The sequence below is a fragment of the Catenuloplanes atrovinosus genome (assembly GCF_031458235.1).
Classification (GTDB): Bacteria; Actinomycetota; Actinomycetes; order Mycobacteriales; family Micromonosporaceae; genus Catenuloplanes; species Catenuloplanes atrovinosus.
On the sequence record NZ_JAVDYB010000001.1, the window covers coordinates 5,448,973 to 5,506,643 of the forward strand.

Annotated in this window: 45 protein-coding genes, 1 tRNA gene and 1 pseudogene (2 of these 47 only partly in view); 20 read left to right on the forward strand and 27 right to left on the reverse strand. The window is 72.0% G+C overall.

Annotated elements, in window-relative coordinates; all coding sequences use genetic code 11:
• Positions 1–40, forward strand: the final stretch of a protein-coding gene (locus J2S41_RS24115; protein WP_310370746.1) for an antibiotic biosynthesis monooxygenase family protein. 254 nt of this gene lie to the left of the window's left edge; only the last 40 of its 294 coding nucleotides appear in the window; the start codon falls outside the window, past its left edge; it ends in the stop codon at positions 38–40.
• A 69-nt stretch (positions 41–109) separates the two neighbouring features.
• On the opposite strand, the gene J2S41_RS24120 is transcribed toward J2S41_RS24115, so the two are convergent.
• From J2S41_RS24120 to uvrB, 3 genes are all read right to left on the reverse strand, one after another.
• Complete coding sequence (locus tag J2S41_RS24120; RefSeq protein ID WP_374728155.1) at positions 110–262, reverse strand: DUF397 domain-containing protein; 153 nt, start codon at positions 260–262, stop codon at positions 110–112.
• Between the two features lie 35 nt (positions 263–297).
• Entirely contained in the window at positions 298–1,212 is a 915-nt protein-coding gene (locus J2S41_RS24125) for a helix-turn-helix domain-containing protein (protein WP_310370750.1), read from the reverse strand.
• A 499-nt stretch (positions 1,213–1,711) separates the two neighbouring features.
• Positions 1,712–3,847 carry an excinuclease ABC subunit UvrB gene (uvrB, locus tag J2S41_RS24130; RefSeq protein ID WP_310370752.1) on the reverse strand — a complete coding sequence of 712 codons (2,136 nt, stop codon included), beginning with the start codon at positions 3,845–3,847 and terminating at the stop codon, positions 1,712–1,714.
• Between the two features lie 306 nt (positions 3,848–4,153).
• Between uvrB and J2S41_RS24135 the strand changes: the two genes are divergently transcribed.
• Positions 4,154–5,626: a hypothetical protein gene (locus J2S41_RS24135; protein WP_310370754.1), complete on the forward strand. Its 1,473-nt coding sequence runs from the start codon at positions 4,154–4,156 to the stop codon at positions 5,624–5,626.
• Between the two features lie 299 nt (positions 5,627–5,925).
• Here the strand turns inward: J2S41_RS24135 and coaE are convergent.
• Together coaE and rpsA are read right to left on the reverse strand one after the other, a co-directional pair.
• Positions 5,926–6,513, reverse strand: a pseudogene (coaE, locus tag J2S41_RS24140) (dephospho-CoA kinase); the annotation flags it as partial.
• Between the two features lie 79 nt (positions 6,514–6,592).
• Entirely contained in the window at positions 6,593–8,110 is a 1,518-nt protein-coding gene (gene rpsA, locus J2S41_RS24145) for a 30S ribosomal protein S1 (protein WP_310370756.1), read from the reverse strand.
• Between the two features lie 333 nt (positions 8,111–8,443).
• Here rpsA and J2S41_RS24150 point away from each other — a divergent pair, with 333 nt between their 5' ends.
• Positions 8,444–9,262, forward strand: a complete 819-nt coding sequence (locus tag J2S41_RS24150) for a class I SAM-dependent methyltransferase (RefSeq protein WP_310376491.1) — start codon at positions 8,444–8,446, stop codon at positions 9,260–9,262.
• 259 nt (positions 9,263–9,521) lie between these two features.
• Positions 9,522–9,734, forward strand: coding sequence for a hypervirulence associated TUDOR domain-containing protein (locus J2S41_RS24155; RefSeq protein ID WP_310370758.1), 213 nt, complete (start codon positions 9,522–9,524; stop codon positions 9,732–9,734).
• A 6-nt stretch (positions 9,735–9,740) separates the two neighbouring features.
• On the opposite strand, the gene polA is transcribed toward J2S41_RS24155, so the two are convergent.
• A complete protein-coding gene (gene polA, locus J2S41_RS24160; protein WP_310370760.1) occupies positions 9,741–12,449 on the reverse strand; it encodes a DNA polymerase I in 2,709 nt (902 codons plus the stop codon).
• A gap of 238 nt (positions 12,450–12,687) precedes the next feature.
• Between polA and J2S41_RS24165 the strand changes: the two genes are divergently transcribed.
• Positions 12,688–13,947, forward strand: coding sequence for an ABC transporter substrate-binding protein (locus J2S41_RS24165; RefSeq protein ID WP_310370762.1), 1,260 nt, complete (start codon positions 12,688–12,690; stop codon positions 13,945–13,947).
• A gap of 392 nt (positions 13,948–14,339) precedes the next feature.
• The gene (locus tag J2S41_RS24170) at positions 14,340–15,539 is read left to right on the forward strand and encodes an IS110 family RNA-guided transposase (protein WP_310364796.1); all 1,200 of its coding nucleotides are present in this window, start codon (positions 14,340–14,342) and stop codon (positions 15,537–15,539) included.
• 489 nt (positions 15,540–16,028) lie between these two features.
• Here the strand turns inward: J2S41_RS24170 and J2S41_RS24175 are convergent, their stop codons facing one another.
• The 5 genes from J2S41_RS24175 to J2S41_RS24195 all read right to left on the reverse strand — a co-directional run bounded on the left by J2S41_RS24175 (position 16,029) and on the right by J2S41_RS24195 (position 20,777).
• A complete protein-coding gene (locus J2S41_RS24175; protein WP_310370764.1) occupies positions 16,029–16,841 on the reverse strand; it encodes an ABC transporter ATP-binding protein in 813 nt (270 codons plus the stop codon).
• On the reverse strand, positions 16,838–17,767 hold the full coding sequence (locus J2S41_RS24180) for an ABC transporter ATP-binding protein (protein WP_310370766.1): 930 nt from the start codon (positions 17,765–17,767) through the stop codon (positions 16,838–16,840). Before J2S41_RS24180 ends, J2S41_RS24175 begins: the two co-directional genes overlap by 4 nt.
• On the reverse strand, positions 17,757–18,749 hold the full coding sequence (locus J2S41_RS24185; protein WP_310370768.1) for a branched-chain amino acid ABC transporter permease: 993 nt from the start codon (positions 18,747–18,749) through the stop codon (positions 17,757–17,759). The genes J2S41_RS24180 and J2S41_RS24185 overlap by 11 nt, the downstream gene beginning before the upstream one ends.
• Positions 18,750–18,761: 12 nt before the next feature.
• On the reverse strand, positions 18,762–20,024 hold the full coding sequence (locus J2S41_RS24190; RefSeq protein WP_310376493.1) for a branched-chain amino acid ABC transporter permease: 1,263 nt from the start codon (positions 20,022–20,024) through the stop codon (positions 18,762–18,764).
• A 162-nt stretch (positions 20,025–20,186) separates the two neighbouring features.
• On the reverse strand, positions 20,187–20,777 hold the full coding sequence (locus J2S41_RS24195) for an ANTAR domain-containing response regulator (protein ID WP_374728269.1): 591 nt from the start codon (positions 20,775–20,777) through the stop codon (positions 20,187–20,189).
• Between the two features lie 131 nt (positions 20,778–20,908).
• Here J2S41_RS24195 and J2S41_RS24200 point away from each other — a divergent pair.
• Together J2S41_RS24200 and J2S41_RS24205 are read left to right on the forward strand one after the other, a co-directional pair.
• Positions 20,909–20,991 (forward strand) — tRNA-Leu (locus J2S41_RS24200).
• A 536-nt stretch (positions 20,992–21,527) separates the two neighbouring features.
• Positions 21,528–23,594, forward strand: a complete 2,067-nt coding sequence (locus J2S41_RS24205) for a glycosyl hydrolase family 95 catalytic domain-containing protein (RefSeq protein ID WP_310370771.1) — start codon at positions 21,528–21,530, stop codon at positions 23,592–23,594.
• A 238-nt stretch (positions 23,595–23,832) separates the two neighbouring features.
• Here J2S41_RS24205 and J2S41_RS24210 read toward each other — a convergent pair whose 3' ends face one another.
• Genes J2S41_RS24210 through J2S41_RS24220 form a run of 3 tightly spaced genes read right to left on the reverse strand, consistent with a single transcriptional unit; the run spans position 23,833 to position 27,418 of the window.
• Positions 23,833–24,774, reverse strand: coding sequence for a carbohydrate ABC transporter permease (locus J2S41_RS24210; RefSeq protein WP_310370772.1), 942 nt, complete (start codon positions 24,772–24,774; stop codon positions 23,833–23,835).
• Positions 24,771–25,766, reverse strand: coding sequence for an ABC transporter permease (locus J2S41_RS24215; protein ID WP_310370774.1), 996 nt, complete (start codon positions 25,764–25,766; stop codon positions 24,771–24,773). Before J2S41_RS24215 ends, J2S41_RS24210 begins: the two co-directional genes overlap by 4 nt.
• Positions 25,763–27,418, reverse strand: coding sequence for an extracellular solute-binding protein (locus J2S41_RS24220; RefSeq protein ID WP_310370776.1), 1,656 nt, complete (start codon positions 27,416–27,418; stop codon positions 25,763–25,765). Before J2S41_RS24220 ends, J2S41_RS24215 begins: the two co-directional genes overlap by 4 nt.
• A 172-nt stretch (positions 27,419–27,590) precedes the next feature.
• Here J2S41_RS24220 and J2S41_RS24225 point away from each other — a divergent pair, with 172 nt between their 5' ends.
• The 3 genes from J2S41_RS24225 to J2S41_RS24235 all read left to right on the forward strand — a co-directional run bounded on the left by J2S41_RS24225 (position 27,591) and on the right by J2S41_RS24235 (position 33,020).
• The gene (locus J2S41_RS24225; protein ID WP_310370778.1) at positions 27,591–28,745 is read left to right on the forward strand and encodes an ROK family transcriptional regulator; all 1,155 of its coding nucleotides are present in this window, start codon (positions 27,591–27,593) and stop codon (positions 28,743–28,745) included.
• Positions 28,746–29,047: 302 nt separating this feature from the next.
• Positions 29,048–31,876: a glycoside hydrolase family 3 C-terminal domain-containing protein gene (locus J2S41_RS24230; RefSeq protein ID WP_310370780.1), complete on the forward strand. Its 2,829-nt coding sequence runs from the start codon at positions 29,048–29,050 to the stop codon at positions 31,874–31,876.
• A complete protein-coding gene (locus tag J2S41_RS24235) occupies positions 31,869–33,020 on the forward strand; it encodes a LacI family DNA-binding transcriptional regulator (protein ID WP_310370782.1) in 1,152 nt (383 codons plus the stop codon). Before J2S41_RS24230 ends, J2S41_RS24235 begins: the two co-directional genes overlap by 8 nt.
• Positions 33,021–33,236: 216 nt before the next feature.
• On the opposite strand, the gene J2S41_RS24240 is transcribed toward J2S41_RS24235, so the two are convergent.
• Positions 33,237–34,013, reverse strand: a complete 777-nt coding sequence (locus J2S41_RS24240) for a 5-formyltetrahydrofolate cyclo-ligase (protein ID WP_310370783.1) — start codon at positions 34,011–34,013, stop codon at positions 33,237–33,239.
• A 134-nt stretch (positions 34,014–34,147) separates the two neighbouring features.
• Here J2S41_RS24240 and pyk point away from each other — a divergent pair, with 134 nt between their 5' ends.
• The 4 genes from pyk to J2S41_RS24260 all read left to right on the forward strand — a co-directional run bounded on the left by pyk (position 34,148) and on the right by J2S41_RS24260 (position 37,981).
• The gene (gene pyk, locus J2S41_RS24245; protein WP_310370786.1) at positions 34,148–35,566 is read left to right on the forward strand and encodes a pyruvate kinase; all 1,419 of its coding nucleotides are present in this window, start codon (positions 34,148–34,150) and stop codon (positions 35,564–35,566) included.
• Between the two features lie 47 nt (positions 35,567–35,613).
• Positions 35,614–36,447, forward strand: a complete 834-nt coding sequence (locus J2S41_RS24250; protein WP_310376496.1) for an acyl-CoA thioesterase — start codon at positions 35,614–35,616, stop codon at positions 36,445–36,447.
• A gap of 52 nt (positions 36,448–36,499) precedes the next feature.
• Complete coding sequence (locus J2S41_RS24255; RefSeq protein ID WP_310370787.1) at positions 36,500–36,994, forward strand: RrF2 family transcriptional regulator; 495 nt, start codon at positions 36,500–36,502, stop codon at positions 36,992–36,994.
• An 87-nt stretch (positions 36,995–37,081) separates the two neighbouring features.
• Positions 37,082–37,981, forward strand: a complete 900-nt coding sequence (locus tag J2S41_RS24260) for a sulfite exporter TauE/SafE family protein (protein ID WP_310370789.1) — start codon at positions 37,082–37,084, stop codon at positions 37,979–37,981.
• A 3-nt stretch (positions 37,982–37,984) separates the two neighbouring features.
• On the opposite strand, the gene J2S41_RS24265 is transcribed toward J2S41_RS24260, so the two are convergent.
• Positions 37,985–38,848, reverse strand: a complete 864-nt coding sequence (locus J2S41_RS24265) for a LysR family transcriptional regulator (RefSeq protein ID WP_310370791.1) — start codon at positions 38,846–38,848, stop codon at positions 37,985–37,987.
• A 70-nt stretch (positions 38,849–38,918) separates the two neighbouring features.
• On the opposite strand from J2S41_RS24265, the gene J2S41_RS24270 reads away from it, so the two are divergent.
• Positions 38,919–39,893: an EamA family transporter gene (locus tag J2S41_RS24270; RefSeq protein WP_310370792.1), complete on the forward strand. Its 975-nt coding sequence runs from the start codon at positions 38,919–38,921 to the stop codon at positions 39,891–39,893.
• Positions 39,894–40,080: 187 nt separating this feature from the next.
• On the opposite strand, the gene J2S41_RS24275 is transcribed toward J2S41_RS24270, so the two are convergent.
• The 3 genes from J2S41_RS24275 to gltB all read right to left on the reverse strand — a co-directional run bounded on the left by J2S41_RS24275 (position 40,081) and on the right by gltB (position 47,569).
• A complete protein-coding gene (locus tag J2S41_RS24275; RefSeq protein ID WP_310370794.1) occupies positions 40,081–41,331 on the reverse strand; it encodes an AAA family ATPase in 1,251 nt (416 codons plus the stop codon).
• A gap of 246 nt (positions 41,332–41,577) precedes the next feature.
• Positions 41,578–43,050: a glutamate synthase subunit beta gene (locus J2S41_RS24280; RefSeq protein ID WP_310370796.1), complete on the reverse strand. Its 1,473-nt coding sequence runs from the start codon at positions 43,048–43,050 to the stop codon at positions 41,578–41,580.
• Positions 43,043–47,569, reverse strand: coding sequence for a glutamate synthase large subunit (gltB, locus tag J2S41_RS24285; protein ID WP_310370799.1), 4,527 nt, complete (start codon positions 47,567–47,569; stop codon positions 43,043–43,045). Before gltB ends, J2S41_RS24280 begins: the two co-directional genes overlap by 8 nt.
• 230 nt (positions 47,570–47,799) lie before the next feature.
• Here gltB and J2S41_RS24290 point away from each other — a divergent pair, with 230 nt between their 5' ends.
• Positions 47,800–48,663 carry a GNAT family N-acetyltransferase gene (locus tag J2S41_RS24290; protein ID WP_310370801.1) on the forward strand — a complete coding sequence of 288 codons (864 nt, stop codon included), beginning with the start codon at positions 47,800–47,802 and terminating at the stop codon, positions 48,661–48,663.
• A gap of 61 nt (positions 48,664–48,724) precedes the next feature.
• On the opposite strand, the gene J2S41_RS24295 is transcribed toward J2S41_RS24290, so the two are convergent.
• On the reverse strand, positions 48,725–49,342 hold the full coding sequence (locus J2S41_RS24295; RefSeq protein ID WP_310370803.1) for a hypothetical protein: 618 nt from the start codon (positions 49,340–49,342) through the stop codon (positions 48,725–48,727).
• Between the two features lie 144 nt (positions 49,343–49,486).
• Here J2S41_RS24295 and J2S41_RS24300 point away from each other — a divergent pair, with 144 nt between their 5' ends.
• Entirely contained in the window at positions 49,487–50,017 is a 531-nt protein-coding gene (locus tag J2S41_RS24300; protein ID WP_310370805.1) for a SigE family RNA polymerase sigma factor, read from the forward strand.
• Positions 50,014–50,736, forward strand: coding sequence for a hypothetical protein (locus J2S41_RS24305; protein WP_310370807.1), 723 nt, complete (start codon positions 50,014–50,016; stop codon positions 50,734–50,736). The genes J2S41_RS24300 and J2S41_RS24305 overlap by 4 nt, the downstream gene beginning before the upstream one ends.
• Here the strand turns inward: J2S41_RS24305 and J2S41_RS24310 are convergent, their stop codons facing one another.
• The 5 genes from J2S41_RS24310 to trpC form a co-directional block, all read right to left on the reverse strand.
• On the reverse strand, positions 50,737–51,939 hold the full coding sequence (locus J2S41_RS24310; RefSeq protein WP_310370809.1) for an FAD-dependent oxidoreductase: 1,203 nt from the start codon (positions 51,937–51,939) through the stop codon (positions 50,737–50,739).
• A gap of 27 nt (positions 51,940–51,966) precedes the next feature.
• Complete coding sequence (lgt, locus tag J2S41_RS24315; protein ID WP_310370810.1) at positions 51,967–53,088, reverse strand: prolipoprotein diacylglyceryl transferase; 1,122 nt, start codon at positions 53,086–53,088, stop codon at positions 51,967–51,969.
• 63 nt (positions 53,089–53,151) lie between these two features.
• Positions 53,152–53,955, reverse strand: coding sequence for a tryptophan synthase subunit alpha (trpA, locus tag J2S41_RS24320; protein ID WP_310370811.1), 804 nt, complete (start codon positions 53,953–53,955; stop codon positions 53,152–53,154).
• Positions 53,952–55,193: a tryptophan synthase subunit beta gene (gene trpB, locus J2S41_RS24325; RefSeq protein WP_310370813.1), complete on the reverse strand. Its 1,242-nt coding sequence runs from the start codon at positions 55,191–55,193 to the stop codon at positions 53,952–53,954. The genes trpA and trpB overlap by 4 nt, the downstream gene beginning before the upstream one ends.
• Positions 55,190–55,993: an indole-3-glycerol phosphate synthase TrpC gene (gene trpC, locus J2S41_RS24330; protein WP_310376498.1), complete on the reverse strand. Its 804-nt coding sequence runs from the start codon at positions 55,991–55,993 to the stop codon at positions 55,190–55,192. The genes trpB and trpC overlap by 4 nt, the downstream gene beginning before the upstream one ends.
• A 379-nt stretch (positions 55,994–56,372) precedes the next feature.
• On the opposite strand from trpC, the gene J2S41_RS24335 reads away from it, so the two are divergent.
• Positions 56,373–56,594 (forward strand): hypothetical protein, encoded by a 222-nt coding sequence (locus J2S41_RS24335; protein WP_310370814.1) that lies wholly within the window; start codon positions 56,373–56,375, stop codon positions 56,592–56,594.
• A gap of 30 nt (positions 56,595–56,624) precedes the next feature.
• Here the strand turns inward: J2S41_RS24335 and J2S41_RS24340 are convergent, their stop codons facing one another.
• Together J2S41_RS24340 and J2S41_RS24345 are read right to left on the reverse strand one after the other, a co-directional pair.
• Positions 56,625–57,158 carry a Trp biosynthesis-associated membrane protein gene (locus tag J2S41_RS24340; RefSeq protein WP_310370816.1) on the reverse strand — a complete coding sequence of 178 codons (534 nt, stop codon included), beginning with the start codon at positions 57,156–57,158 and terminating at the stop codon, positions 56,625–56,627.
• A protein-coding gene (locus tag J2S41_RS24345; RefSeq protein ID WP_310370818.1) for an anthranilate synthase component I crosses the window boundary here: on the reverse strand, positions 57,155–57,671 show its 3' portion. It continues 1,010 nt past the right edge of the window; 517 of the gene's 1,527 nt are visible here — the last part of the coding sequence; its start codon lies beyond the right edge, outside the window — the gene reads right to left on this strand; the stop codon is at positions 57,155–57,157. Before J2S41_RS24345 ends, J2S41_RS24340 begins: the two co-directional genes overlap by 4 nt.

Here is a 57,671-nt window from a genome sequence, read left to right on the forward strand (position 1 = left end):
CCCGCCGCGGGTGGAGCACTTCACCGACGTGCCCGCCTGAGGCGCGTTCCGGCGATCGGGCGGAGAGGGCCGGCCCCCCTGCCAGGAGACCGGCCCTCCGCTCCGCTGGTCAGCCCTTGACCCGCCGCACGAACGCCCGCCAGGCCGGCTCCGCGAACCGGAGCCGGGGCCCGGGGTCCTTGGAGTCCCGGACCGCGATCGCGCCCGGATCGGCCGCGACCTCGACGCAGTTGCCGTTCGCGTGACTACGGCTGCTCTTCACCCAGCCGGTTCGACGTAATCCCATCGCCCTCCGTCTCAGACAACACCGTTCACCCCGCGCTGAGCGGGGATCGCCCGCACCTGCTCCGGCCGGGCGTCGGCGGCCCGGGCCAGGTAGGCGCGCGTCTCCTCCTCCGGCAGCGCCGCCGCCCGCAACCAGTCCGCGACCAGCAGGTAGCGCGCCACCTCCTCCTCGTCGGTCAGGTGCACGTCCTCGCTCATGGTCTCCAGCACGACCGTGCGCGGGTCGGCCGGATCGGGGAACGAGTAGACCGAGAACGCGGTGTGCGGCACGTACGAGTCCTGGAGCGGGATGCGGAACGGCAGCACACGGATCACCACGTTCGGCAGGTCGGCCATGGCCAGCAGGTGCCGCAACTGGCCGCGCATCACCTCGGGCGGCGCGACCTGCCGGTGGAACGCGGACTCGTCGATGACCGCCTCGTAGCGCGGCGGGCTCTCCCGGCGCAGCACCACGTGCCGGGCGGCGCGGGCACGGCTGTCCGCGTCCATGTCCAGGCCCGGGTAGAGCGCGCGGCCGGAGCGGACCCGGACCCGGCCGTACTCCGGGGTCTGCAGCAGGCCGGGGACCACGTACTGGTGGAACTCGAAAATGTCAGCGGCGCCGGTTTCCAACTCCGCATATCGTCGCTGGCGGGGACCCATGTCACCGAGCGCCTTCCACCAGCCGCGCGCCGCGGCCGCGTCACGGGCGATCACGATGAGTTTGTCCCTGTCGTGGCCCTCTACGCCGTAGATGTCCAGCAGGTCCATGATGTCGGCCAGGTCGGGCCGGCTCTGCCCCAGCTCGATCCGGGACAGCTTCGAGGTCGAGGCCCATCCGAGCCGGTCACAGACCTGCTCCAGGGTGAGGGCCGCCGTGCGCCGCAGCTGTCGTAGCTCGGTGCCCAGACGCAACCGACGGACCGTAGGACTTTTGGGGGGTGGCATTGGTTCTCCCGGCGCCGACGTCGTGGCGACAAGGAGATTACAGGCAGCAACGTTGCGGTAGCCATCCGCGATTGGGCACGGTGATTCGCATGTTTAACGTCGCGCACATCCCGGCCCGGCACTTCCCGAGCACGCGCGGGGGCGTGACCGGCGACGCCCACCCCGCGCCCGACCTGCGCCGTTAGGCATCGACGGCGGCCACGGCCGGGCTCCGGCGGCACGTCACGGAGCGACTTGTCGACCATGCTCGGCGGGCACGGAAAGTTGTTGATCCACAGAGTGCGCGGGAAACGGCGAATCGGCGTTAATGACCGTAAACCTAACCGCTGTCACCCTGGCGGGTGACCTGCGGAAACGAAGTGTCCATCAAGGATTTTGCATTGTCCGGTGCGGCTGCAGACCCTCCTGCACGTGCAGGAACAAAAACGTCTAAAACGGTACGGCGTCCGTGCCGCTGCGTGACGGCCTCCGCCGATGATCCGTCACGCAGCGTCCGGGCTCACTTCACGCCCGCGGCGTCCATGCCGCGAAGCTCCTTCTTCAGCTCGTTGATCTCGTCGCGAATCCGGGCGGCGAGCTCGAACTGCAGCTCGCGCGCGGCGCCGAGCATCTGCTCGTTCAGGTTCTGGATCAGCTCGGCCAGCTCGGCCCGGGCCATGCCCGCGCGGGCCGGCGTGCTCGCGCCCTTGCCGCCCTTCGACCGGGTCTCCGGCACCGGCGCCTTGCCGCGCGACATCTGCCGCCCGGCGCCGCCGACGATGTGGCCGCCGGGGCCGTGCCCGCCGAGCGCGGACTCGGTGTCCTCCGCCTCCCGGTAGATGTCGTCCAGAATGTCGTGGATCTTCTTCCGCAGCGGCTGGGGCGAGAGCCCGTGCTCGGTGTTGTACGCCACCTGCTTGGCCCGGCGCCGGTCGGTCTCGTCGATCGCCTGCCGCATCGACGGGGTGACCTTGTCCGCGTACATGTGGACCTGGCCGGAGACGTTACGCGCGGCGCGGCCGATGGTCTGGATCAGCGAGGTGCCGCTGCGCAGGAAGCCCTCCTTGTCCGCGTCCAGGATCGCGACCAGCGACACCTCCGGCAGGTCCAGGCCCTCGCGCAGCAGGTTGATGCCGACCAGCACGTCGTAGTCGCCCTTGCGCAGCTCGCGCAGCAGCTCCACCCGGCGCAGCGTGTCCACCTCGGAGTGCAGGTAGCGCACCCGGATGCCGTGCTCCAGCAGGTAGTCCGTCAGGTCCTCGGCCATCTTCTTGGTCAGCGTGGTGACCAGGACCCGCTCGTCCCGCTCGGTGCGCAGCTTGATCTCGTGCATCAGGTCGTCGATCTGGCCCTTGGTCGGCTTGATCACGACCTCCGGGTCGACCAGGCCGGTCGGGCGGATCACCTGCTCGACGAACTCGCCGCCGGTCTGGTCCAGCTCCCAGGTGCCGGGCGTGGCGGAGAGGAAGACCATCTGGCCGACCCGCTCCAGGAACTCGTCGAAGCGCAGCGGCCGGTTGTCCGCCGCGGACGGCAGCCGGAAGCCGTGGTCGATCAGCATGCGCTTGCGCGACGCGTCGCCCTCGAACATGCCGCCGATCTGCGGGATGGTCTGGTGCGACTCGTCGATCACGGTGAGGAAGTCGTCCGGGAAGTAGTCGAGCAGGCAGTGCGGCGGGCTGCCGGGCAACCGGCCGTCGATGTGCATCGAGTAGTTCTCGATGCCGTTGCAGAAGCCGACCTGCTTCATCATCTCCAGGTCGTACGTGGTGCGCATGCGCAGCCGCTGCGCCTCCAGCAGCTTGTTCTGCCGCTCCAGCTCGTCCAGCCGCTCGGCCAGCTCGACCTCGATGTCGCCGATCGCCCGCTCCATCCGCTGCTGACCGGTCGCGTAGTGGCTGGCCGGGAAGATCAGCGCGGACGGGACCTCGCGGACCACGTCGCCGGTGAGCGGGTGCAGGTAGGAGATCTTCTCCACCTCGTCGCCGAACAGCTCGATGCGCAGCGCCAGTTCCTCGTACGCCGGGATGATCTCGAGCGTGTCGCCGCGGACCCGGAACGTGCCGCGCTGGAACGCCAGGTCGTTCCGCGTGTACTGAATCTCGACGAGCCGGCGCAGCAGCTTGTCCCGGTCGATCTCCTCGCCGACCGACACCTTCGCGGCACGCTCGAGGTATTCCTGCGGGGTGCCCAGGCCGTAGATCGCGGAGACGGTCGCGACCACGATCACGTCGCGCCGGGTCAGCAGCGACATGGTGGCGGAGTGCCGCAGCCGCTCCACCTCCTCGTTGACCGAGGAGTCCTTCTCGATATACGTATCCGTCTGAGGGATATACGCCTCGGGCTGGTAGTAGTCGTAGTAGGACACGAAGTACTCGACCGCGTTGTTCGGCAGCAGCTCGCGGAACTCCTTGGCGAGCTGGGCGCAGAGCGTCTTGTTGTGCGCGAGCACCAGCGTCGGCCGCTGCACGCGCTCGACCAGCCACGCCGTGGTGGCGCTCTTGCCGGTGCCGGTCGCGCCGAGCAGCACGCTGTGGCGCTCGCCGTCGCGGACCCGGCGCTCCAGCGCGTCGATCGCCGCCGGCTGGTCGCCGGAGGGCTTGAAGTCGCTGATGACCTGGAACCGGCCGTCCAGCCGGGGAATGTCGAGCGCCATGTCCCCCACGGTACGCCCGGGGTCCGACAACTTTTCCCGTCACGCCATGTGCATGATCCCCTTCGATATCACGATTGTGTGGCGCGGCGCCCGGCCGTACCGTTGACGGGTAGGCCGCTCGCGGCGGCCGTCCGGCCCCGACGCGGCCCCCACACCGGCCGCTCGACCGGCGCACGGCGGGCAGCAGCCCCGGGCTCATCACCCGGCGAGCGCGCCCCGTGCGGTGGCGCCAATGGCGCAGACCGGCCGCCGCGAGCGCGCCCAGAGCCGTCGTCGCTCGTTCCCACCTCGCTCGTTTCAACCTCCGTGACCTCCAGCAAACGGCGCGCGATCGCGCTCGCGTCAGTGATCGGCCTGCTCGGCAGCGTCGCGGCCGGGCTCCTCGGCGGCCTGGGCTCGTGCGCGCCCGCCGGTGACGACCCCGGCGCCCGCCCGCTCTCCGCCGCGGAGGCGGAACGGCTGGCCGGCATGCGGATGCGCAACCACACGGACGGCGCGGCCGGGGTGACCGCCACGATCGGCGCCGAGCTGCGCGCGGACGGCTGGGTGGACTGGCGCCGACGGCTGGCGTACCTGCGGATCACCCGGCCGGGCACCGCGTCCGCGCTGGTCCAGGGCGTGCCGGGGCTGGTCGCGACGATGACCGAGCCGGGCAGCGCCAGCCAGGACGCGGCCACGGCCGGGCCGCCACCGACCGACCCGCCGGCCGGCGACTGGCGGGTACGCGCCGCGGCCCGCGACGACGCCGGGAACTCGGCCGCCACGTCCGTCGACGCGCTGCTGCACCTGCTGTTCGGCGCCTCGGCGACCCGGCCGGACGCGGCGGACACGCTGCGCGGCAGCGACTCCCGCTGGCTGCGCTCGGACACCTCCGGCGGCGACGTGGTGGACGTCTTCCTCGGTCCGGCCGTGCCGCCGGCCGTGCCGTCCCCGTCCGCCTCGCCGGCCCCGGCGCCGCGCACGCTGGCGGAGATGGGCGGGGCGGTCCGCTACTGGCTCGGCCGCGACGGTGACCTGCGCCGGATGGCGGCAACGCTGCCCGGCGAGCTGCCGGTGGAGATCGAGCTGCGGCGCGGGGAGAAGACCGCGTTCGGCGCGGTGCCGGCGTTCGGCGGCGCGCCCATCGCGCCGCGCGAGGTGACCACGGACGAGGCGAAGCTGCTGGCCGGGCTGCGACAGTCGGACCTGCGCGCGGGCGGCGGCCGGATCTCGGTGACGCTGCCGTCGCCGGACGGGGTGGTACGCCGCGGCGAGGGCTGGCTGGACTGGGAACGCACCCGCGCGTACCTGCTGCTGCGCACCACCGCCGAGCAGGTACCGGACGAGCTGCTGATCGCCACGTCGGCCGCGGTGGCGACGCGTCCGGTACCGGCCGAGGCGGCCGGGTGGCAGCTGCCGCCGCTGCAGGAGCCGCGCGGCGGGTGGACGTCGACGCCGTGGGCGCAGCGCTCGGACGAGTTGGGCGGATTCGACCTGGACCTGCTGCTCACCGAGGCGATGGCACTGGGCGGTCCGGGCCGCGGCAAACCCTCGCTGGTACGCAAGTCGGCCCGTCACCTCCGCGACGACTCGATCAACGGCGTGCCGGTCGGCGTCTTCGAGATCCCGAAGACGGCGGAGGCCGAGGTGGCACCGGGCTACGCGCGGATGCGCTACTGGATCGGCACGGACGGCGTGCTGCGCCGGCTGGAGCTGCTCACCCGCGCCTCCGGCTACGCCCAGCTCGACCTCACCCCGGACGAGAACGTTCCCACGCTGCCCCGGCTGCCGAAGGACTGATGCGGCTTCGTGGTTCGGATTGATCGCCCACTGTGTGAGCCGCGGGTACCCGGTCCCCTCGGCTCACGTACCCGCGCCTCGGTCGACCGGCCTCCCACCGGCGGAACGCCGGCCGCGCCACGCGACCCGGCCCGCCCCGGCCGCCGCGTGCTCTCCCCGGCCGCCGCCCCACCGGCTCCGCCGCCGCGAGCCCGCGGCGAGGTTTGCCCGCGGGAGCATGCGGGCCGCACCACGCCGGAAGCGGGACACCGAAGAGCTTGATCTTCCAGCTGGTGAAGCCTCTACGCGGCCCGCAGCATCGGCAGCAGCCGGTCCCGCCAGAGCGCGTCGACCGCCTCGATCAGTTCTTCGCGCGTCCCCGCGTTCGTCAGGATCACGTCGGCGACCTCGCGGCGTTGGGCGTCCGTGGCCTGGGCGGCGATGCGGGCCCGAGCTGATTTCTCGGTCAGGCCGCGGTCGCGGATCAGACGCGCGACGCGGATGTCCTCGGGCGTCTCGACCACGATGACGAGCGCGTAGAGCGGCGCGAGGCCGGACTCGGCCAACAGCGGTACGTCGTGGACCACGATCGCGTCGTCCGGGGCCGCGGCGGCCAGTTCGGCGCTGCGGGCGCGGACCCGGGGGTGGATCACGGATTCGAGCGTGCGCCGGGCCGTTTCGTCCGCGAAGACGATGTCGCCGAGCGCGGCGCGGTCGAGCGTGCCGTCCGGGTGCAGGATGCGGTCGCCGAGCGCGGCCACCAGCTCGGCGAGTCCTTCGCTGCCGGGTGCGACGGCCTCGCGGGCGAGCAGGTCGGAGTCGATGACGATCGCGCCGAGCTCGGCGAGGCGGGTGGAGACGGTGGACTTGCCCGCCCCGATGCCGCCGGTCAGACCCACGGAAAGCATGGCCGCGATCTTAGCCGGGAATGCGGGAAGCCCCGGGCGCGCGTCCGCGACCGGGGCTTCCTCCTGCCTTACCTGCGGCTTACTTGCCGCCGGCGAGCTTCTCGCGCAGAGCGGCGAGCGCCTCGTCGGTGGCCAGCGTGCCGGCCGGCTCCTCGGCCTGACGCGGCGAGGACGAGGAGGACGACGACGACGAGCTGGTCGCGCCGCCGGCCGCCGGGGTGGAGGTGCTGACGCCGGCAGCCGCGTTCGCGGCGGCCTCGGTGTCGGCGGTGCGGGCGGCCACGACCTGCTTGGTGTGGGCCTCCCAGCGCTGCCGCGCCTCGGCGTACTGCGTCTCCCAGGTCTCGCGCTGCTTGTCGAAACCTTCCATCCACTCGCCGGTCTCCGGGTCGAAGCCCTCCGGGTAGATGTAGTTGCCCTCGTTGTCGTACGTCGCGGCCATGCCGTAGAGGGTCGGGTCGAAGTGCTCCTCGCCCTCGACGAAGCCCTCGTTGGCCTGCTTCAGCGACAGCGAGATGCGGCGACGCTCGAGGTCGATGTCGATGACCTTGACCATGACGTCCGAGCCGACCTGCACGACCTGCTCCGGGATCTCCACGTGGCGCTCGGCCAGCTCGGAGATGTGGACCAGGCCCTCGATGCCGTCGTCGACGCGCACGAACGCACCGAACGGCACGAGCTTGGTGACCTTACCCGGCACGATCTGCTGGATCGCGTGGGTGCGGGCGAACTGACGCCACGGGTCCTCCTGCGTCGCCTTCAGCGACAGGGAGACGCGCTCGCGGTCCAGGTCGACGTCCAGGACCTCGACCTCGACCTCCTGGCCGACCTCGACGACCTCGGACGGGTGGTCGATGTGCTTCCAGGAGAGCTCCGAGACGTGCACCAGGCCGTCGACGCCGCCCAGGTCCACGAAGGCACCGAAGTTGACGATCGAGGAGACGACGCCCTTGCGGACCTGCCCCTTCTGGAGCTTGTTGAGGAACTCGGTGCGCACCTCGGACTGGGTCTGCTCGAGCCAGGCGCGGCGGGAGAGAACCACGTTGTTGCGGTTCTTGTCCAGCTCTATGATCTTCGCTTCCAGCTCGCGGCCCACGTAGGGCTGGAGGTCGCGGACGCGCCGCATCTCGACCAGCGAGGCCGGGAGGAAGCCCCGGAGCCCGATGTCGAGGATCAGGCCGCCCTTGACCACCTCGATGACGGAGCCGCGAACGACGCCGTCCTCGTCCTTGATCTTCTCGATGGTGCCCCAGGCGCGCTCGTACTGCGCCCGCTTCTTCGAGAGGATCAGACGACCCTCCTTGTCCTCCTTCTGGAGAACGAGGGCCTCGATGTGGTCACCGACCGACACCACTTCCGCGGGGTCCACGTCGTGCTTGATCGACAGCTCGCGCGAGGGGATGACGCCCTCGGTCTTGTAGCCGATGTCGAGCAGGACTTCATCCCGATCGACCTTAACGACGGTGCCTTCGACAATGTCGCCGTCGTTGAAGTACTTGATGGTCTCATCGATCGCGGCGAGGAATGCCTCCTCGCTGCCGAGGTCGTCGATGGTGACCTTGTTGGCGCTCGAGGTGGCCTCGATGCTGCTCGTCATGTGGACAGTTGCTCCGAACGGATGGTGTCGCGACTGGTGCTTGCGCCCACGGCCTGTCGGCGGGCACAGTCTGGACACCCGGAGTAGTCATGGTCATGCTGCAGCGGGGCGACTGAATCAAGCCGACCGCGGACCTGCTCCCTGCCGAGGCACACGATCCGCGAGCGCATCGACTAGCTTACCCTGTGCATTACCACAGCGTGCAAGGCCTCCCGGCAGGTCAACCGAGACGGACCGGGAAATGGCCGCCAAACGCCCCGGTTGGTCCCGGATGTCACCCCCGTCACAGTCGACACACCCTGCGGAAGTAGCCTCCCGCTGGTGAGCGAACCCATGGACGGCGTCGAGATCGGCACCGAGGTCACCCGCCGGGACGTGACCGACGACGAGAGCCGCCGGGCCAGCCGGCACTGGTGGGACATCGACGCCGACGACTACCAGGCGGAACACGGAGAGTTCCTGGGCGACGCCGACTTCGTCTGGTGCCCCGAGGGCCTGCGCGAGGCCGACGCGCGGCTGCTCGGCGACGTGGCCGGCCGGCGCGTCCTGGAGCTCGGCGCCGGTGCCGCCGCCGGCGCACGCTGGCTCGCCGCGCAGGGCGCGTCCACGGTCGCGCTCGACCTGTCCGCCGGCATGCTCCGCCACGCCGCCGCCGGCAACGCGCGCACCGGGATCACGGTGCCGCTGGTCCAGGCGGACGCGCTCGCGCTGCCGTTCGCCGGCGCCACCTTCGACGTGGTCTGCACCGCGTTCGGCGCCATCCCGTTCGTCGCCGACTCCGCCGCCGCCCACCGCGAGGTCTTCCGCGTCCTGCGCCCCGGCGGCCGGTGGGTCTTCTCCGTCACTCACCCGATGCGGTGGATCTTCCTGGACGACCCGGGCGAGGGCGGCCTGCGCGCGGTCCACTCGTACTTCGACCGCCGCCCGTACGTGGAGGAGAACGTCGACGGCGAGCCGACCTACGTCGAGCAGCACCGCACCCTCGGCGACCGGATCCGCGAACTGGTCGCCGCCGGATTCGTGCTCCGCGACCTGATCGAGCCGGAGTGGCCCGACGGTCACGAGGGGATCTGGGGCCAGTGGTCCCCGCTGCGCGGCCGCCTCTTCCCGGGCACCGCCATCTTCGTCACCGACAAACCACCGACCACATGATCTCGCGGGTGGCTTTCGGCGTGCGCGCTGAGCCGATCGGGCCCGAGGCCACCGTGTGGCAGCCGGACCCCGGCCGTCAGCTACACCAGCTTCGCGAGCCCACGCGTCCGTCCGGTCCGCGGGAGTACGAGCTGGCGGCGGACAGCGACACGCTGATCAGGGTCGAGCGGCCCTTCCCGATCGAGTTCCCGCTTTCGGAGATCGTTGGCCGCCCTCGTCCCCGGCGTTAGCCGCCGCCCCGGCCGGGTAAGGCCTGGTCATGGCTGGGAAGAGTGTGCGCAAGGGGCGGAAGGTCAGTTGGCGGTCGCACGGCGAGACCGTGCACGGCACCGTCCAGGAGAAGATCACCGAGCGGACGAAGAGCGCCGGCCGCACCGTGGCCGCGTCGCCGGAGGAGCCGCAGTACCGGGTGACCAGCGACAAGACCGGGAAGGACGCCGTGCACAAGCCCGGCGCCCTCCACCCCGAATAGCGACGCTCAGTGGTCGGCCGTGTGCCAGTCGCGGCCCGCGCCGACCGAGACCTCCAGCGGGACCGACAGGGAGTGGGCGTTGCCCATCTCGCGCCGGACCAGCTCCTCCAGCCGCTCGCGCTCGCCCTCGGCCGCCTCCAGGACCAGCTCGTCGTGCACCTGGAGCAGCATGCGGGAGCGCAGCCCGGCCTCGCGCAGCGCGGTGTCGACGTGCAGCATGGCGACCTTGATGATGTCGGCGGCGGAGCCCTGGATGGGGGCGTTGAGCGCCATCCGCTCGGCCATCTCACGGCGCTGCCGGTTGTCGCTGACCAGGTCGGGCAGGTAGCGGCGGCGGCCCAGGATGGTCTCGGTGTAGCCCTGCTGGCGGGCCACCGCGACCACGGACTGGAGGTAGTCGCGGACGCCGCCGAAGCGGGAGAAGTACTCGTCCATCAGCCCGCGCGCCTCCTCGGTGGAGATGCCGAGCTGGTTGGAGAGCCCGAACGCGCTCAGTCCGTACGCCAGGCCGTAGTTCATCGCCTTGATCTTGCGCCGCTGGTCCGCGGTCACCTCCGTTATCGGGACCGCGAACACGTTCGACGCGGTGGCCGCGTGGAAGTCGGCGCCGGAGTTGAACGCGTCGATCAGCGCCTGGTCGCCGGAGAGGTGCGCCATGATGCGCATCTCGATCTGGCTGTAGTCCGCGGTCAGCAGCGTCTCGTAGCCGGTGCCGACGATGAACGCGCGCCGGATGCGGCGGCCCTCCTCGGTCCGGATCGGGATGTTCTGCAGGTTCGGATCGGTGGACGAGAGCCGGCCGGTCGCGGCGACGGTCTGGAAGTACGTCGTGTGGATGCGCCCGTCGTCGGAGACGGACTTGAGCAGCCCGTCCACGGTCGTCTTCAGCTTCGCCACGTCGCGGTGCCGGAGCAGGTGGGCCAGCAGCGGATGCTCGGTCTGCGCATACAGGCTCTGCAGCGCGTCCGCGTCCGTGGTGTAGCCCGTCTTGATCCGCTTCGTCTTCGGCAGGTTCAGCTCGCCGAACAGGATCTCCTGGAGCTGCTTCGGCGAGCCGAGGTTGAACTCGCGGCCGATCACCTCGTACGCCGCCTGGGCCGCGCCCTTCACCCCGGCCGCGAACTCCGACTCCAACTCCGAGAGGTACTCGGTGTCGGCGGCGATGCCGGTGCGCTCCATCTCGGCCAGCACCTCGGCCAGCGGCAGCTCCACCTCGGCCAGCAGCCGCCGGGACGGGCCCTCGCCGGGCGCGGCGTCGCGGTCGAGCTCGGAGTCGAGCGCGGCGGCCAGGTCGAGCGTGGCGCGGGCGCGAAGCATCAGGTTCTGCTCGGCCTCGCCCTCGTTGCCGCCGAGCCCGTCCAGCGTCAGTTGCCCGGTCTGCGGCGCGTCCACCCGCAGCTCCCGCTGGAGGTATCGGACGGCCAGGTCGGCCAGGTCGTAGGAGCGCTGGTCGGGGCGGGCCAGATAGGCCGCGAGCGCGGTGTCGTGGGTGACGCCGGCCAGCGCCCAGCCGTGCTCGAGGAACGCGAGCCGGGCCGGCTTGCTGTCGTGCAGCACCTTGCGGCGCGCCGGGTCGGCCAGCCAGGCCGCGACCGCGGTCTCGTCCGCCGCGTCCAGCACGGCCGGGTCGAACCAGGCGGCGGGCCCGTCCGCGGTGGCCAGCGCGACGCCGGTCAGCGCGCCGGAGCCGCGCCCGAACGTACCGGCGACGGCCACGCCCACCTCGGCGCCGTTGGTGTGCGCGGCCAGCCACGGCGCGACCTCGCCGGTGCCGAGCACCGCGCCGTCCAGGTCGAAGCCGGCCTCCACCTCCGGCTCGACGGCGTCGAGGTACTGATAGAGCCGGTCGCGCAGCACCCGGAACTCGAGCGCGTCGAAGACCTGGTGGACGGCCTCGCGGTCCCACCCGTGCCAGCGCGCGTCCTCCGGCGTCAGCGAGATCTCCAGGTCCGACACCAGGCAGTTGATGTCGTAGTTGCGGATGACGTCGGACAGCCGCTCGCGCAGCGCCTCGCCGGCCTTGCCCTTGATCGCGTCCGCGTGCGCGATCACGCCGTCCAGGCCACCGTACTGATTGATCCACTTGGCGGCCGTCTTCGGCCCGACGCCGGGGATGCCGGGCAGGTTGTCGCTGCTGTCGCCGACCAGCGCGGCCAGATGCCGGTAGTGCCCGGGGCCGACACCGTACTTCTCGGTGACCGCGGCCGGGTCCATCCGGGCCAGGTCGGAGACGCCCTTGCGCGGGTAGAGCACCGTGACGTGCTCCTCGACCAGCTGGAACGCGTCCCGGTCGCCGGTGCAGATCAGCACCTCCATGCCCTGCGCGCGCGCCTGCGTGGCCAGCGTGGCGATCAGGTCGTCGGCCTCGTAGCCGGCCAGCTCCACGAACGGGATGCGCAGCGCCCCCAGCACCTCCTTGACCAGGCTGACCTGGCCGCCGAACTCCTGCGGGCTCTCCGAGCGCCCGCCCTTGTACTCCGCGTACTTCTCGGTGCGGAACGAGCGGCGGGAGACGTCGAACGCGACCGCGATGTGCGTGGGCTTCTCGTCCCGCAGCACGTTGATCAACATTGAGGTGAAGCCGTAGACCGCGTTGGTGGCCTGCCCCGTCGACGTCGAGAAGTTCTCCACCGGCAGCGCGAAGAACGCGCGATAGGCCAGCGAGTGACCGTCGAGCAGCAACAACCGGGACTTCTCAGCAACCGCAGCATTCACGTCTGACGACTCTAGTCGTCCCCTCCGACAAGTTCGGGCGCGCCACAACCCGGGACGCTCACGGATAAGCGATCATGGGCCTTCGTCACCGTTCCGGATTGTCACGAGAACACAACAGCCTTGTACCAGCGTGTTACAAGGCCTGGTGAACCGGCGGTGCGGTCATTAATTTGTGCCTGCGACAGCGTTTGCAAGGGCGCTCAACCCGCGTCCGTACGCTGGACTATAAGGAGACTGCATGATCCGCCCGAACCTCGCATGGCGTAGCGTCGCCGTGCTGAGCGCCGCGTGCCTCGCGCTCACCGCGTGCGCCGACGACGCGGAGGAAACGCCGAACGCCGGCAGCTCGTCCGCCGCCACCGCGGTCGGTGACGGCACGCTCAAGCTCGGCACGCTGCTGCCCCAGACCGGCTCGCTGGCCATCCTCGGCCCGCCGGAGATCGCCGGCGTCGACGCCGCCGTCACGGAGATCAACGCGGCCGGTGGCGTGCTCGGCAAGCCGGTCGTGGTCAGCCACACCGACTCCGGCGACACCTCGACCGACATCGCGACCCAGTCGGTCAACAAGCTGCTCGCCGAGGGCGTCGACACCATCATCGGCGCCGCCTCCTCGTCGGTCTCGCTCTCCGTCATCGACAAGATCACGGGCGCGGGCGTCGTGCAGTTCTCGCCGGCGAACACGTCCGACGAGTTCACCAACTACAACGACAAGGGTCTGTACTTCCGGACCGCCCCGCCGGACACGCTCCAGGGCCGCGTCCTCGGTGACCTGATCATCCAGGACGGCAGCGCCAAGGTCGGCCTGCTGGTCATGCAGGACTCGTACGGCGTCGGCCTCGCCAAGAGCACCCGCGCCGCCGTCGAGGGCGCCGGTGGCCAGATCGTCGCCGAGGCCGTGTACGACCCGAAGGCGCCGGACTTCTCCGCCGAGGTCGACCAGATCAAGACCGCGAACCCGGACGCGATCGTGCTGATCGGCTTCGACGAGGCCCAGAAGATCATCCCCAAGCTGGTCGAGGCGGGCCTGACCACCGACAAGAAGAAGTGGTACTTCGTCGACGGCAACCTGTCGAACAAGTACAACTTCCCGGCCGGCACGCTCAAGGGCGCCAAGGGCACGCTGCCCGGCGCGGCCGCCAACCAGGCCTTCAAGGACAAGGTCCTCAAGGAGGACCCGCAGCTGGCCGACTTCTCGTACGCGCCGGAGTCCTACGACGCCGTCATGCTGACCGCGCTCGCCGCCGAGGCCGCCGGTTCCGACGCCCCCGCCGCGATCGCCGCCAACCTCAAGGCGGTCTCCGAGGGCGGCACCAAGTGCACCGACTTCGCCACCTGCCTCACCCTGGTGAAGTCCGGCACGGACCTCGACTACGACGGCATCAGCGGCCCGGTCTCCTTCAACGACGCCGGTGACCCGTCCGAGGCCACCATCGGCATCTACGAGTACGGCCAGGACAACAAGTACACGAACGTCGACTACAAGTCCGGCAAGATCTGATCTTCCGGTCACTCTCGCGAAAGGGCCCGGCCATCGGCCGGGCCCTTTCCTTGTGCCCACCTGCGTTCTTCCCGCTTCCGGCCCGGTGGCGACCCGCATGCTCATTGGTCAACATGGGTGGTGCCCGGGTCTGTATGGGTCGGGTAGCACCGGGTGTTCGTTGGGTCATTGCCTCTGCTTGCGAGATTTTTGAGGTCCTGCGGGAGTTCTGCGAGGCCTGACGGGCGCCCGGGGTGCCACCTTGACCGACGACAGAGCTATGCACCTTGTCGAGTGCCGGTCAATGAGCTTTCGGTGGTGGTGGTCCCCGGGAGCCGCCTGGTGTTTCCCCTGCTGCTGCAACAGCGAGGAATCCTGTGGTGAGTGTGGCAAAGACGGTGGTGTCGGGTCGAGTGCGGTGGGCGGGAGTCGACTGGGCGAAAGATGATCATGTGGTGTGTGTGGTCGACGAGGCCGGGCGGGTGGTGGAGCGGGTCACGGTGACGCACAAGGCGGCGGGGCTGGCCCGGATGGTCGGGGTGCTGGACCGGCATGAGGTGGACGCGGTCGGGATCGAGCGGGGTGACGGGCCGGTCGTCGATGCGCTGCTCGATGCGGGTCTTCCGGTGTTCGTGATTGCTCCGGGGCAGGTGAAGGCGTTGCGGGGCCGGTATGGGTCGGCGGGGAACAAGGATGACCGGTTCGATGCGTTCGTGCTGGCCGATGTGGTGCGCACGGACCGGGCTCGGCTCACGCCCCTGTGCACCGATCGGGATGACACGGTGGTGTTGCGGCGGTTGTCGAGGGCGCGTAAGGACGTGATCGGGCATAGGGTCGCGGCGGCGAACCAGCTACGGGCGCATCTGGACACCGCCATGCCCGGGACGGTCGGGTTGTTCGCGGACCTGGACTCGCCGATCAGTCTGGCGTTCCTGGCCGTGTTCACCAGCCAGGACGCCCTGGACCGGTTGACCGAGGCCCGGCTGGCCCGGTGGCTGGCCCGGCAGCGGTATTCCGGGCGGACGTCAGCGGCGGTGTTGCTGGCGCGGATCCGGTCCGCGCCCCGCGGGCCGCAGGGCCCGGCCGGGGCCGGGCTGGCAGGGATCACCGTCGCGCTCGTGGCGATCCTGCAGAGCCTCGTCGCGCAGATCAAAGCCCTCAGCACGCAGATCGGTGAGGCATTCGACGCCCACCCCGACGCGCCGATCTTCGCCGGCCTGCCGAAAGCCGGCACGATCCGCGCGGCCCGGCTTCTGGCCGAGATCGGTGACGCCCGCGGCCGGTTCCCCACCCCGAACGCGATGGCCTGCCTGGCCGGCGCCGCTCCCTCGACCCGCCAGTCCGGCCGATCGAAGGTGGTCACGTTCCGCTGGAGCGCGGACAAACACCTTCGTGACGCGGTCTGCGACTTCGCCGCCGATAGCCGCCACGCCAACCCATGGGCGGCGAACCTCTACCACCGCGCCCGCGAACGCGGCCACACACACCAGCACGCCGTCCGGATCCTCGCCCGCGCCTGGCTGACAGTGATCTGGAAATGCTGGACCACGAACACCCCCTACGAACAGGACAAACACGGCCAACTCCAACTCATACTCGACCAGAGACGTTGACACAGAGCAACTCCCGCGGGCACCGGTCGTCGCAGCGCTCCTCCCTGCCAGTCCCGGCCTGATCATCTGCGGCACGACGTCCTGAAGATTCGATCTTCAGAACATTCGCCGGTCCACCCCATGAAGGCCTGCTGGAGGACGAGCGATGACTCAGCAGCAGCGCCCGGTACCGGCGAACCGTGCCCGTGGCGCGCCACCCTCGCGAGCGTGACGGCCGCCTGCCGGTGGCGACGACATGAGGACGAAGGACCAGCGGGGGCATCGGCCTTCGCACGGAGGACGGCTTCGCGTTATCGGGCCTCGGAGCCGCGCCGTCGCCCAGGACTGCTGGCGCGTCATCGCCGGGCCTGGCGGAGCCCAGGCAGTGCGCGATGGAGCTGGAACCGTGGGGGCGGGCGCACCCGTACCGTGGACGGCTCTTCTGATGAGACGGCGACGGCCCGGCCCCGGCGGTGAGGCCGGGACCGGGCCGAGGTGGGGCGACGGCCGCTACGCGGTGGCGAGGGTGCCGAGGTAGAGTTCGATGACCTTCGGGTCGTGCATGAGGTCCTCGCCGGAGGCGGTGTACGCGTTACGTCCCTGGTCGAGGACGTAGCCGCGGTCGCAGATCTGCAGGCACCGGCGAGCGTTCTGCTCGACCATGATGACCGTGACGCCGGTCGCGTTGATCTGCTTGGTACGGCGGAAGACCTCGTCCTGCATGGCCGGCGAGAGGCCGGCCGACGGCTCGTCGAGGAGCAGGACGCTGGGCTCCATCATCAGCGCGCGCCCCATCGCCACCATCTGCCGCTCGCCGCCGGAGAGCGATCCGGCGCGCTGCTTGCGGCGGGTGCCCAGCGTGGGGAACAGGCCGGTGACGAAGTCGAAGCGCTCCTTGAACTTCTTCGGCCGCAGGAACGTGCCCATCTCGAGGTTCTCCTCGATGGTGAGCGTTCCGAAGACGTTGTTCGTCTGCGGCACGAATCCGATGCCGCGGGCGACCAGGTCGTGCGCCTTCAGGTTGGTGATGTTCTGCCCGTCCAGCGTGACCGTGCCGGACCGGATGTTGACCAGGCCGAACAGCGCCTTGAGCAGCGTCGACTTGCCGGCGCCGTTCGGGCCGATGATGCCGACCAGTTCGCCGCGCTTGGCGTACAGGTCGGCGCCGTTGAGGATGTTCACGCCCGGCAGGTAGCCGGCCAGCAGCTCGTCGCAGCGGACGAGCGCGCCCTCGGCCGCGGCCAGGTGCTCGCTGCGGTCGACGACGTGCACCCCGGCGGTGTCGTCGGCGAGCGCCTCGGCCTGGGTGATCTCGTCCGTCATGGCTTCTCCTCCCCCGCCGGCGCGGCGTCGGCACCGGTTCCGGGCCGATCGGCGGCCGTGTCCGCAACGGTAGCCGGGGCGTCGTCCTCGGCCGAGTCGGTGCCGTCGTGGTGGGCGCCCAGGTAGGCGTCGATCACGCGCGGGTCCGCCATGACCTCGTCCGGCGTGCCCTCGGCGATCACCGAGCCCTGGCCCATCACGATCACCCAGTCGCTGATGTCGCGGACCATGTCCATGTCGTGCTCGACGAACAGCACGGTCATGCCGTCCTCGCGCAGCGCCTTGACGTGGCCGAGCAGCGACTGGGTCAGCGCCGGGTTCACGCCGGCCATCGGCTCGTCGAGCATCACCATGTCGGGCCGGACCATCAGCGCCCGGGCCATCTCCAGCAGCTTGCGCTGGCCGCCGGAGAGGCTGCCGGCGAAGTCGTTGCGCTTCGCGTCGAGCTTGAACCGGGCGAGCAGTTCCTCGGCCCGCGCGGTGATCTCCTTCTCCTGGCCGCTCCAGGTGGCCGGGATCAGCGCGCGGAAGAAGTTCTCACCCTTCTGGCCGGTCGCGCCGAGCAGCATGTTGTCCATCACCGTGAGGCGGTTGAGCGCCTTGGTGAGCTGGAACGTGCGGACCATGCCGAGCCGGGCCACCTTGTGCGCGGCGACGCCGCCGAGCTTCTTCCCGTTGAACGTCCAGGTGCCCTCGTCGGGCTTGTCGAAGCCGGTCAGCAGGTTGAAGAAGGTGGTCTTGCCGGCGCCGTTCGGCCCGATCAGCGCCGTGATCCGGCCGCGCGGGATCTCGACGTGCTTCACGTTGACGGCGGTCAGGCCGCCGAAGCGGCGCACGACGCCGTCCGCGACCAGGATCGGGTCGGGCTTCGCGGCACCCGGCTCGCGGGGGACGTCGGCCAGCGACGGGAGCGTCTCAGCGGGCATCGAGCATGACCTCCTTCTTGTCGCCGAAGATTCCCTGCGGACGGAAGATCAGCAGGGCCATCAGGCCGAGGCCGACCAGGATGTACCGGACGGAGCCGGCCTGGGTCGTGTCCATGATCGAACTCGGGATCGTGCCGACCCGGATCAGCTCGACCAGCATCGCGTCCACGAAGACGATCAGGAACCAGAAGATCATCGAGCCGACCACCGGGCCGAAGACCCGCGCCGCGCCACCCAGGATCAGGATGGTGTACGCGAAGAAGGTGAACTCCGTGCCGTAGGTGTCCGGCTGCACGGCCGCGCGGCTGACCGCGAACATGAAACCGCCGAGCGAGCCGAGCACACCGCCGAGGATCAGCGACTGGATCTTGTACGAGAAGACGTTCTTACCGAGGCTGCGGACCGCGTCCTCGTCCTCGCGGATCGCCTTCAGCACCCGGCCCCACGGGCTGCGCATCAGCAGCCAGACGATGAGGCAGGCGACCGCCACCAGGACCCAGCCGACCGTCAGCACCCACATCTCGCGGGAGTCGAAGGTGATCAGGTTGCCGAGCGCGATGCCCTGGCTGTACGGGTTCATGGCGTAGAAGCCCTCGGAGAAGGCTTGCAGGCCGTCCGAACCACCGGTCCACTCGCTCAGGCTCACCGAACGGAACAGCAGTCGGATGATCTCCGCGGCCGCGATCGTGACGATCGCCAGGTAGTCGGCGCGCAGCCGCAGCGTCGGGATGCCCAGCAGCAGCGCCAGCAGCACGGCGCCGGCCAGGCCGACCGCGATGCCGACCCAGAACGGCAGGCCGTACGTGGCCACCGACATCGCCAGGCCGTACGCCGCGACGCCGAGGAACGCGGACTGACCGAAGTTCAGCAGACCGGTGTAGCCGAAGTGCACGTTCAGGCCGATCGCGGCCAGCGCGTAGATGATCGCCGTGGAGCCGATGATCGACTCGACGGAGACCTGGAAGATCAATTCCCAGTTCATGGCGCGGCCCCCTTAACCGATCCGCTCGCGGCGGCCCAGAATGCCCTGCGGCCGGAAGAGCAGGATGATGATCAGCGCAGCCAGCGCACCGACGTTCTTCAGCTCGGTCGGGACCCACAGCGTCGAGACCTGGGTGACGATGCCGACCACCATGCTGCCGAGCAACGCACCGAACGCCGTGCCGAGACCACCCAGCGTCACCGCCGCGAAGACCAGCAGCAGGATCTGGAAGCCCATCTGGAAATTGAGGCCCTGGAACATGCCGAGCATCACGCCGGCCAGCGCGGCCAGCGCGCCGCCGATCGTCCAGATCAGTCGAATGATCTTGTCAACGTCGATGCCGGAGGCGGCGGCCAGCGCCGGGTTCGTCGACACCGCGCGCGTCGCCTTGCCCAGCCGCGTCTTCAGCAGCGCGACCGACACCGCGACCAGCACCAGGATCGCCACCGCGTCCATGATGAGGTTCTTCGGCGCGATCAGCAGCGGGCCGATCTCGATACCCGGCTGCGCCGCGTACTCCCGGTACTGCTGCGTGCCACCGCGGAACTGGAACAGGAAGACGTAACGCAGCACCATCGCGAGACCGATCGACACGATCATCATGCCGATCAGGCCCGTTCGGCGCCGTCGTAGCCAGCCCCAGAAGAATCTGTCCTGCAACCAACCGAACGCACCGCCGACCACGACCGCGAGGATCAGCGACAGCCACAGCGGCAGCCCGATCGTCACGTTGAACAGGAAGCCGATCAGCGCGCCGAAGGTGATCAGCTCGCCGTGTGCGAAGTTGGTCAGGCCCATCGTGCCGAAGATCAGCGAGACGCCCAGCGCGCCCAGCGCCAGGATCAGGCCGATGTGCACGCCGGTGTACACCAGGTTCGGCAGACGATCCCAGATGGTCGGCTCCGCCTCAGGCGGCGGCGCGCCCGCGCCCACCGGACCCAGCGGGTAGAGGACGTTACGCATCTGGCCCTCGTACACCTCGAGCGAACGAGTGGGGCCCAGCGTCCCCTGCAGTCCGACTCCCGCCGGGAGCGAACTCTCGTCGAGGACCACCTCATACGTCCCCGGCGATACGGAAAGTGTCCACTTCCCGTCCGCTCCGGACACGGCCGATCCGGCCGGCTGGCCATTCTGAGTGACGTTGATCCTGACCCCAGCCACCGGCTGGTTCTGATTGCTCAACGTACCCTGCAGGCCTTCACCCTCGGCGGCGTAAGCGCTTGTGGCGTTCACACCAAGAGCGAAGAACAGGGCTCCCAGAAGGGCCGTGAACATGATCACGGCTCTACGCAACGGTGCTCCTCGAAGTCTCTGACGCGGGTCCTGACGGTGTGTCACCGCAGGACTGGCGGATCATAGCCCGCGTCACAGCTCCTCAACGCCGTGTTATCAATCAGTTATCCGCGTTTAACAAAAAGCAACGGGAGACGGCGCAGCTCAAGCGCTCGGCGTCTCCGCCAGGATGCGCTCCGCGACCTCTTTCATCGTCATCCGGTGATCCATCGCGGTCCGCTGGATCCACTTGAACGCCTGCGGCTCGGTCATCCCGTACGTGGCCATCAGCGTGCCCTTGGCGCGCTCGACCACCTTCCGCGTCTCCAGCCGGTCCGTCAGGCCCGCCACCTCGGACTCCAGCGCCGCGATCTCCGAGTACCGGGACAGCGCGATCTCGATCGCCGGCACCAGGTCGGACTTCTGGAACGGCTTCACCAGGTACGCCATCGCACCGGCCGCCCGGGCGCGCTCCACCAGGTCACGCTGGCTGAACGCGGTCAGGATGACCACCGGCGCGATCCGGCCGCCGGCGATGCGCTCCGCGGCCGCCAGGCCGTCCATGATCGGCATCTTGATGTCCAGGATCACCAGGTCCGGCTTCAGCTCCTCGGCCAGCCGCACCGCCGTCTCGCCGTCGCCGGCCTCGCCCACGACGTCGTAGCCCTCCTCGACCAGCATCTCGGCGAGATCGAGCCGGATGAGCGCCTCGTCCTCGGCGATCAGCACCCGCCGACGCTCCGCACCCGCCTGCATGTCGGCCACGCGAACGACCCCCAATGTCCCTGGAACCCGACACCCGGCCGGTCGGGTGTCGTCGCCAACAGCGTAGTGGGTACGCTAGGTTCGCTCAGCGCGGCGTAACGAGGTTTTACATGCCGCGTGACGCCGAGGTGGTGGAACGGCAGACACGGGGCACTCAAAATGCTCTGCCCGAAAGGGCGTGCGGGTTCGAGTCCCGCTCTCGGCACCCGTAACCCATCGGACGCGCCGGCGCGCGGCGCCGCGCACCGATGACGGCGGCATCACGGCGATGGTGAGCGGGCCCACATTCGCGCACCCGCGATACACGGCGACGAATGAGCCCGCCGATATGATCGATACCGCGCAACACGACCGGACGCGCTCGGCGGCCCGAATCGTGAAACGCATGAGATCGGGATCACTCGGGCGAAGCGCTTGGAAACATGATCTTCATCCCGGTGTCACCCGGGACCGGGGAACGACGGCGTAGTCTTCTTCTTGTCGCCGCGGCACGCCTGCGGCCAGGGACTTTCCCCGCTCGGCGCGACCGCCACGGGTCGCGCTAGGCGGCGCTCCGGTGCGCCACGCACCGACGGAGCCGGTGGAGGTAGGTGCCCACCTCCACCGGCTCCGATGCGCCCGCCGGAATGACGCCGTCGCATTATCGGATCGCCTGCGATTTCATCCGTGCGCCGATATTCGATTTCCGGTCCCATTCAGGCCATATTGACGGCCGTCGACTGCCTCCATCACAGTGAGTGAATGGATCTTCACACCGACCACACCCCGGCGCGGGAGTGGGAACACGCGATGATCTCCGGGAACGGGCGCCAGGGGCTGCTGTTCTGGGGCGGCCCGGACGCGGTGCGGCTGACGCTGTCGCACGAGCGCCTCTTCCTGCCGGTCACCGAGCCACTCCCGCCGCCGGACACCGCCTCGATCCTGCCCGAGTTGCGCCGGCTGCTGGCGGGGCGGCGGTTCGCGGCGGCCGCGGACCGGGTGTGCGGGCACGCGGCCTCGGAGGAACCGGGGTACGCGGACCTGCGCTGGGTCGACCCGCTGATCGGCGCGGCCACGATCACGTTCACGCCGCGGGAGACCCGGGCACGGGGGTACGCACGGAGCACCGACTTCGCGACCGGCGTGGTGACCCAGCGCTGGGGCGGCGTGGTCTGCGCGGCGTTCGTGTCCCGCGCGGACGACGTGGTCGCGTTCCGGGTGACCGGCACGGACGGCGACCTGGCGATCGCGCCGGTCGACGGCGTCCCGGAGCGCCCGGTCCGCACGGCCGTCGACAACCTGTCGCTGGTGGCGCGCTTCCCGGGCGCGGACCGGCCGGGCGCGCTGCCCGGCTACCGCGTGGAGTGCCGGGTGTCCCGCGACGGCGACGGCCTGCTGCTGCTGGCGCGCACGGTGGTGGACGGCGCCTCCGTACCGTGGCCGGACGGGGACTTCGAGCAGTTGCTGGCCGCGCACGTGTCCGTGCACGGCGAGCTGTACGGCCGGTTCCGGCTGGAGCTGGGCGGTGACCGGGTCGAGACGCTGGTGAACGCGTGCCGGTACGCGGCGATCAGCGCGTCCGGCGAGCTGCCGCCGACGTTGCAGGGCGTGTGGAGCGGCGGTTACCGGCCGCCGTGGCGCAGCGCGTACACGCTGGACGGGAACCTTCCGGCCGCGGTGGCCGGCTTCGCGCCGACCGGCACGCCGGAACTGCTGGAGCCGGTGGTACGGATGGCGGAGGCGCGCATCCCGGACATGCGCGTCAACGCGCGCCGCCTGTACGGCGTGGACGGCCTGCTGGCACCGGTGCATCAGAGCACGCACGCGCTGGTCAACCACTTCGGCCCGCGCTGGTGCCAGACGTTCTGGACCGCGGGCGCGGCCTGGCTGGCGCGGCTGTTCGTGGAGTTCTACGAGCACACCGGCGACGAGGCGTTCCGGCGGGAGCGGATGGTGCCGTTCCTGGCCGAGGCCGCGGACTTCCACCTGGGTTTCGTGACGGTGGAGGACGGGCGGGCCCGGTTCGCGCCGTCGTACTCGCCGGAGAACGCGCCGGCGAACACCGGCTCGCAGGCGTGCGTGGACGCGACCATGGACGTGGCCGCGGCCGGCGGGTTGCTGCGCGACCTGCTGCGCTTCGCCCCGGACGATCCGCGGGTGCCGCGCTGGCGGTCGCTGCTGGAGGCGCTGCCGCCGTACCGGATCGGACCGGACGGCCTGCTGGCGGAGTGGGTCGATCCGGGCCTGGCGGACGCGCCCGGTCACCGGCACGCCAGCCACCTGTATCCGCTCTGGTACGGCGGCGACCCCGCGTTCGACGACCCGGCGCTGCGCGCGGCCGCGGCGCGGGCGATCCGGGCGCGGCTGGCGTGGTGGGACGGCCAGGAGGCGGACGAGATGGCGTACGGCCTGGCGCAGCTCGGCATCGCGGCCGCGCACCTGGGCCTGGTGGACGAGGCGTACGGCACGCTGACCCGGCTGGCGGACCGCTATTTCCGGCCCAGTCTGGTGCCCACGCACAACCGCGACGCGATCCTCAACGTCGACCTCGCGGGCGCGTTCCCCGCGCTGGTGACCTCGATGCTGGTCCGCTCGCGCCCCGGCCGCGTCGACCTGCTGCCCGCGCCGCCTTCGGCCTGGCCACGCGGCACGGTGTCGGGCCTGCTCGCCCGCGGACCGGTCCGCATCGCCCGGCTGTCCTGGACGCCGGCGGGGATGGAGGCGGCCCTGACCGCGCCGCGGCCGATGCGGATCACGGTCGGGCTTCCGGATGGCTCATCAGCGGAAGTCGACCTCAATAGCGACACCGAAACGCACTTGAACTGTTGACACTTAGTTTGGACACACGGAAAAATTGTCGATGCGTGGCGCGCCATGGTGGGGGCGTCCACGCGGGATCGGGGCGCCGGCTGACCGGCGCCCCGATCGCTTTCCCGCCGAGATCCACCGGTTGCCGATGCGTAGGGGCTTGCGGCCACGGATCGGACAGGGAGGCCGCCCGCGGCCGACCGGTGCCCGCGGGAGCTTGCGTAACCCGGGCCGCCGGAAGCGGGCGGAGACAAGGGTTTCAGCCCTTGACCGCGCCGATGATGACGCCCTTCGTGAAGTGGCGCTGGATGAAGGGGTAGACGATCAGCGCGGGCACCACCGTGACGATGACGACGGCCATCTTGATGGCCAGGCTGGGTGGCGCGGAGTAGCCGATGCCGGGGATGTGGACCACCGCGCCGCCGCCGACGTTGGGTGGGGCCTGGCCGAGCAGGATGTAGCCCTGGAGCAGGCGCTGCAGGGGCTGGAGGTCGTTGCGGTCGATGTACAGGATGGCGTTGAAGAACGCGTTCCAGTAGCCGACCGCGTAGAACAGGCCGATCACGGCGACCACGGCCTTGGAGAGCGGCAGCACGATGCGGGTGAGGATGCGGAACTCCCCCGCGCCGTCGATCCGGGCGCTGTCGATCAGCTCGGACGGGATGTTCATGAAGAACGCGCGCAGCACCACCAGGTTGAACGCCTGGATCGCGGTCGGCAGCGTGAGCGCGAGCAGGTTGTTCTTGAGGCCGAGGCCGGTGACCACCAGGTACGACGGGATCATGCCGGGGTAGATCAGGAACGTGAGCAGGAAGTAGAACAGCAGCGGCCGGTGCCCGACCGAGTTGCTCCGGGACAGGCCGTAGGCGGCGAGCACGGTGAGCGTGAGGCTGATCGCGGTGCCGATGAACGTGATCAGCGTGCTGATCCAGACCGCGCGGCCGATCAGCCCGCCGGAGAAGATCACGACGTAGGCGGACGGGTCCAGCTCGCGCGGGAGGAGGACGTAGCCGCCGGCCTCGTTGATCGTCTCGGCCGAGGAGAGGCTGGTGACCAGCACGACCCAGAGCGGGACCAGGACGGCGGCGGTGACCAGCGTGAGGATCGTGCCCTTGCCGAGCTGGCCGAGGACGCTGGGCCGCTCCTCCCAGACCGGCCGGCGGGAGGAGCGGGACGAGCGGCGCGGAGCGATGGTAGTCATGACTTCTGGTAGATCCCCTGCTCGCCGAACCGGTGTGCGATCTTGTTGGCGGCCAGGATCAGGACCAGCCCGACCACGGCCTTGAACAGGCCGGCCGCCGCGCCGATGCCGTACTGCTGGACGACGACGCCGCGGTAGTAGACGTAGGTGTCGAGGACCTCGGCGGCCTGCCGGCCGACCGCGTCACGTTGCAGGATGAACTGCTCGAAGCCGACGTTGAGCGCGTCGCCGAGCCGCAGGATGAGCAGCAGGATGATGACCGAGCGCAGGCCGGGCAGCGTGATGTGCCACAGCCGGCGCCAGCGTCCGGCGCCGTCGGCCGCGGCGGCCTCGTAGAGCGTGGGGTCGATCGCGGCGAGCGCGGCCAGGAAGATGATCATGCCCCAGCCGGCGTCCTTCCAGACCGCCTGCGACGTGACCAGCACGATGAACGTGTCCGGGTTCGTCATGATCTCCGGCGGCGTGTAGCCGGCGTCCCGGACCACCTGGGCGAGCAGGCCGGCGCCGCCCAGCATCAGCTGGAAGAACGAGACGACCAGCACCCAGCTGAAGAAGTGCGGCAGGTAGACGACGCTCTGGATGAACGCGCGCAACCGCGGTGAGAGCACGCTGTGCAGCAGCAGCGCCAGCATGATCGGCAGCGGGAAGTAGAAGATCAGCTGGAAGACCAGGATGGCGAGCGTGTTGCGCAGCGAATCCCAGAACGACGGGTCCTCGAACAGCGCCTCGAAGTTGCCGAAGCCGATCCACTCGCTGTAGAGGAACGCCTCGAACGGATTCGCGCCGGCGAACGGGTTGTAGTCCTGGAACGCCACCACGTTGCCCAGCGTGGGGACGTAATGGAAGACCAGGACCAGCAGGAACGCGGGAGCGACCATGACCAGCAGCGGCCAGTCGCGGCGCAGCCGATCCCGCAGCCGCCGCGCGTTCCGGGGTGGTGGGGGGTCGGTGCGGGGCCGGACCGGGGCCTCGACCGCGGGCGGTGCGCTCATCGGCCGTTGTCGGCGAGGACTGTGGCGTAGAACTCGCGGGCCTCGTCGCCGCCGGTGTTGCGCCACTCGGTGACGACCGCGTCCAGGTCGGAGATCGGGCGGCGACCGCGCTCGATGTCGGTCATCTTGTCCACGGTGGGCTGCGTGATGCTGGCCAGTTTGGTCGGCGTCTCCACCTTGATGCCGGCCCACGGGTCCGGCTCCGCGTACCGGATCGCGTCGTTGGCCCAGGCGAGGAAGTCCTGCGCGTAGTTCGGCAGGTCGGCGCCGCCGACGATCACCGCGGGACGCCCGCCGAGGAAGCCGAACTGGTTGGCGTACTCCTTGGTGTACAGGTCGTTGGTGACCGGGGTGCCGTCGGCGGCGCGGGTGAAGTGGGTGCCCTCCACGCCGTACTCGCGCAGCTCGTACTCCTTGGTGCCGAACGGCGCGGCGGTCCAGTTGAGCACGCGCAGCAGTTCCTCGGTGCGGGCCTGGCCGAGGCCCTTCTTGATGAAGGTCCAGATGATGCCGGGCGTGCCCTGCCAGCGGACCGGCTGCTGTCCGGGCGCCGCGCCGAACACCTTGATCGGCTGAAGGTTGAACGTCGGGTTCACCCGGGTCTCGTCGCGCTGCAGGCCGCGCCACACACCGAGACCGCCCTGCCAGCAGACCACCTTGCCGGCGCGGAGCAGCGCGTTCGCGTCGCCGCCCTTGCTGCCGGCCAGGTCCGGGTGCATCAGCCCGTCCCGGTGAATCCGGATCATGAACTCGATGGCCTGCCTGTACTCCGGGGTCTCGTACTTGTGCACGAGCGTGCCGTCCGGGTTCTTCCGCCACCCCTGCTGCGAGCCGGGTACGCCGAGCGCCTGCTGCACCTCGGCCGAGATGTCGCCGAACGCCCAGACGCCCTTGCCCGGGTCGGTGAGCTTCGTGCCGTACGCGTACAGCTCGTCGAGGTTCGTCGGGTCCGCCACGCCGGCCGCCTCGGCCAGGTCCTTGCGGTGGAACAGCGCGTACGGGAACGGGCTGTCCGTCGGGAACGGCACGCCCATCAGCTTCCCGCCCCAGACCGAGTCCTTCCACGCCGCGGTGGGCAGGGCGGCCAGCATCGGATAGTTCGCGCCCTTCTCCTTCGCCAGGTACGGCGTGAGGTCCTCGAAGAGCACGTGCGCGCCCTCGGAGAAGCGGGCGATGCGCGCGATGTCCCAGCCGGGGATGACCAGCAGCTCCGGCACGTCGCGCGCGCCGACCATCGCGTTCACCTTCTCGCTGTACGTGTTGCCGTCCTGCACGCTGAACTCGACCGGCACGCCGAGCGCCGCGTTGACCGCGTCCACGTACGCGTTCTGCCCGGTGGCGGGCGGCGGCGGGCCCCACCACGGGGTGGTCGCCTTGATCGGCGTGCCGCTGGTGCCGGGCTTCTCGGTGATCGCGGCGACCGTCTTCGCCGGGTAGCGCACGTAGCCGTCCGCGACCGGGGGCGTGCCCTTGATGTCCGGCTGCACGAGCTGCACCGGCTTGAAGTCCGGCACCACCGCGCTGGCGGCGTCCGCGTTGGTCGCGGTGCCGGTCGGGCCCGGCTCCCGGCTGCAGCCGCTGAGCAGGCCGCCACCGGCCACGGTGGCGGCGCCCATGCCGACGAGTCCCAGGATTGTCCGGCGGTTCGTCACCGCGCGCTCCTCTCGGATATGTGTGTGCCCGCGCCGGTGAAGGCGCTAGAGTTAGTTCGTCTGGTGACTAAACAAAGTAGCCGACGGTGCAGTGCCCCACAAGGGAGGTGCCGGGCGGCGGATGCGGCATGATGGTCGGGACACCGGGGAGCGGGGCACAACGTTGATCACCATGCAGACCGGCCCGCAGCCGGCCGACTTCGCCGACGTGCGAGCGACGAACCTGGCCGTCGTGCTGCGCCACGTGCGCGCGCACGGGCCGGTCTCCCGCGCCGGCATCGCGGCCGCCACCGGGCTGAACAAGGCGACCGTCTCCAGCCTGGTGGCGGACCTGATCGAGCGTCGGCTGCTGCGCGAGACCGGCCTGGCGGAGAACCGCATCGGCCGGCCCGCGACCATGCTGGTGCTGGACGGCTCGGCGTACGCGGCGATCGGCATCGAGGTCACCGGCGACCACCTGACCGCGGTCGCGGTGGACCTGGCCGGCGAGCAGCTGCTCTCCTGGCGGCGCGCGTTCCCCGGCCGGGAGGCCGAGCCCGGCCGCGGCGTCAGCGCCATCGCGGCGCTGGCCGGCCGGGCCGCCGCGCGGGCGGGCACGCGGGGCCGCCAGGTGCTGGGGCTGACCGTCGGCGTGCCCGGCCTGGTCGACGAGGCCGGCGCGGTGCGGTCCTCGGCCGCGCTCGGCTGGTCCGACGTGGACCTGCGCGGCGACCTGCTCAAGGCGCTGCGCAAGCCGGAGTACGACGTCGCCGTGGACAACGACGCGAACCTCGCCGCGCTCGCCGAGCAGCGCTACGGCGGCCACGACGGCGCGCGCAACCTGGTCTACCTGGCCGGCGAGACCGGGCTCGGCGCCGGGCTGATCGTCGACGGCCGGCTGCTGCGCGGCGGGCGCGGCTTCACCGGCGAGATCGGCCGAATCCGGCTGCACGGCGGCACGCTGGAGGAACTGGCCGGCATCGAGTCGCTGATCCAGCGCGCGCTGCCGGACGCGGACGCGGAGGGCCCGGTCACCGACTTCGCGCCCGAGGTGGAGCGCGTCGCGGCCGCGGCCCGCGCCGGTGACGCCCGCGCGCTGGAGGCGCTGCGCGACGTCGGCCGCCACCTCGGCCACGGCCTGTCGCTGCTGAACCACCTGCTGGACCCCGAGGTGATCGTGCTCGGCGGCTACTTCGTGCCGCTGGCCGAGTGGCTGATCCCGGCCGCGGGGACGGACGGCGCGACGGTGACCACGTCCGCGATCGGGCCGGGCGCGGCCGCGGTCGGCGGCGCGGCGCGGGTGCTGGACGCGCTGGACGCGGGCGTGCTGCCGGCGCTCGCCGGCTGACCTTCCTCAGCGGCGCCTTTTGTTGTCCGGCACGCTGAAATGCGTCGTGTTTCATTGATCTTGGACATTGCCGCAGGCTGGGGTGGGAGCGATTCCATCGGCCGGATTCATCGACATGGAATCGATGCTCCTCACCCCTTGACCGGGCGTGGCCAGGGGTGCAAACCTCAGTTTACTCCGGGTGTAACACGCTGGAAACCGTGCGACCTCGGAGCTTTTCTCGAACGTTCGTCGAAGCGCTTCGAGAAATCCGCAGGCGCTCCCCACCAGAGCTGTACGGCGCACTCAAAGGATGACCCACCGTGAGTGATCTTCAGGGCACCGTCTTCCGCGACCCCGAGCAAGCGCTTTCCTCGCGTGTCGCGGATCTGCTCGGCCGGCTCACCCTCGCGGAGAAGGTGGCGCTGCTGCACCAGCACCAGGCCCCGGTGCCGCGGCTCGGGATGGAACGCTTCAAGACCGGCACCGAGGCGCTGCACGGCGTCGCCTGGCTCGGCCCGGCCACCGTGTTCCCGCAGGCGCTCGGGCTGGCCAGCACCTGGGACTCGGACCTGGTCCGCCGGGTCGGCGCCGCGGTCGGCGACGAGGTGCGCGGCTACCACCACAAGGACCCGGAGCGCGCCGGGCTGAACGTGTGGGCGCCGGTGGTCAACCCGCTGCGCGACCCGCGGTGGGGGCGCAACGAGGAGGGCTACGCCGAGGACCCGTGGCTGACCGGGCTGATCGGCACCGCGTACGCCCGGGGCCTGCGCGGCGACCACCCGTTCTACCTGCGTACCGCGCCCACGCTGAAGCACTTCCTGGCGTACAACAACGAGACCGACCGCGCGCTCACCTCCAGCAACCTGCCGCCGCGCGTGCTGCACGAGTACGAACTGCCCGCGTTCCGCGCGCCGCTGGCCGCCGGCGCCGCCGTCGCGGTGATGGCCTCCTACAACCTGGTCAACGGCGTGCCCACGCACCTGAGCCCGCTGATCGGCGAGGTGCTGCGCGGCTTCTCCGACGAGGAGATCATGGTGGTCGGCGACGCGGCCGCGGTCTCCAACCTGGCCCGCGAGCAGCGCCGCGCGCCGGACCACGTCGCCGGCTTCGCGGCCGCGCTGCGGGCCGGCGTGGACTGCATGACCGAGGACGGCGAGGACAGCGCACCGACGATCGGGTTCCTCACCGAGGCACTGGACCGCGGGCTGATCGACGAGTCGCACGTGGACGCCGCGGTGCGGCGCATCCTGTCCGTGCGGTTCCGGCTCGGCGAGTTCGACCCGCCGGAGCGCAATCCGTACGCGGCGATCACCGCGGACACGATCAACCGCACCGCGCACCAGGAGCTGGCCCGGGAGGCGGCGCGCGCGTCCGTGGTGCTGCTGAGGAACGAGTGCGGGCCGATCCTGCCGCTCGCACCCGGCACCCGCGTGGCCGTGATCGGGCCGCTCGGCGACGCGGTGCACGAGGACTGGTACTCGGGCGGGCTGCCGTACCAGGTCACGCCCTACCGGGCGATCGCGGAGCGGGTTCCGGCCACGGTCACCGAGGGCGCCGACCGGGTCGCGCTGAAGACCCCCGGCGGGTACGTGTCCGCGCCCTCCTCCCCCGGCGGCGGACCGCTGCGCGGCGACGCGGCCACGCCCTCGCACTTCGACGTGCTCGACTACGGATACGGCGTGATCGCGCTGCGCGCCGCCGGGAACGGGCGGGTCGCGGCCGTGTTCGAGCCCGGCGGGCCGCTCGTCAACGACCAGCCCGGCCCGAACGGCTGGGAGGTGCACGAGACGTTCGACACCGCGGACGCCGGCGACGGGCGGCTGCACCTGCGGCACCGGCAGACCGGCCGGTGGGTGGCGCTCGGCGCGGACGGGCTGCTGCGCGCGTCCGCGGAGACGGCGGACCGGGCGGTGCCGATCGCGGTCGACGTGGTGGCCGACGGCGTCGAGGCCGCGGTGACCGCCGCCGCGGACGCGGACGTGGCCGTGGTGGTGCTCGGCAACCACCCGCTGGTCAACGGGCGGGAGACGGAGGACCGGCCCGGGCTCGGGCTGCCCGCGGCCGCGGCGGCGCTGCTGCGCGCGGTGTACGCGGCGAACCGGCGCACCGTGCTGGTGCTGACCAGCAGCTATCCGTACGCGCTGGGCGCGCTCGCGGACCGGCTGCCCGCGGTGCTGTGGTCCGCGCACGGCGGGCAGGAGCACGGCACCGCGATCGCGGACGTGCTGTTCGGCGCGGACGCGGGCGGGCGCCCGGTGGACCCGGCCGGGCGGCTCACCCAGACCTGGTACCGGTCCGAGGCGGAGCTGCCGGACCTGCTCGACTACGACATCGTCGCCACCGACGCCACGTACCTCTACTACCGGGGCGCGCCGCTGTTCCCGTTCGGGCACGGGCTGAGCTACACCCGGTTCGGCTACCGGGACCTGCGGCTGAGCGCGGCCTCGATCGGCCCGGACGACGCGGTGGAGGTGTCCGTCGAGGTGACCAACGCCGGTGACCGGGACGGCGTGGAGGTGGTGCAGCTCTACACGCGCCAGCAGCGCTCCCGGGTCAAGCAGCCGCTGCGGGCGCTGCGCGGCTTCGCCCGCGTCCGGCTGGCGGCCGGCGAGAGCACCCGCGTGACGCTCCCGCTGCGCGCGGCCGACCTGGCGTTCTGGGACGTCACCCGCGGCCGTCCGGTGATCGAGGCGGCGCGGCACACGGTGGCGGTCGGCCGGTCCAGCGCGGACCCGGTGCTGACCACCACGCTGACCGTGCGCGGCGAGCGGATCCCGGACCGCGACCCGGGCGCGACGCTGCGCGCGGCCGACAACGACGACTACGACGGCGTGCTGCCGGTGCGCCATGACCGGCTCGCGTCCGTGCGCGCGGACGCGTGGGCCGCGTTCGAGCGCGTCGCGTTCGGCGGTCAGGCGCGGGTACGCGTCCGGGGCACCGGGCCCGGCACGGTCACGCTGCGGCTGGACGACCCGGCCGGTCCGGTGATCGGCACCGTGGCGCTGCCGGCGGGCGACGCGCCGGCCGAGGTCACCGCGCCGGTGGAATCCGTGGACGGAGTGCGCGACCTGTTCCTCGTCTACGGCGGCGCGGGCATTACCGTGAGCGAGATGACGTTCACGGCGGCCGAGAGGGGCATCGGTGGGTGAGGACCGGGCGTTCTCCGTACCCGCGCAGAGCGGTCCGTCCGACGAGGACCGGCCCGCGTCCGCGCGGCGCACCACGAGCCGCCGCGGCGGCGCGAAGCGGCCGGACACGGTCACGATCACGGACGTGGCCCGGCACGCGGGCGTCGCGGTCAGCACCGTGTCCTACGTGCTCAGCGGCAAGCGGGCGATCTCCGCGGTGACCCGGGAGCGCGTGCTGGCCAGCATCCGCACGCTCGGGTACCACCCGCACGCCGGCGCCCGCGCGCTGGCCAGCCGCCGCGCCAACGTGATCGCGCTGGTCCTGCCGCTGCGCAGCGGCATGCACCTGCCGGTGCTGATGCAGTTCGCCACCGCGGTGGTCACCACGGCCCGGCAGTTCGACCACGACGTGCTGCTGGTGACCGCGGACGAGGGCCCGCACGGGCTGCGCCGGATCGCCGGCTCCGCCATGGTCGACGGCATCGTGATCATGGATGTGGAGATGCGCGACCCGCGCGTGCCGCTGCTGCGCGAGCTGGAGCGGCCCAGCGTGCTGATCGGCTTCCCGGCCGACGCGGGCGGGCTGACCTGCGTCGACCTGGACTTCTACCGGGCCGGCGCCGCGTGCGTGGACCACCTGGTGGCGCTCGGGCACCGGTCGCTGGCGCTGCTCGGCGCGCCCGCGGTCGTCTACGAGCGGGACACCGGCTTCGCGCGGCGCACCCGGTCCGGGTTCCTGGAGACCGCGCGGCGGCACGGCGCGGCCGCGGTCGCCCAGCCCTGCGAGGAGAACTATCCGGCGGTACGCGACGCGCTCGCCCGGCTGCTAGCCGAGCGCCCGGACCTGACCGGGCTGGTGGTGCACAACGAGGCCGCGGTCGCGCACGTGCTGGCCGCGCTGCCCACGCTGGGCCGGCACGTGCCGCGGGACATCTCCGTGGTGGCGATCTGCCCGGACGAGCTGGCGGAACGCTCCGACCCGGCGCTGTCCTCCGTGCTGATCCCGGCGGAGGAGGTCGGCCGGCAGGCGGTGTCGCTGCTGATCAGCAAGGTGGAGGGCGAGTCGGTCCCGGACGCGACGCTGCTCGACCCGCGCCTGACCGCCCGCGCCAGCACCGCCTCCGCCCGCCCGGCCCTCTCCCTCTCCGCCGGCCTCGACGCCTGACCGACCGGACCACGGCGCCGACCCGTCCCACCACGGCGCCCGGTCCCGCCGCGCCGGACTCCCGCCGCGGACGACGCCGCCGTGCCGCGGCGCCCGGCCGGCGGCGCCGCGCGGTGGGGTTCTTGCGGCCACGGATCGTGCAGGGAGGCCGCCCGCGGCCGACCGGTGCCCGCGGGAGCATGCGGACCGCACCCCGCCGGAAGCGGGTATATCGGCTTATAGGTTTTCGCGCAGCTGCCGCAGCAGCGGGATCGCCGCGATCTTCGCCTCGGTGAGGTCCGCCCAGTCGATCCGGCCCGGCGTGCGCGGCCCCCGGTGCGGGCGGCAGTCGATCACCCGGTCCGGCGTGACGATCAGGTCCAGCGGTACGTCGTGGCCGGTGACCGGGATGTCGCCGGCCGGGCGGACCTGCGTCTCGTGCACCGTGGTCACCACCAGCGTGTGCGGCCCGATCAGCCCGGCCGCGGAGGCCACCGCGTACTCCAGGTCCGCGAAGCCGCCGCCCTTGCCGAGCCGCGCGCCGTCCTCGCCGGCCGCCACGCAGCCGGTCACCACCAGGTCGACCGGGTGCAGGTCGGCGACGGGCACGCGGCGGGCCGAGCGCGTCGCGCCCGCGATCGAGGCGGCCCGGCGCGGCGTGTCCGCCAGGTGCGCGGGGTCGAGCAGGAAGAACGGCTCCGGCTCGGCCAGCCGGGGCACGGCCATGAACACTGTCTTGCCGTCCTGCAGCGCGCGCTGGCGCACCGGCAGTTGCGCGGAGTCCGGGTTCGCCTTGACCGTGTGCGCGGCGGCCCACTCCGGCAGGCCGCGCAGCCGCTCCGCCGCCGCCTCCGCGCCGATGAAGTTGGAGATCCGGTGCCGGGCGCCGGGGAAGCGGGACGCCTTCGCCGCGATCAGCGCGTCCCACACCTCCTCGCGCAGCGCGGCCTTCGCGGCCAGCAGCTCGGCCGGGCCGCCGGCGTCGTGGTCGTGGCGCTTCGGCGGTCGGGGCATCGGCCGATCATCCCAAAAACCTCCGGCGGTACGGCATCCGCGTCCCCGACCAGGACTTAAGGCACGTTCAGGCAGGCGGTGTCGTCCGGGGGTGGGCACCACGCGGGTACCGGCACAGGGCTAGCCTGAGGTATGTGACACGCCGCGCGAAAATCGTCTGCACTCTCGGCCCCGCGACCTCGTCCCCGGAACGCATCCGGGGCCTCGTGGAGGCCGGCATGGATGTGGCCCGGCTGAACTTCAGCCACGGTGACCACTCCGACCACGAGCAGGTCTATCACCTGGTGCGGGAGGCCGCGAAGGCCTCGGGCCGCGCCGTCGCCGTCCTGGCCGACCTGCAGGGGCCGAAGATCCGCCTCGGCCGCTTCGAGGACGGCCCGCACGAGTGGCGCACCGGGGACTCCGTGATCATCACCGGCGATGACGTCCTCGGCACCGCCACCCGGGTCTCCTGCACCTACCGCAAGCTTCCGCAGGAGGTCAAGGTCGGCGACCGCCTGCTGATCGACGACGGCAAGGTCGCCGTCGAGGTCACCAACGTGGAGGACAACGACATCCACGTCCTCGTCGTCGAGGGCGGCAAGGTGTCGAACAACAAGGGTGTCTCGCTGCCCAACGTGGCGGTCAGCGTGCCCGCGCTCTCCGAGAAGGACGCGGAGGACCTGCGATTCGCGCTGCGGATCGGCGCGGACCTGATCGCGCTCTCCTTCGTGCGTACGCCGGAGGACATCAAGCTGGTGCACAGCATCATGGACGAGGAGGGCATCCGCCGCCCCGTCCTGGCCAAGGTGGAGAAGCCGGAGGCGGTCACCCACCTGGAGGCGATCGTCGAGGCGTTCGACGGCGTCATGGTCGCCCGCGGTGATCTCGGCGTGGAGATGCCGCTCGACCAGGTGCCGCTGGTGCAGAAGAAGCTGGTCCAGCTCTGCCGGGAGAACGCGAAGCCGGTCATCGTCGCCACCCAGATGCTCGACTCCATGATCGAGAACTCGCGCCCCACCCGCGCCGAGACCTCCGACGTGGCGAACGCGGTGCTCGACGGCGCGGACGCGGTGATGCTCTCCGGCGAGACCAGCGTCGGCAAGTTCCCGGTGCTCACGGTCAGCACGATGGCCAAGATCATCGAGACCACCGAGTCCGGCGAGTTCGGCGTGCCGCGCCTGCAGCACGACCCGCGCACCCACGGTGGCGCGCTCACCGTGGCCGCGTCCCAGATCGCGCGGAACATCGGGGCGAAGGCGCTGGTCGCGTTCTCGCAGACCGGTGACACCGTGCGCCGCCTGGCCCGGCTGCACTGCGAGCTGCCGCTGCTGGCGTTCACGCCGCTGCCGGAGGTCCGCGACCAGCTCGCGCTCAGCTGGGGCGTGCAGACGTTCCAGACCGCGTTCGTGGAGCACACCGACGACATGTTCCGGCAGGTCGACGGCGCGCTGCTCGGCCTCGGCCAGTTCAAGCCCGGCGACTACGTGGTCGTCGTGGCCGGCACCCCGGCCGGCACGCCCGGCACGACCAACACGCTTCGCGTGCACCAGCTCGGCACGCTGACCGCGTGAGTGAGCCTCCTGCCTCCGGGCAGGCCGCGGTGGACCAGCTGCTGGAGATGCTCGACCTCCAGCGGCTGGGCCCGTCGGTGTTCCGGGGCGACAGCCCGCAGGTCTCCCGCCAGCGCATCTTCGGCGGCCAGGTCGCCGCGCAGGCGCTGGTGGCGGCCGGGCGCAGCGTGGACCCGGACCGGACCGTGCACTCGCTGCACGGTTACTTCGTGCGGCCGGGCGACCCGGCCGTGCCGATCGAGTTCCGGGTGGAGGACATCCGGGACGGGCGGTCGTTCTCGGTGCGGCGCTCGGTCGCGTACCAGCACGACAAGGTCATCTTCTTCATGTCCGCCTCCTTCCACGTGTACGAGGAGGGTCTGGACCATCACGAGCCGTTCCCCGCGGACGTGCCGGCGCCGGAGAGCGTGCCGACCGTGGCCGAGCGGATGGCCCGCTACCCGGAGCGGCTCGCCGTGCTGGCCGCCACGTCACCGCGCGCGATCGACGTGCGCTACCTGGGCGAGCCCGGCTGGGTGCCGCCCGGCGACCGGCCGGTCAACGCGGAGCCGCGCGCGTGGATGCGGATCGACGGCAAGCTCCCGGACGACCCGCTGATCCACGCGGCCGCGCTGACGTACGCGTCGGATCTGACGCTGCTGGACGCGGTGCTGGCCACGCACGGCGAGGTGTGGGGCCCGGGCGGCGTGGTGGGCGCGAGCCTGGACCACGCGCTGTGGCTGCACCGGCCGTTCCGCGCCGACGAGTGGTTCCTCTACGACTGCTCCAGCCCGAACGCGTCCGGCGCCCGCGGGCTGGCCTCCGGCCGGATGTTCGCCGCGGACGGGCGGCTGATCGCCAGCGCGGTCCAGGAGGGACTGCTCCGTCGCATCGGCGGCTAGAGTCCGCATCCTCTGCCGATCACGACATTCCCTATACGGATACTCTTCTTTCATGCGTCTGTCCGCCCGGGTCGACTACGCGCTGCGCGCGGTCGCCGAACTCGCCCTCGCCGCCGCCGACGCGGTCCCGGACGCCACCGCGTCCCGGTCCCCGCGCCCGGGAAACCCGCTCACCGCCGAACGCATCGCGCGGGCGCAGGAGATCCCGCCGAAGTTCCTGGAGAGCATCCTGCTCCAGCTGCGCCGCGGCGGCATCGTGCACGCGCAGCGCGGTCCGGAGGGCGGGTACTGGCTGGCCCGGCCGGCCACGGAGATCTCCCTGGCGGACGTGATCCGGGTGATCGACGGTCCGCTCGCCAACGTGCGCGGCCAGCGCCCCGAGGACCTCGGCTACTCCGGTGCCGCGGTCGCGCTCCAGGAGGTCTGGATCGCGCTGCGGGCCAGCGAACGGGAGATCCTGGAGCTGGTCACGCTCGCCGACATCGCGGCCGGCAAGCTGCCGGACCGGGTGCAGGAGCTGGCCGCCGACCCGCGCGCCTGGGTGTAGCACGCTCCCAGCTGCTGGACGGCGCTCGACCCTCGCCGTAAAGTCCACTAATCTGATCGACATTGTCTGACAGATGGGTGGTGTGGGATGCGCAAGCTCGTCGTCCTGGCGCTGGTCGGGTTGGCCGCACAGCTCGTCGACGGCGCGCTCGGCATGGGATACGGCGTCACCTCCAGCACGCTGCTGCTGGTCGCGGGCCTGACTCCGGCGTCGGCGTCCGCGTCCGTGCACCTCGCCGAGATCGGCACCACGCTGGCCGCCGGCGCCGCCCACTGGCGGTTCGGCAACGTCGACTGGCGCGTGGTCCGGCGCATCGCGCTGCCCGGTGCGCTCGGCGCGTTCCTCGGCGCCACCGTCCTCAGCAGCCTCTCCACCGAGGCCGCCGAGCCGTGGATGGCCGGCATCCTGCTCGCGCTCGGCGTCTACCTGCTGGTCCGCTTCGCCCGGCCGATCGGCCGCGCGATCACCCGGTCGCCGCTGCGCAGCCGGTTCCTGGCGCCGCTCGGCCTGGTCGCCGGCTTCGTCGACGCCACCGGTGGCGGCGGCTGGGGCCCGGTCGCCACACCGTCGCTGCTGGTCAGCGGCCGGATGGAGCCGCGCAAGGTGGTCGGCTCGGTGGACACCTCCGAGTTCGTGGTCGCGCTCGCGGCCAGCGCCGGCTTCCTGCTCGGGCTCGGCACCTCCGGCTTCGTCTGGGGTACCGTGCTGGCGCTGCTGGCCGGCGGCCTGGTCGCGGCGCCGATCGCGGCCTGGCTGGTCCGCATCGTGCCGGCGCAACTGCTCGGCGCGGTGGTCGGCGGCATGATCGTGCTGACCAACGCGCGCACCATGATGGCGTCGTTCGACATCACCGGCGGCGCCGGCACCGCGGTCTACGTGCTGATCCTGGCCGGCTGGGCGGTCGCGGCCACGCTGTCGGTGCGCGCGCTGCGCCGCACCCGGCGCGCGGAGGCGATCGTCCGCGAGCGCGAGCTGGCGACGGTCTGACCGCTACTCCGCGAGCACCTCGAAGGCCAGATCGACCAGCGCGGGTACGGACGGGTGCGTCACCGGCTCCGGCCAGGCCAGCACGACCGACACCGGCGGCGCGTCCGCGAGCGGCACGTAGGCGACGTCCGGGTTCGGATAGACCGCCACGGTCGCCTCCGTGCTCACGCCCACCGCGCGGCCGGCCGCGATCGCGATCAGCCAGTCGTCCGTGTTGACCACGTCGACCACCCGGGCCGGGCCGGTGCCGGGCGGCCACAGCCCGCGGGTGGTGCTGCCGGTGATCCGGTTCATCGCGACCGGCTCCGCGGCCAGGTCGGCCAGCGTCAGCTCGGCGCGGCCGGCGAGCGGGCTGTCCGTCGGCACCACCGCGAACCGCCGCTCGGACAGCAGGCGCGCCGCACGCAGCCCGGTGAGCGTCTCCGGCGGCGGATCGCGCAGGATCGCCACGTCGCTGCGCCCGCGCAACAGCCCCGCGTGCCGGTCGTCGTCGATGCGCAGCAGCTCCAGCGGCACGTCCGGATGCTCGCGCGCCCAGCGGCGCAGCAGCGCCGTGGTGCGCACGCCGAGCGCGGACCAGGCGTGCCCGAGCCGCAGCGGCCAGGTCCCGGCCCGCGCCGGATCCAGCGTCGCGTCCACCGCCGCGACCGCCGCCTCGGCCCGCTGCCGGTACGCCTCCCCCGCCGCCGTGAGCCGCAGGTGGTGCGTGGAACGGTCGACCAGCCGCATGCCCAGGTGCTCCTCCAGCTGGCGCAGCGTGCGGGACAGTGCCGGCTGAGTGACGTGCAGCCGCGCCGCCGCCCCGGTCACGCTCCCCTCGGCCGCGATCGCGAGGAACGCGCGCAGGTGCCGAAGGTCCGCGGTCATAACCTGAGAGCATAACCGCCGCCCATTCGGCATTTCCGCCGCGATTGCGGCCCGCATAGCGTGGTCTCACGTGACGACGGACGTCCTCGCATCAGAGACTCCCACCGCACCCACCTCGCCCGCCCGCCAAAGACGCGGTGGCCGGCGCGGCGACCTGGGCGCGGTGGGCCTGGTGCTGGCCGCCGCCGTCTCCGTCCAGTTCGGCTCCGGCGTCGCCGCGCTCCTCTTCCCGCAGGCCGGCGCCGCCGGCATGGTCGCGCTGAGGCTCTCCGTGGCCGCCGTCCTGATGCTCGCGCTGTGCCGCCCCCGCCTGCGCGGCCGCTCCCGCGCCGACTGGCTCGCCGTGGCCGGCCTCGGCCTCGCCTTCGCCGGCATGAACTCCGTGTTCTACCAGGCCATCGACCGCATCCCGCTCGGGCCCGCCGTCACCCTCGAGGTCCTCGGCCCGCTCACCCTCTCCATCGTCACCGCCCGCCGCCGCGGCACCTGGCTGTGGGCCCTGGTCGCGCTGGCCGGCGTGGCCCTGCTCGGCACCGGCGGCATCGACCGCCTCAACGCCCCCGGCGTAGCGCTCGCCCTGGTCGCCGGCGCCCTCTGGGCCGCCTACATCCTCCTCAGCGCCTCCGTCGGCCGCCGCTTCACCGGCGCCGACGGCCTCGCGCTGGCCCTCGGCGTGGCCGCACTGCTGACCCTGCCGGTAGGCATATTCTCGGCCGGCTCGGCCCTGCTCGACCCGGTGGTGCTGGTCCTGGGCGCGGGGGTGGCGCTGCTCAGCTCGGTGCTGCCGTACACCTTCGAGATGACCGCACTCCGCCGCCTGCCATCATCGACGTTCGCGATCATGATGAGCCTGGGACCGGCGCTCGCCTGCCTGGCCGGTTTCGTGGTCCTGGGCCAGCCCCTCAACTGGCTGGAGGGCTCGGCCGTCCTCCTGGTCATCACCGCCAGCGCCGGCGCCGTCCACACCGGCACCGCCACTCCCCCGCCCACCATCACCGCCACCCCTACCGCCCGGCGGCGATGGCGGCGTGGGCGGGCCGGCTGAGCGGTCCGCTCGCACCCGGCCCTCCCGAGCCCGACCCTTCCGTGGCCGCCTTTCGCGGCGTGACCACTGTGGCGATGTGAACCGTGGGCACGTGATTCGGCGGGACCGGCAGGGAGGAGCGCCAGCGACGACCGGTGCCCGCGGGAGCATGCGGACAGCACCCCGCCGGAAGCGGGTAAAGGAAAGATCAGCCCGCCTTCGGCGTCTTCACCGATCGGAGCCGCCGCCCCACCTGTCCCTCCCCCAGGTCCGGCACCGCGCCGAACCGTCCCGCCAGATATGACGTCGGCAGGTCCTCGTGCCGGCCGGGCTGGGCGGCCGTCAGGGGATAGATGTCGCTGCAGCCGATCTTGTCCTTCTCGACCAGCCAGACCTGTCCCGGTTCCAGCAGCCGCTTGCCGCTGGGGGTGCTGAGCACGCTGACGTCGTGGGCCGTAAAGAGGAGCTGTGCGTCGTTCGTGTTGACCTCGGGGTCCTGGAAGAGGCGGACGACTTCCGCGGCGAAGCGGGGGTGGAGGCTGGAGTCCAGTTCGTCGACCAGCAGGACGGCGCCCTCGTCCAGGGCGAGCAGCATCGGGCCGAGCATGGCGAACCAGCTGCGGGTGCCGAAGGACTCGGATTCCCAGGGCATGGGGTACGCGGTGCCGTCCGCGCCGGTGTGGATGAGCTGGACGTCGGTGACGGTGCGGCCGGCGACCCGGGTCTCGACCGGCTCGACGCCCTCGATGCCGAGGTCGGCGGCGCGCAGCAGCGCCTCGATGCGGTCGCGTTGCGGGCCGAGGACGGCCTGGCGGGTGAACTCCTCGCGCTGGTAGCGCTCGTCCTCGGGGGTGAGGAACCAGAGGTTGCGCTCGAACCAGTAGAAGACCGGGGCGAGTTCGGGATGGTTGTTGGTGGCGGCGACCGTGAGGAACAGCGCATTGGGGCGGGTCATCTTCACCATTGCGGCGCGGTCCTTGAGCCGGTCGCCGGGGAATTCGAATGGCTGGCGGCGGGACGCGTCGCGGTCGAACCAGACCTGGCGGCGGCCGCGCGGATACGCGTGCAGCCATTCGGCGACGACGCGGTCGGGGCCGAGCTCGAATCCGTAGGTGTACCGGATTCCGTCGTTGACGAAATCGAGTTCGTAGAGCGAGGTCTCGCGTTCGGCGGCGGGGTCGAGCGCGAACAGCTCGCGGGGTACGCCGCGCTGGGTGGCCCACTGGTAGTACGAGTCGAGCACCGCGGTGCGCATCTCGACCAGGCCCTTGAGCAGATTGGATTTGCCGGACGCGTTCGGCCCGAAGATGCCGATGAGCGGGTAGACGTCGAGCTGCCGGCCGCCGGCGACGGGGACCTGGCGCGCGGCGTGGGCGGTCTTGCCGGTCGGGACCGCGAATGCCAGCTCCCGCTCCTCGCGGAAGGACCGGACATTGGCGACCCGGAACTTCAGCAGCATCTGATCTCCTCAGCCGCGATCAGCGTTGCCCGCCCTCTGGTTTCTGATTCGCTGTCAAGTCTCTGCTGGTGCGCGCCGGGTGACCGTGGGCAAGGCATGCGTGCGGCGGCACCACAAGATGATGCCAGTACGGAAAGAAATCAACAAGATCGTTCGCGTTTCGGTCACACGCGGGCGCATAAAAGTGACGGAATGCTGAAGCCGCACCCCGATCTGAGTGACGGGGTGCGGCTTCGGCAGAAATATTCAGATGGCCAGCGAGTTCGCCGTGGAGCCGACCGGCGCCGGCAGTTCGCCCGGCGCGCCGAGGTAGCTGTGCACGGCCGCGGCGGCCGCGCGGCCCTCCGCGATCGCCCAGACGATCAGCGACGCGCCGCGGTGCATGTCGCCGGCGACGAACACGCCCTCGGCCGCGGTCTGCCACCCGGCGTCCGCGTCGATCGCGCCGCGCGCGTTGCGGTCGATGCCGAACTGCTCCAGCAGCGGCTGCCGCTCGGTGCCCTCGAAGCCGATCGCCAGCAGCACCAGGTCGGCCGGGAGCACGCGCTCCGAGCCGGGCTTGACGGTCAGGATGCGACGGCCGTCCACCTTGGTCACCTCGACCTCGGCGATGCGGACGCCCGTCAGCTGGCCGGTGTCGTCGCCGACGAACTCCTGGACCGCGACCGCGAACTCGCGGACGCCGCCCTCCTCGTGCGCCGGGTAGTTGCGCAGCACGTACGGCCAGGTCGGCCACGGGTCGCGGATGCCGACGCGCTTGGCCGGCGGCTCCGGGTAGATGTCGAGCTGGTAGACCGCGGCGGCACCCTGCCGGTGCGCGACGCCGAGGCAGTCCGCGGCCGTGTCGCCACCGCCGATGATCACGACGGACCGGCCGGCCGCGTCGATCGGCGTGGTCTCCTGGAGGCCGGCCACCACACGGTTCGCCGGGACCAGGTGCTCCATGGCGAGGTGCACGCCGCGCAGCGTGCGGCCCGGCGTCTCCGGGGTGTCGCGGCCGGCGAGCGCACCGGCCGCGAGGACCACGGCGTCGAACTCGGACCGGAGCTGGTCCGCGGTCACGTCGACGCCCACGTTCACGCCGGTACGGAACACCACGCCCTCGGCCTCCATCTGGGCCATCCGGCGGTCGATGTGCTCCTTCTCCAGCTTGAAGTCCGGGATGCCGTAGCGCAGCAGACCGCCGATGCGGTCGTCGCGCTCCAGCACCTCCACGTCGTGACCGGCGCGGGCCAGCTGCTGCGCGGCGGCCAGCCCGGCCGGGCCGGAGCCGACCACCGCGACCCGCTTGCCGGTCTTCGAGGCGGGCGGCTGCGGCGTCACGTAACCCTTGTCGTACGCCCGGTTGATGATCTCGACCTCGACCTGCTTGATCGTGACCGGATCGTCCGAGATGCCGAGCACGCACGCGCCCTCGCACGGCGCCGGGCACAGCCGCCCGGTGAACTCCGGGAAGTTGTTCGTGGCGTGCAGCGACTCGATCGCGGTGGCCCAGTTGCCGGTCCGGACCAGGTCGTTCCAGTCCGGGATCCGGTTGCCGAGCGGGCAGCCCTCGTGGCAGAACGGGATGCCGCAGTCCATGCAGCGGGTGGCCTGCTCCCGGATGAGCTGGTCGCTCGCCTCCGGATAGACCTCCCGGTAGTCGCGGATCCGCACCGGCACCGGGCGGCGGGCCGGCAGCTGCCGCCCGTAGCGCAGGAAACCGTTCGGGTCAGGCACGTGCGACCTCCATCACCGCTTCGTCGACGTCACGGCCGGCGGCTTCGGCGGCACGGATCGCTTCGATCACTCGCTTGTAGTCACGCGGCACCACCGCGACGAACTCCTCGACCGCGTCCTGCCAGCGCTTCAGCAGGTCCTCCGCGACCGCGGAGCCGGTCTCGGCGAAGTGCCGCTGGACCAGGCCGTGCAGCACGGTCTGCTCCTCGTCCGAGAGCGTGGCCAGCTCGACCAGCTCCGGGTTGATCCGGCGCTTGTCCGGGCGCCACAGGAACGCGGTGCCGCCGGACATGCCGGCCGCGAAGTTGCGGCCGTGCTTGCCGAGCACCACCACGGTGCCGCCGGTCATGTACTCGCAGCCGTGGTCGCCGACGCCCTCGACCACCGCGGTGGCGCCGGAGTTGCGGACCGCGAACCGCTCGCCGGCCCGGCCGCGGACGAACAGCTCGCCCGCGGTCGCGCCGTAGAGGATCGTGTTGCCCGCGATGATCTGCTCCTCGGCCGTGAACGGCGCGGACGCGTCCGGGCGGATGATCACGCGGCCGCCGGAGAGGCCCTTGGCGACGTAGTCGTTCGCGTCGCCGACCATCCGCAGCGTCACGCCGCGCGGCAGGAACGCGGCGAACGACTGGCCGGCGGTGCCGTGCAGCGTCACGTCGATGGTGTCGTCCGGCAGGCCCGCGCCGCCGTAGCGCCGCGCCACCTCACCGCCGAGCATCGCGCCCACGCTGCGGTGATCGTTGCGAATCCGCACGGAGAGCGTGACCGGCTCCCGGTTCTCCAGCGCGGGCCGGGCGAGCGCGATCAGCTCGTTGTCCAGCGCCAGCTCCAGGCCGTGGTCCTGGTCGCGGACCTTGACCCGGGCCGCGCCCTCCTCCAGCTTCGGCACCGCGAGCACCGCGCGCAGGTCCAGCCCGCGGGCCTTCCAGTGCTCGATCGCCGGCGCCAGGTCGAGCGACTCCGCGTGCCCGATCGCCTCCTGGAGGGTGCGGAAGCCCAGCTCGGCCAGGTATTCGCGCACCTCCTCCGCGATGAACATGAAGAAGTTCTCCACGAACTCCGGCTTGCCGGTGAAGCGCTCGCGCAGCACCGGGTTCTGCGTGGCGATGCCGACCGGGCAGGTGTCCAGGTGGCAGACGCGCATCATGATGCAGCCGGAGACGATCAGCGGCGCGGTGGCGAAGCCGAACTCCTCCGCGCCGAGCAGCGCCGCCACGATCACGTCCCGGCCGGTCTTGAGCTGGCCGTCGACCTGCACGGTGATCCGGTCGCGGAGCTTGTTGAGCAGCAGCGTCTGCTGCGTCTCGGCCAGGCCCAGCTCCCACGGCGTACCCGCGTGCTTGAGCGAGTTCATCGGGGAGGCGCCGGTGCCGCCGTCGTGCCCGGAGATGAGCACGACGTCGGACTTGAGCTTGGCCACGCCGGCCGCGACCGTGCCGACGCCGGACTCGGACACCAGCTTCACGTGGATGCGGGAGGCCGGGTTGACCATCTTCAGGTCGTGGACGAGCTGGGCCAGGTCCTCGATCGAGTAGATGTCGTGGTGCGGCGGCGGCGAGATCAGGCCGACGCCGGGCGTGGCGTGCCGGGTCCTGGCCACCCAGGGGTAGACCTTGTAGCCGGGCAGTTGACCGCCCTCGCCCGGCTTCGCGCCCTGCGCCATCTTGATCTGGATGTCGTCCGCGTTGACCAGGTACTCCGTGGTCACGCCGAACCGGCCGGACGCGACCTGCTTGACGGACGAGCGGCGGGCCGGGTCGTAGAGGCGCTCGACGTCCTCGCCGCCCTCGCCGGTGTTGGACTTGCCGCCGAGGTTGTTCATCGCGATCGCGAGCGTCTCGTGCGACTCCGCGGAGATCGAGCCGTACGACATGGCGCCGGTCGCGAACCGCTTGACGATCTCGCTCGCGGGTTCGACCTCGTCCAGCGGGATCGGCGTTCCCGGCTTGAGCCTGAACAGGCCGCGCAGGTGACCGCCCTCCGCGGCCAGCGCGTCCACCTTCTCGGTGTAGCGGCGGAACACGTCGTACTGCTTGGCGCGGGTGGCGTGCTGGAGCAGGAACACCGTCTCCGGGTTGAAGAGGTGGATCTCGCCCTCGCGGCGCCACTGGTACTCGCCGCCGACCTCCAGCGCGCGGTGGGTCCGCTCCGCCGGGTTCGCCGGGTAGGCCTTGGCGTGCCGCGCCGCGATCTCCGCGTGGATCTCGCCGAGCCCGGCCCCGCCGATCTTGCCGGGCGTGCCCGCGAAGTAGCGCTCGATCAGCCGCCGGTCCAGGCCGACCGCCTCGAAGACCTGGGCACCGCAGTACGACGAGACCGTCGAGATGCCCATCTTCGACATGATCTTCTGGACGCCCTTGCCCAGCGCCTTGACGTAGTTGCGGACCGCCTTGCCCGGCTCGACGCCGCTCAGCGCGCCCGTGGCGATCAGGTCCTCCACCGACTCGAACGCCAGGTACGGGTTGATCGCCGCGGCGCCGTAGCCGATCAGCGCGGCCGCGTGGTGCACCTCGCGCGCGTCGCCGGTCTCCACGATCAGCGCCACCCGGGTACGGGTCTGCTCGCGCACCAGATGCTGGTGCACCGCGGCGGTGAGCAGCAGCGACGGGATCGGCGCCAGGTCGGCGTTGGAGTCCCGGTCGGAGAGGACCAGGATCCGCACGCCGTCCTCGATCGCCTCCGAGACGTGCCGGCAGATCTGGATCAGCCGGGCCCGGATGCCCGCGGCGCCGTCGCGCAGCGGGTACAGCCCGGAGACCCGCACCGCCTTGAAGCCGGGCAGGTCACCGTCGTCGTCGATGGAGAGGATCTTGGCGAGCTCGTCGTTGTCGATGATCGGGTACGGCAGCACGATCTGCCGGCAGGACGCCGGTCCCGGGTCGAGCAGGTTGCCCTCCGGGCCGATCGTGGTCTGCAGGCTGGTCACCAGTTCCTCGCGGATGGCGTCCAGCGGCGGGTTCGTCACCTGGGCGAACAGCTGGTGGAAGTAGTCGTAGAGCAGCCGCGGCCGCTTCGACAGCGGGGAGATGGGCGTGTCCGTGCCCATCGAGCCGAGCGGCTCCGCGCCCGCCTTCGCCATCGGGCCGATGAGGACCTTCAGCTCCTCCTCGGTGTACCCGAACGTCTGCTGCCGGCGCTGCACCGAGTCGTGCGTATACACGATGTGCTCGCGGGCGGGCAGGTCCTCCAGGTTGATCAGACCGGCGTGCAGCCACTCGTCGTACGGCTGCGCCGCGGCCAGTTCCGCCTTGATCTCGTCGTCCTCGACGATCCGCCCGGCCACGGTGTCGACCAGGAACATCCGGCCCGGCTGGAGCCGGCCCTTCGCCACCACGGTCGCCGGGTCGAGGTCCAGCACGCCCGCCTCGGAGCCGGCCACGACCAGCCCGTCCAGCGTGCGCCACCAGCGCCCGGGGCGCAGGCCGTTGCGGTCCAGCACGGCGCCGACCACGGAGCCGTCGGTGAACGCGACCGCGGCCGGCCCGTCCCACGGCTCCATCAGGCTCGCGTGGAAGCGGTAGAACGACCGCTTCGCCGGGTCCATGTCCGGGTCGTTCTCCCACGCCTCCGGGATCATCATCAGCACCGCGTGCGGGATGCTGCGGCCGGACAGGTGCAGCAGCTCCAGCACCGCGTCGAAGTTCGCCGAGTCGGACGCGTCCGGCGGGCAGACCGGGAACAGCCGCTTGATGTTGCCGGGCAGGTTCTTCGAGGCCAGCGCCGCCTCGCGCGCCGCCATCCAGTTCTTGTTGCCCCGGATCGTGTTGATCTCGCCGTTGTGCGCGATCAGCCGGTACGGGTGGGCCAGCGGCCAGGACGGGAACGTGTTCGTCGAGAACCGGGAGTGCACGAGCGCGATCGCACTGCGCACCCGCTCGTCCTCCAGGTCGGGGAAGAACACCGGGAGCTGGTCCGGCGTGAGCATGCCCTTGTACACGAACGTGCGCGAGGACAGCGACGGCAGGTACGCCGGGATGCCGCGCTCGGCCGTCTCCCGCTCCGCCTGCTTGCGCACGCAGAACGCCACCCGCTCCAGATCGAGCCCGGACAGCGGCGTGCCGGCCGGGATCCCGGCCGTGGACGCGAGCTGCTCGGCCGCGATGAAGACCTGGCGGATCAGCGGGCGGGCCGCCTCCGCGGACGCGCCGAGGTCGTCGTTGACCACCGGGACGTCGCGCCAGCCGAGCACCTCGGCGCCCTCGACGAGCGCGTACTTCTCGAAGATCTGCACCGCGCGGGCCGCGTCGGCCTCGTCGCGGGGCAGGAAGACCAGACCGGTCGCGTACTGCCCGGCCGGAGGAAGCTCGAAGCCCGCGACCGCGCGGAAGAACTCGTCCGGAACCTGGATCATGATCCCGGCCCCGTCGCCGGTGTTCGTCTCGGCACCGCGTGCTCCGCGGTGGTCGAGCCGGATCAGCGCCGAGACGCCCTTGGCGACCACGTCGTGCGAACGGCGGCCGTGGAGATCCGCGACGAACGCGAATCCGCAGGCGTCATGCTCGAACGACGGGTCGTACATCAGGCCGGCCGTGCCGGGGAAATCGCCCGTCGGGGCGGCTCCGGTAACGGGGAGATGAACTCCCTGAGGGTGCGGAAGAGCCACCGGGCCTCCTGTCGTCGCTCGCAGGTTGAAGATGTGGGACGACGTCGGCCCTGTGCAGAGTCTCTAGAGTCTACGTGAGTGAACGCCGATTCCCACCAATACAGATAGATCACACGTCCACGATCTGAGACATGTACGATCCCTCGATGCCTCAGGTCGACGCCGCCCTCTTCGCCCGCCTGGAACGCTTCTATGACGGGGTGCCGCGCTTCGCCGCACGCGTCGAAAACGTCGGCCCATTGGTGCTCTTCATTGGCAGTAACGACGCGTACCCGCTTTATGCACGGCCCGCATTGGAGGCCGGTGAAAAGCCGTCCGCCGCTGACATTACCGCCGTACGACGGCGTCAGCGGGACATCGGCGCGCCGGAGGCCTTCGAGTGGGTGCACGAGACCAGCCCGGATCTGCTGGCGGTGGCCCGGTCGGCCGGGCTGAGCGTGCTGGAGGCCCCGCTGATGGTGCTGGATCCGGACGCGATGCCGCCGATCGCCGATGACGAATCCGTTTCGGTGCGGTTACTGTCGCCGGACGACCCCTCGTTCGCCGGTGACGTCATGGTCCGGCAGGCGGTCGCGGCAATCGGGTTCACGCACGCGGGCACCGGCACCGGCGCGGCGGGCGCGGCCGAGCGGGACGCGGCACTGACGCCGCTCTCCGCCGGCGCCGAGGCGCTGCAGCGTCGCCGGGCCGCGGAGGGACGCGCGGCGTCCGCGCTGGCCGAGTTGCGGGAACCGCCCGGCGCCGCGCTGTCCGGCGTGGTCGGCAGCGGCATGTACCAGCGCGAGGGCGACGTCGCGGAGATCGTCGGCGTGGCCACGCTGCCGGCCGCGCGGCACCGGGGCGTGGCGCGCGCGGTCACCGCCGCGCTGGCCCGGCACGCGCTGGAGCACGGCGCCGGCCTGGTGTTCCTGTCCGCGGCGTCGGCGGACGTGGCCGCGATGTACGCGCGGCTCGGCTTCCGCCGGGTCGGCACGGCCTGCATCGCGGAGCCCGAGGTCGCCGTACCGTAGGGCGGGCGCGGCCGGGATGGTCTCAGCGTCCCGGCCGCGCCCTATGGGGGGGGGGGAAAGGTCAGCCGTGGCCGACGGTGTTCTTACCCACTGGCAGCGCGGTGCCGGCCGCGTCGAACGCGGCCAGGTCGTTCACATCGCCCGTGCCGGCCGTGGCCGGGTCGAACCAGAACAGCACGATCCGGTCGCCGCCGACCTGGGTCTCGGCCAGCACGGCCTCGACGGTCGCGCCGCCCTCGGCGATGCCAGTGATCTTGGTGGCCGGGCCGGCGTAGTAGCCGAACTGCGGCACCGGCACGCCGTCCACGGTCGTCGCGGCCTGCACGGCGTGGAAGCCGGGCGCCACGTCGGAGCCGTCGACCTCGTTCGCCACGATCAGGTCCCGGTCCGAGCCGGTCACGCCGGCGCGGCCGGCCATCACGCCGAACCGGATGCCCGGCAGGTCGGCGTTGTCCACCGGCACCACGTACAGCTCGGTCCCGTCGGTCATCGGCACGGTGATCGACGGCAGCGTCGACGCCGCGGACGACTGCGACTGCGACGGCGACGGAGTGGGTGCGCCCTGCTGCGAGACGGCCGCGTTCGCCGCGAACGTCCCGCCCGCCACGACGGCGCCGGTCACCACGGCGATGGTGGCCCAACGGCCGACGCGACGCCGGTACGACTGCGCTTCGGACATGTGATCTCCTCCCAAGGGCGGCAGCTCTTGCCGCCACGGATGATTACGGCCGCGCCGGGAACGAAGTTGCCGATTCATCCGGGCAACCTTCGGGCGGATTCGCCCGTATGAGCCGTGTGAGGTTTCACCGAAGCATGTGCATTCATGACCATACGGACGGTGATCGTGGCACGGCGTGATGAGGACTTCACCGAGTTCGCCCGTGCCAGCTGGGACCGGCTGGCACGGGCGGCCTACCTGATGACCGGCGACCGGCACCAGGCGGAGGACGCGGCGCAGACCGCGCTCGCCCGCACGTTCGCGGCCTGGTCCCGGGTACGCCGGCAGGACGCCTACGCGTACGCGCGCCGCACGCTGGTCAACCACCTCACCGACGGGTGGCGCCGCCCGATCAAGGAACAGCCGTACGACATGGTGCCGGACCAGCCCGCCCACACCGACGTGGCCGACCAGGTCGCCCGCCGCCAGTGGCTGCTCGGCGCGCTGCGCGGGCTCGCGCCGCGGGAGCGGGCCGTGGTGGTGCTGCGCTACTACTTCGACCTTCCCGAGGCCGAGGTCGCCACCGAACTGGGCATCTCCGTCGGGGCCGTGAAGAGCATGGCCGCGCGCGGGCTGGCGCGCCTCCGCGTCCGCACCGACCTCCCCGACCGGATCAAGCCGGGAGCCACCCGATGACCGACCTCGACCACCTGCCCGAAGACCTTCACGACGACCTGCACGCGGCCGCCGGGGAGTCGTTCGGCGCGCCGGACCTGAACTCCATCATGGCGGCCGGGCACCGGATCCGCCGTCGCCGGCTCGCGGCCGAGTTGGTGGCCGCGTCCGTCATCGTGATCGCCGCCGGCGTCGGCGTCACGGCCGCCCTGCCGACGACGGAGCCGCCCCGGCCCGCGGCGCCGGCCCCCGCGTCATCCACGCCGTCCGACGACCTGTACCGGGTCGTACCGACCGGCCTGCGCCAACCGGGCGGCGAGATCGTGCTCCAGGTCGTGCCGGCGGAGGTGCAGGGCGCGGGCACGGACATCCGGTTCGGCGTGATGGCCGCCGTACGCGACGACACCGGCGCGATGCGCGACCTGATGATGACGAACGAGGTCCAGGGCTCCGACGTGGAGCCGGGTTTCCACGCCGTGCACGCGCCGATGACCGTGGACGGCACACGCGTGCCCGAGTTCGGTTACTACGCCGGTCCGGCCGCGACGATCACCGGCAGGAGCGCGGCCGGTACGCGGGTCGAGGCCCGGCTGGCCGAGGCCGAGGTGGGTGCGGACCGGATCGTGGTGTTCTGGTTCGACCCGGCGACCGCCGGCGAGGGCGAGGTCGGCGACCTGGCCGCGACCGACGCGGCCGGCAATGCCCTCCCCCGCGGGAACAACGTGGTCGGCCACGGCTGATCAGACCGGCGGGCGCCACTCCCCGGCGGTGGTGGCGACGCTGCCCAGCAGGCGCGGCGTGATCGTGCCCAGGGCGGCGTCGCGGGCGCGCAGTGCCAGCCGGCCGCGCGCCTGGATGACCGCGGACATCCGCCGGGTCTGCCGCACGATGGTGGCGGTGCGCGGCCGGCGGGACCGGCTGTACTGCTCGATCGCGGTGGTCAGCGTGCGCCCGGGCACCGCCTCGGCCATCACCGAACGCAGCGTGGCCGCGTCCTCGAACGCCAGGCACGCGCCCTGGCCGAGGTGGTGCGGCATCGCGTGCGCGGCGTCGCCGAGCAGCACCACGCCGCCGGGGCCGGAGCCGAAGCCGTACTGCCGGGGCAGCGGGCGCAGCTCCCGTACCTCCTGCTGGATCAGGTCCTCCGGCTCGGTGGCGGCGAGCAACTCGCCGATCGGCGCGTGCCAGTCGGCCAGCCAGCGGCGCAGCAGCTGCAACTGCACCGCGGGCGACTCCGGGCGGGGCGCGCCGGCCGCGGTGGCCACCCAGTAGATCCCGCCCCGGCTGGAGCCGCCGGCCGAGCCGCGCTCGCCGAGCGAGACCGCCACGAACCGGTAGCCGGCGCCGAGCGTCTCACCGTTCGGCGGCAGGTCGTCGGGCAGGCGGGGCGCGCGGTACCAGGGGATGACCGCGCGCCACGCGGCGCAGCCGGAGCTGACCACGGATGCCTCCGGCGCCAGGTGCCGCCGGAGCACGCTGTCGATGCCGTCCGCGGCCACGATCAGGTCCGCCTCGAACCGCTGGCGGCCCACGCCGACCGCGGGCCGGTCGCCGGCGTGCAGCCGCACCGTGTCGATCGCCACGCCGGTACGGATCTCCACGCCCTCGCCGAGCCCGGCGATCAGCGCGTCGTGCAGGTCCTCGCGGTGCACCACGATCGGCGGCTGGGTGTCCGGGCCCGGCTGGCGCGGCTGGACGAGCCACTGCCCGTCCGGCCGCCGCACCCCCCGGTCGCGCAGCGGCGTGGCGATCGCCCGCAGCCCGTCCCCGAGCCCCAGCGAGCGCAGCGCGCGCACCCCGTTGGGCCAGAGGATGAGCGCGGCCCGGTCCACCGGGACGCGATCACCCCGCTCCAGGACGGTGACCTGCCAGCCGGTCCGTGCGAGCGCGCCCGCCGCGGCGAGACCGCCGATCCCCGCACCCACCACGATCGCCGTGCGCATCACAGGTCCTCCCGCCGCGTCGCGTGCTTACTTCTTCTCGTCGCCGCCGGGCGCGGCCGGTGCCGCGTCCGCGTCGGCCTTCTCCGTCTTCTCCGCCGTCGCCACCGGCTGCGGCGCGTCCGCCTGCTCGGGCGCGGCCGGAGCGGGCTCGGCCACGGCCGGGGGCTCGGCCGGCGGCGGCACCGCTCCGGTCTGCCGGTACGCCTCGAACTGCTCCTCCGTCACCACGCGGTACGACGTGGGGGCGGCCGGCGCGGCCGGCTTGGCCTCGTCGGCGCCCTCCGGCGCGGGCGTGGGCTCCGGCAGCACCGGCACCAGGAACTCGCGCGGCCCGCGGGTCACCAGGAAGTAGGCGAGCGCGCCCGCGAACACGACCACGGAGGTGAACACGTTGAGCCGGACGCCGAAGAACGCGTTCGCCGGGTCGGTGCGCATCATCTCGATCCAGAACCGGCCGACCGTGTAGCCCATCACGTACAGCGCGAACGCCCGTCCCCGGCCGAACTTGAACCGGCGGTCCAGCGCCAGCACCAGGCCGGCGACGCCGAGGTTCCAGATCAGCTCGTAGAGGAACGTCGGGTGGTAGAGGCCGGGCTCCAGGATCGGGTTGCCGTCGCCGTCGAGCAGCGCGCGGCCCGGGTTCTCGTCGTCCATCTTGTGGATCTCCAGGCCCCAGGGCAGCGTGGTGAGGCCGCCGTAGAGCTCGTTGTTCCACCAGTTGCCGAGCCGGCCGATCGCCTGCGCCACCGGCAGGCCGGGCGCGAGCGCGTCCGCGAACAGGCGCAGCGGGATGCCGTACTGCCGGCAGGCGAACCAGGCACCGACCGCGCCGCCCGCGATGGCGCCCCAGATGCCGAGGCCGCCCTCCCACACGTACAGCGCGCGGATCGGCTCGCCGCCCTCGCCGAAGTACGCCTGCGGGGACGTGATGACGTGGTAGACGCGGGCACCGATGATGCCGGCGGGGACCGCCCAGACCGCCACGTCGAGCGTGACCCACGGCGCCGCGCCACGGCGGCGCAGACGGTACTCCGTGATGAGCACGGCGGCGACGATGCCGGCGACGATGCAGAGTGCGTATGCCCGGATCGGGAAGCCCGCGACGTGCCAGACCGCGACGCTGGGGCTCGGGATAGCGGCTTGAATCACGGTTGCACACGCTACCGCCGAGCCGTCGCGCTGCGTACCCCCGGGGGATGCCAGGTGTACGCGCTACCGTTTGACGCCGCGGGCGCCCTTCGCCAGGTCCGCGCCCAGCTCGCGCAGCGCGGTCAGGCCGGCTTCGCGGTCCGGTGCCTCCAGCACGCGGCGGATCAGCGCGCTGCCCACGATCACCGCGTCCGCGTACGCGCCGACCTCGGCCGCCTGCGCGCCGTCGCGCACGCCCAGGCCGACGCCGACCGGGATCTCCGGGTCGATCGCCCGGATGCGCGCGACCAGGTCCGGCGCCTCCGAGGAGACCGAGTCCCGGGCGCCGGTGACGCCCATCAGCGCGGTGGCGTAGACGAAGCCGCGGCAGTGCCGCAGCGTCATCGCGATCCGCGCGTCCGTCGACGACGGCGAGACCAGGAACGTGCGATCCAGCCGGTACGCGTCGGAGGCGGCCAGCCACTCGTCCGCCTCGTCCGGGATCAGGTCCGGCGTGATCATGCCGGTGGCGCCGGCCGCGGCCAGGTCACGGGCGAACGCGTCCACGCCGTACCGCTCGACCGGGTTCCAGTAGGTCATCAGCACCACCGGCGCGCCGGTCCGGGCGACCGCCTCGATGACCCGGAACGTGTCCCGGGTGCGGACCCCGTTCGCCAGCGCGATGTCGCTGGCCCGCTGGATGACCGGCCCGTCCATCACCGGATCGGAGTAGGGCAGCTCGACCTCGATCACGTCGATGCCGGACTCCACCATCGCGGTCATCGACGCGATGCTCTCGTCGACCGTGGGGAACCCGGCCGGCATGCAGCCGACGATCAGCGGCCGGCCCTCCGCGCGGGCCGTCTCGAACGCGCCGCCGAGGCTCACAGGTTCTCCTCCGGGACGATCGTCTCGTTCTGGTCCAGGATGCCGAAGTACGCCCCGGCGGTGTGCACGTCCTTGTCGCCGCGGCCGGACAGGTTGACGATCACGACCGGCTCGCGGCCCAGTTCGTCGCGCAGCGCCGGGATGACCTTGATGGCGCCGGCCAGCGCGTGCGCGCTCTCGATCGCCGGGATGATCCCCTCGGTGCGGCAGAGCAGCTGGAACGCGTCCATCGCCTCCCGGTCGGTGACCGGCGTGTACGACGCCCGGCCGATGTCGTGCAGCCAGGAGTGCTCCGGCCCGACGCCCGGGTAGTCCAGCCCGGCCGAGATCGAGTGCGACTCCACGGTCTGCCCGTCCTCGTCCTGCAGGATGTACGTGCGCGCGCCGTGCAGCACGCCGGCGGTGCCACCGGTGATCGACGCCGCGTGCCGCCCGGTCTCCACGCCGTCGCCGCCGGCCTCGAAGCCGTACAGCCGCACGCCCTCGTCCGGCACGAACGCGTGGAAGATGCCGATCGCGTTCGACCCGCCGCCCACGCACGCGGCGACCGCGTCCGGCAGGCCGCCGGTCAGCGCCAGGCACTGCTCGCGCGCCTCCGTGCCGATGCCGCCGACGAAGTCGCGCACCAGCTCCGGGAACGGCGCCGGCCCGGCCGCGGTGCCGAGCAGGTAATGCGTGGTCTGCACGCTGGCCACCCAGTCGCGCAGCGCCTCGTTGAGCGCGTCCTTGAGCGTGCGCGAGCCGTTGGTGACCGGCACGACCGTGGCGCCGAGCATGCGCATGCGGGCCACGTTGAGCGCCTGCCGCTCGGTGTCGACCTCGCCCATGTAGACCACGCAGTCGAGGTCGAGCAGCGCGGCCGCGGTGGCGGAGGCGACGCCGTGCTGGCCCGCGCCGGTCTCGGCGATCACCCGCCGCTTGCCCATCCGCTTCGCCAGCAGCGCCTGGCCGAGCACGTTGCGCACCTTGTGCGCGCCGGTGTGGTTGAGGTCCTCGCGCTTGAGCAGGACCCGCGCGCCGAGCCTCGCCGACAGGCGCGCGGCGGAGTAGAGCAGCGACGGCGTGCCCGCGTAGTCGCGGAGCAGGCCGGCGAACTCCGCCTGGAACGCCGGGTCGGTCTTGGCCGACCGGTACGCCGCGTCCAGCTCGTCCAGCGCGGCGACCAGCGCCTCCGGCACGAACCGGCCGCCGAAGCGCCCGAAGTGGCCGGAGACGTCCGGCAGCGTGGGGGCGGTCATCGCACCGGCCTCGGGGTCGCGGGGTGGTTGCCGGCGTTGACCAGCGCGGCCACCGCGTCGCGCGGGCTGCTCTGGGTCACCAGGCCCTCACCGACCAGCACCGCGTCCGCGCCGGCGGACGCGTACCGGATCAGGTCGTGCGGCCCGCGCACGCCGGACTCAGCGATCTTGACGACCTCGTTCGGCAGGCCGGGCGCGATCCGCTCGAACACGGTGCGGTCGACCTCCAGCGTGCGCAGGTTGCGCGCGTTCACGCCGATCACCCGGGCGCCCGCCTCGAGCGCGCGGTCCGCCTCGTCCTCGTCGTGCACCTCGACCAGCGCGGTCATGCCCAGCGACTCGATCCGCTCCAGCAGGCCGACCAGCACGTTCTGCTCCAGCGCCGCGACGATCAGCAGCACCAGGTCGGCGCCGTGCGCCCGCGCCTCGTGCACCTGGTAGCTGGAGACCACGAAGTCCTTGCGCAGGATCGGCACGTTCACGGCCGCGCGGACGGAGTCGAGGTCGGCCAGCGAGCCGCCGAACCAGCGGCCCTCGGTCAGCACGCTGATCACCCGCGCGCCGCCGGCCGCGTAGTCGCTCGCCAGCACCGCCGGGTCGGGGATCTCCGCGAGCGGGCCCTTCGACGGGGACGCGCGCTTGACCTCGGCGATCACGCCGACCCCGGGCTTGCGCAGCGCGGCGTACGCGTCGATCGGCGGCGCCACCTCGGCACACATCTCTCTCAGGCGCTCCAGCGGAACCTCGCGCTGCCTGGTCTCGACGTCCTCGCGCACCCCGGCCAGGATCTCGTCGAGCACGCCGCCGCCGCTGTTGTTCGCACTACCATGCTCAGCTGTCACCAAGGACTCCCCTCTCCGGGTGTCATGGGCCGATGCTAGGTCTCACCGCACCGCAGGCCATGTCCGGGGTATGGCGCGCCTCACGGTTCGGGCTCCGGCATAATGCCGGACCATTCGTGAGTGCCGGGTGACGTTCGGTGCCCGGTTTTCGCCCGGACATCTGATTCACCAGCATGATCGTGTCCATCGGCCGACCGGATGATCACTTTGCGTCACGGCCACCGTTAGCCCTACGGTCATTGACCGGAAACACACCTCGGGCAGCATGGGAGCCGGGCACACTAGTCCCGGGCGCCGGCGCGCCCGCCAGCCGAGAGATCCACGTGTGGGGTGACCGATGACTTCCGAACGCGCCAACGGACTCGTCCACATGACCCGCACGGTCTGCTCCGTCGCCGCCGGCGTCGCGCAGAACGTGGAGCGCGCGATGGTCGGCCCGGCCCGGGTGCGGACCGCGAGCGGCAACGCGTGGGAGGCGGTCTGCGCCGACCGCGACCGGGCCCGCCAGCGGGACGAGATGCGCCGCCTGGTCGCCGCGCTCGCCGCCGCCCGCCGCTAGCCCGTCCGCGCGGGTACGCCGTACCGGCGCTCAGTCGTCCGTGGGGTCCTCTCCCCGGTCCAGTGCGTCCCACGCCTGGCGGGTGCCGCGCGGGCCGTTCACCGCCGGGCTCGCGACCGGCCGTTCGTAGCGCGCGCCCAGCGACGGCCAGTCCGCGCCACGCGCCGCCGTCCAGCCGCCCGCCACCGCCACCGCCGCGCCGCCGAGCAGCGTCAGCGCCGGCCAGCCGCCCCCGCCCAACTCCGTCGCGGCACCGGCGGCGATCGCCACGCCGAGCACGGCCAGCAGCCCGCCGATCGCGCGCCGCACCACGCCGCGCGTCGCGATCAGCGCGCCCGCCCCGGCCAGCGACACCACCGCCAGCGGGGACAGCCAGACCAGCAGCTCCGAGCCCTTCCGCTCCTGGCTCAGCGGCGGCAGCGGCGCGGCCCGCTGCGTCACCTCCACCAGCCACACCCGCGTCACCGCGTAGAGCGCCAGGCCCGCGCCGGCCACACAGAGCAGCAGCGCCAGCGTGAACGCCCGCCGGTCACCGCGCGACACGCTCGCCGGGCCGGCCGTCACCGGGCCGGCCGGAGCGTCTCGGCGGCGGCGATCGCGGCGAGCACGGCCGCGGCCTTGTTCCGCGTCTCCTGCTCCTCCGCGGCCGGATCCGAGTCCGCCACGATGCCCGCGCCCGCGCCCACGTACGCGTGCCCGTCGCGCAGCAGCGCGGTCCGGATCGCGATCGCCATGTCCATGTCGCCGCCGAAGCCGAAGTAGCCGACCGTGCCGCCGTACAGGCCGCGCCGGGTCGGCTCCAGGCTCTCGATGATCTCCATGGCCCGGACCTTCGGCGCGCCGGACAGCGTGCCGGCCGGGAACGTGGCGGCCAGCGCGTCGAACGCGGTCCGGTCCTCGCTCAGCTCGCCGGTCACCGTGCTGACGATGTGCATCACGTGGCTGTACCGCTCGATGGTGGCGAACTCCGGCACCTGCACCGTGCCCGGCCGGCAGACCCGGCCCAGGTCGTTGCGGCCCAGGTCGACCAGCATCACGTGCTCGGCCCGCTCCTTCGGGTCGGCCAGCAGCTCCGCG

What these genes read in the sequence shown, in the direction of transcription:
- J2S41_RS24125 (WP_310370750.1), bottom strand. Translation starts at nt 1,212, where the DNA reads ATGCCACCCCCCAAAAGTCCTACGGTCCGTCGGTTGCGTCTGGGCACC.
- uvrB (WP_310370752.1), bottom strand. Translation starts at nt 3,847, where the DNA reads ATGGCGCTCGACATTCCCCGGCTGGACGGCCGGTTCCAGGTCATCAGC.
- rpsA (WP_310370756.1), bottom strand. Translation starts at nt 8,110, where the DNA reads ATGACGAGCAGCATCGAGGCCACCTCGAGCGCCAACAAGGTCACCATC.
- J2S41_RS24150 (WP_310376491.1), top strand. Translation starts at nt 8,444, where the DNA reads ATGGACGGCGTCGAGATCGGCACCGAGGTCACCCGCCGGGACGTGACC.
- J2S41_RS24155 (WP_310370758.1), top strand. Translation starts at nt 9,522, where the DNA reads ATGGCTGGGAAGAGTGTGCGCAAGGGGCGGAAGGTCAGTTGGCGGTCG.
- J2S41_RS24165 (WP_310370762.1), top strand. Translation starts at nt 12,688, where the DNA reads ATGATCCGCCCGAACCTCGCATGGCGTAGCGTCGCCGTGCTGAGCGCC.
- J2S41_RS24175 (WP_310370764.1), bottom strand. Translation starts at nt 16,841, where the DNA reads ATGACGGACGAGATCACCCAGGCCGAGGCGCTCGCCGACGACACCGCC.
- J2S41_RS24180 (WP_310370766.1), bottom strand. Translation starts at nt 17,767, where the DNA reads ATGCCCGCTGAGACGCTCCCGTCGCTGGCCGACGTCCCCCGCGAGCCG.
- J2S41_RS24185 (WP_310370768.1), bottom strand. Translation starts at nt 18,749, where the DNA reads ATGAACTGGGAATTGATCTTCCAGGTCTCCGTCGAGTCGATCATCGGC.
- J2S41_RS24190 (WP_310376493.1), bottom strand. Translation starts at nt 20,024, where the DNA reads ATGTTCACGGCCCTTCTGGGAGCCCTGTTCTTCGCTCTTGGTGTGAAC.
- J2S41_RS24195 (WP_374728269.1), bottom strand. Translation starts at nt 20,777, where the DNA reads ATGCAGGCGGGTGCGGAGCGTCGGCGGGTGCTGATCGCCGAGGACGAG.
- J2S41_RS24205 (WP_310370771.1), top strand. Translation starts at nt 21,528, where the DNA reads ATGGATCTTCACACCGACCACACCCCGGCGCGGGAGTGGGAACACGCG.
- J2S41_RS24210 (WP_310370772.1), bottom strand. Translation starts at nt 24,774, where the DNA reads ATGACTACCATCGCTCCGCGCCGCTCGTCCCGCTCCTCCCGCCGGCCG.
- J2S41_RS24215 (WP_310370774.1), bottom strand. Translation starts at nt 25,766, where the DNA reads ATGAGCGCACCGCCCGCGGTCGAGGCCCCGGTCCGGCCCCGCACCGAC.
- J2S41_RS24225 (WP_310370778.1), top strand. Translation starts at nt 27,591, where the DNA reads ATGCAGACCGGCCCGCAGCCGGCCGACTTCGCCGACGTGCGAGCGACG.
- J2S41_RS24240 (WP_310370783.1), bottom strand. Translation starts at nt 34,013, where the DNA reads ATGCCCCGACCGCCGAAGCGCCACGACCACGACGCCGGCGGCCCGGCC.
- J2S41_RS24250 (WP_310376496.1), top strand. Translation starts at nt 35,614, where the DNA reads ATGCTCGACCTCCAGCGGCTGGGCCCGTCGGTGTTCCGGGGCGACAGC.
- J2S41_RS24255 (WP_310370787.1), top strand. Translation starts at nt 36,500, where the DNA reads ATGCGTCTGTCCGCCCGGGTCGACTACGCGCTGCGCGCGGTCGCCGAA.
- J2S41_RS24260 (WP_310370789.1), top strand. Translation starts at nt 37,082, where the DNA reads ATGCGCAAGCTCGTCGTCCTGGCGCTGGTCGGGTTGGCCGCACAGCTC.
- J2S41_RS24265 (WP_310370791.1), bottom strand. Translation starts at nt 38,848, where the DNA reads ATGACCGCGGACCTTCGGCACCTGCGCGCGTTCCTCGCGATCGCGGCC.
- J2S41_RS24275 (WP_310370794.1), bottom strand. Translation starts at nt 41,331, where the DNA reads ATGCTGCTGAAGTTCCGGGTCGCCAATGTCCGGTCCTTCCGCGAGGAG.
- gltB (WP_310370799.1), bottom strand. Translation starts at nt 47,569, where the DNA reads ATGTACGACCCGTCGTTCGAGCATGACGCCTGCGGATTCGCGTTCGTC.
- J2S41_RS24290 (WP_310370801.1), top strand. Translation starts at nt 47,800, where the DNA reads ATGCCTCAGGTCGACGCCGCCCTCTTCGCCCGCCTGGAACGCTTCTAT.
- J2S41_RS24295 (WP_310370803.1), bottom strand. Translation starts at nt 49,342, where the DNA reads ATGTCCGAAGCGCAGTCGTACCGGCGTCGCGTCGGCCGTTGGGCCACC.
- J2S41_RS24300 (WP_310370805.1), top strand. Translation starts at nt 49,487, where the DNA reads ATGACCATACGGACGGTGATCGTGGCACGGCGTGATGAGGACTTCACC.
- J2S41_RS24305 (WP_310370807.1), top strand. Translation starts at nt 50,014, where the DNA reads ATGACCGACCTCGACCACCTGCCCGAAGACCTTCACGACGACCTGCAC.
- J2S41_RS24310 (WP_310370809.1), bottom strand. Translation starts at nt 51,939, where the DNA reads ATGCGCACGGCGATCGTGGTGGGTGCGGGGATCGGCGGTCTCGCCGCG.
- trpB (WP_310370813.1), bottom strand. Translation starts at nt 55,193, where the DNA reads ATGACCGCCCCCACGCTGCCGGACGTCTCCGGCCACTTCGGGCGCTTC.
- J2S41_RS24335 (WP_310370814.1), top strand. Translation starts at nt 56,373, where the DNA reads ATGACTTCCGAACGCGCCAACGGACTCGTCCACATGACCCGCACGGTC.